Here is a 53,352-nt window from a genome sequence, read left to right on the forward strand (position 1 = left end):
GCTATGAAACCGAGCTGCAGATCATCCCCACCGACGTCTCCAGGTCGATTGCCGTTGTGGGCGCTGGCCCGGCCGGCCTGTCCGTTGCGATCACGGCCGCGGAACGGGGGCATTCGGTCACGCTGTTTGACCGCGCGGCGGAGATCGGAGGCCAGTTGAACATGGCCAAACAGGTGCCGGGCAAGGAGGAGTTCTGGGGGCTGGTGGAATGGTATCGGACGATGGTGGCCGATCTGAAAGTCACGCTTGCGCTGGGGCGCGATGTCGGCGCCACGGACCTGCAAGCCTTCGACGAGGTGATCATCGCTACGGGTGTGGTTCCGCGCGACCCCGAAATTCCCGGACAGGACGCGCCCCATGTCGTCAGCTACATCGACGTGCTGCGCGGCAAGGCCAGCGTCGGCAAGCGCGTGGCGATCGTGGGTGCGGGTGGCATCGGTTTCGACGTTGCCGAGTACCTTGTGCACGAAGGGGTGAGCCCGACCGAAAGCCTTCCCGACTGGATGCGCGAGTGGGGGGTCGCCGACCCTGAGGAGCATCGTTCGGGTCTTGCACCGGAAGGTCCGCAGCCCGACGCACCGGCACGCCATGTGACCCTTCTGCAGCGCAAGGCCGAAAAGCCCGGCAAGCGGCTTGGCAAAACCACGGGGTGGATACACCGGGCCGCGCTCGCCATGAAAGATGTCAAGATGATCGGCGGCGTCAACTACGAGCGCATCGAGGCCGAAGGTCTTTGGGTGTCTCACGGCGAAGCGCGTGACAATCCGACCCTGATAGAGGCCGACACGATCGTTTTATGCGCCGGCCAATTGTCAGACCGCAGCCTCGCGGATGCACTCCAAGCCCAAGGCACCGCCTGCCATGTGATCGGGGGCGCGGACGTCGCCGCCGAACTGGATGCCAAACGTGCAATCAATCAGGGAACGCGCCTGGCAGCCATGCTGTAATTTTTTTGCCGAACATCCCGGCAAGTTGCGCAGAATGTGCGCAGACTCCGGCTTGGGCTTGCCTACTCTGAGCAGAATTGAGCGCGTTCATGCTCAACCATAGAGGGTTGAGACAGCTGTCTCTGATCGCGCCTATGGTGTGTCCGCTGTGACATCACTATCATGGCGGGAAAGGCAGTTCAGCGTTTCCATGCCCAGAACGATCCATGCAAAAACCGCGATACTGTCTCACCCGCGCCGCGTTCCTGCCCGATTTGATCTGCATACACGTCCTTGGAACTGACAGAATAAAAGGGGAAGGCAATGGACCGCCTCACAGAAATGGAAGCATTCGCCACGGTTGTCGACCAAGGCGGCTTCACCGATGCGGCCAAGAAGATGGGGATTTCCAAATCCGCTGTTTCAAAACACGTGTCTTCGCTTGAAGCGCGCCTCGGCGCGCGCCTTCTCAACCGGACAACCCGCCGGGTAAGCCCCACCGAGATCGGTCTGGCCTATTACGACCGCGCCCGCCGCGTTCTGAATGACGCAGGCGAGGCCGATGCACTTGTCACATCAATGCAAAGCGCGCCCTCGGGCCTGCTGCGGATTTCCGTCGCAACGGATTTCGGTGTGAACCACCTGTCCCCCGTGCTCAGTGAATTCCTGTCCGATTTTCCCGACATCACGGTCAACATGGTACTGAACAATCGCTATGTGGAGCTGATTTCCGAAGGGTTCGACATGGCCGTTCGCATCGGCGAACTGGAAGACAGCACCCTGCGCGCCCGCAAGCTGACGGAGACGACAAAACGCATGATCGCCAGCCCTGAGTATTTCGAGAAATACGGCCGACCCGAGAAAATCGACGATCTGAACAATCACAAACTGCTGCATTATTCCAACCAGTCCTCCGGCAATGTCTGGAAGCTGACTGCGCCTTCCGGCGAGAAACGTCAGGTGCGTACGGCCGGATGGCTCAGCGTGAACGACGGACAATCCCTGCTGAACGCGGCCATTTCCGGCCTTGGTATCGCCTACCTGCCGAGCTTCCTGTACGCGGACGCAATGGACAAAGGTTTGATCGAAGACGCTATTCCGGACCTGCCCCTGGAAACCCAAGGCATTTACGCGGTCTACCCCCCCGGGCGCTTCACGCAGCCCAAAGTTCGCGCCTTCATCGACTTCCTTGTTCACGCCTTTGCTGAAAAGGGCCCTTCGGACTGGTAACTCACAGAACACCCCCTCGGTGACCTTGCCCTCGGTATGTGTACATGCCGGGGGTTTTTTCTGCCCGGGGCAACCGGTCTTACTCGCTGTTCAGCACAATGGCTTCGACGCGCCTGTTCTCGTTGCGCCCTTCCGCCGTCTGGTTCGACGCAACCGGGGACAGGTATCCCATGCCTTCCGCATCAAGGCGCGCCGGGTCGACCCCATAGTCGTCGATCAGGCGCGTCCGCACGGCCTGCGCCCTTTGGCGCGACAAGGCAATGTTCGGGTCCAGGGCCCCGACGGTATCCGTATGACCAACGAGGGCCACGCGCAGGTCGAGATTGCTGGCCAGAACCTCGGCCAGACGATCCAGCGATGGGTAGGGTCCAGCGCCCAGTTCCGATGTGCCGGATCTGAAGTCAAGATCGCGCAAAATCACGAAACCGTCTTCAAGCAAACGAAAGGTTCCTGGTACCGGCGTGCCCCCCGGCCTCTCGACCGGGTCAGGCACCGCAGCTTCCGGAGTATCCGGCACGGCGCTCAACAGGCCTGTGACAGCCTCGATGACTTGTACGTAAGCGGAATCCGAAGTGACGCTCGCCAACACGGTAATCGCCTCGGTCGGATTGTCCTCGGGTCCCCTGAAAGCCGTCAAATAGCGATAAGACCCAATGTTTACGTACATGTTCGGGCCTGGCAGGACCTCTATTCCAAACCTAAAATCAAAGCCGCCACAGGCAGTTGCGGCACATTCGAAAGCAATGGTGAATCCCTGTGCCTCGATTTGCTCACGTAGCGGCGCCATGACTTGCAATACCGTCAGTCCAGCCGTACCGATCCGCCACGCGCGCCGGTTCACGGCCCCTTCCAGAACGCGGAACGGCACGCCCTCGCCCGAAAAGGCACCAATCGGCGCATCAAAGCTGTCAACCGGGGTTGCCCGCTCTACTGTCAGACGCGCGCCTGCGGGCATGGCGAGATCCAGCGCGACAACATTGCCGGCGCTGAGCAACAGAGATGTGGTTAAAGCAATGCTCTGCCGTTTCATCTGGCCTGCGCGTGATAGTCATCATTTGGCATCATGGCCGTTGCGCTTGCGACGCGGTTCGTCATGTTAAAAAACCCGGCCACATTCGCGATATCCCAGATGTCGTGATCCGTGAACCCGACCTCGCGAAGGGCGGCCCGGTGCGTTTCCTCTATCGTGGCACTGGCGGTCGTCATATGTGCGGCAAAATCCAGCATCGCCCGTTGACGCGCGTCTATGTCGGCAACCCGGTAGTTCATGACCAGCGCCTCGCCCAGTTTCGGGTCACCGGACATCGCCCGCACCGCCGCGCCATGTGCAACGAGACAGTAAAAGCACTTGTTGATCGAGGAAACGACGACCGCGATCATTTCTCTTTCCAGCTTGCTCAACCCGGAGGGCGCCAGCATCAGGTTGTTGTATATCCCGGTGAAGGCATCCAGCTTTTCAATGTCGAACGCATAGGCGCGCAGCACATTGGGGATAATGCCCAGCTTGTCCTGGCACACGTCGAAATACTTCTGCGTTGCTTCCGGCAACGGATCGACCATGGGTAGGTTCAGGGCTGTGGGAAGGGCTTTGTCAGCCACGGGTCAGGGCTCCTTACATGACTTTCTGACGGTAATGGTAATCCGCCACCACCTCAAAGCCCAGAGAGGAATAAAGCTCATTTGCCGCGGTATTCGCCTTGGTGCACAAAACGGCAATATCGGTGGCCCCCTGCTCCCGGCCCCAGAAGGCGGCAGCCCGCATAACCCATTGCGCCACCCCCTGCCTGCGCTGTTCGGGCAGTACTTCCAGCGCATGTACCATACAGATGCCGCCATGCACCGCCGCAAAGGCCACGCCTGCTGGTTTTTCATTCCAGCGTGCCAGAATACCGGTCTTGATATCGGCCCGTGCCATGACCGCGATACGTTCCGGGCCGATCCCACCCTGCGCCCAGATCTCTTCCATGATCGCCAATGGTTCCCAGATGCAGAATGCAGTCACCCGCGGCATCGGCTTGTCCGTCAGGTGTTCAAGCGCAATGCTGTAGATATTGACAGGGTCAACCACCTCGTAGTCCCTGGCTGCCAAAACGCGATCAAGATCAGTATCTTCCGGCCGGATCATGAACAAGGGCGTTTGACCCGCGTTTGTCATCGCGTCTTCTGCAACTTCTATGTCGGCGTCTGTCACGTCTTGCACCGCCGTTGCGGCAGACACGCGTTTTCCACCCCCCTGCCCGTCGCGCAGTATCCATGCCCCCAGATGAACACGCTTCGCCGCAGGCCAGGTGACATCCACTGCGTCAAAGAGCGGGCCGGTATTCATTTCTGGAAGCTTGCCGCGAGTTCCTGAACGACCTTGTGCACAAGGGCCGCATCGGAACCGCGTATGACGACGTTGGACCCGTATTTGCCGCTTTTCTTCTGAAACGGATAGGATCCCATGCTCAACATCGGATACTCGGCAGCCAATGCGCCCAACGGACCGGCGATGTCACCTTCGCCACGATCAATGCGCAGCGTTTCAGAGACAAGCGGCGCGCCGCCGGTCAGCGTGGGCAACAAGCTCTCCACCATCGCTTTGAAGACCGACGGAACCCCGGCCATCACGTGCACATTCTCCAGCGTGAACCCAGGTGCCGATGATACAGGATTGTCGATCAGAACCGCGTCATCGGGAATGCGCGCCATCCGCAACCGGGCGGCGTTGAGCGCCGTTCCGGTCGCGGCATAATGTCGTTCAAGGATTTGCCGGGCATCATCGCGCACGTCGATCTCTTTGCTGAATGCGGCTGCGATACAATCGGCCGTGATGTCGTCATGGGTTGGCCCGATACCACCGCTTGTGAAGACGTGATCATACGCGGCGGAAACCGCCTGCACCGCGGCAATGATCGCACCACGGTCATCGCTGACCACCCGGACCTCCCGCAGATCGATGCCGGCTTGTGTCAACTCGCCCGCCAGGTAGTACATGTTGGCGTCGCGTGTCCGGCCGGACAGAATTTCATCGCCTATCACGATCATTGCGGCTGTTGGGTTCGGCATGTCCGGGCTCTCCTTGCGTCTGACCTCAGGCGAGGTATAGACCTGCGCCCATGCGCTTTCAAACCGATCTTGTCCCCGCACGGCTGACCCGCCGCTACAAACGATTTCTGGCCGATTGCGTGTTGGAAGACACCGGCACTGAAATCACCGCGCATTGCGCTAATCCCGGATCGATGATGGGTTTGGCAGACCCGGGGACGCGGGTCTGGCTGGAACCCAACGATGACCCGAAAAAGAAGCTGAAATACGGCTGGCGGCTGGTTGATCATCAGAACGGGCATTTTACGGGCGTAGACACATCCCTGCCAAACAGAGCTTTGAAGGCGGCGCTGCAGTCTCGCGCAGTGGCGCCCTTTGCCGCCTATGATACGGTGCGGCCCGAAGTAAAATATGGTCAGAACAGCCGGATTGATTTCCTGCTGTCAGCCGCCGGGCAACCCGACCTCTACCTCGAAGTCAAAAGTGTCACGCTGTCCCGTCAGACCGCCCTTGCCGAGTTTCCCGACAGTGTCACGGCGCGGGGCGCGAAACATCTGGCGGAACTGGCGCAAATGGTGGGCGACGGGCATCGCGCGGCGATGCTGTATCTCGTCCAGCGCTCGGATTGCACCCGGTTCACGCTCGCCGAGGACATCGACCCTACCTATGCGGACGCGTATCGTGCAGCACGTACTGCAGGTGTTGAAACTTTCTGTTATGGTACCAATATCTCGCCCGTTGGCGTCACGCTTGCGGACGCGTTGGAGATTTCGATCTGAGGGCCCTCTGGCACTTGGCCAAGTTGCGCGCTACAAGCGCGCCAGACAACCACGATGGAGCACTGCGTGAACGAAGACCTTCGGGGCCGTCACACCAAAGACGGCATACGCATCTATGAACAGGCCGATTTCGCGGGCATGCGTGCCGCAGGCGATCTGGCTGCGCGTATCCTGGACGATATTGCGACGCATGTGTTTGTCGGGCAGTCCACCGGGGCCATCGACAAGGCGATCACCGACATGGTCGAAGAGGCCGGGGCGACCTCGGCCACGATCGGGTACAAGGGCTACAAGCACGCCAGTTGCATCTCTGTGAACCACGTGGTCTGCCACGGTATCCCGGGGGAAAAGACGCTGAAGAACGGCGACATCCTCAATATTGATGTAACAGTCATCGTTGATGGTTGGTTCGGCGACACCAGCCGCATGTATGTGGCAGGCAAGCTGTCGCGCAAGGCGGAGCGTCTGATCCAGGTTACCCATGATGCATTGATGCTGGGGATCGAGGCCGTCAAGCCGGGTCATACGTTCGGCGACATCGGTCACGCCATTCAGGCTTATGTGGAAAGCCACCGGATGTCGGTTGTGCGCGATTTCTGCGGCCATGGGCTTGGCCGTGTGTTCCACGCACCCCCGAATGTCCTGCACTATGGACGTCCGGGAACCGGTGCTGTTCTGGAAGAAGGCATGTTTTTCACCATCGAACCCATGGTCAATCTGGGGCGTCCCGAAACAAAAACGCTGTCAGATGACTGGACCGCAGTGACCCGCGATAAATCCCTGTCTGCGCAATTTGAGCATTCGGTTGGAGTGACGGCAGACGGTGCCGAGATCTTTACCCTGTCACCCGGTGGATTGTTTCATCCAACATATGCAAGGGCCTAATCGTCCGTTTTCCGGTCACGACGCAGAAGGCTCAACAACATCGTGTCACGACCCCAGGGCTGAACGGCGTCCGCGATGAAGATCGGAGATGGGCGCGGCTGAGGCGGTTTTTCGACGGTGCTTTCGCGCGCATCCACCAGCCGAAAGAAAGATAAGCTCGATGCCAACATGATCGGAGCCTAGCATATCAGGCGCCGGATTTCGACAACAAGGTCACGTGCGTCTCGCCGTATCTGCGCTGGTCCACCAGCTCGAACCCGTCGGGCGCGGGCATCGGCCGGGCTTCTTCCCAGACGATGATGGCATCTTCCCTCAACCAGCCTTTTGTCAATGCGGCCTCCAGCGCCTTTTCGCCCAGATGCTTGCCATAGGGCGGGTCCAGAAAAACGAGATCAAACGGATCGGTCGTGCAGGGCGGCAGCCGCGCAGCGTCGCGTTGTATCAACTGTGTCTGCGCTGCCACACGCAGTTTGGTGATGTTCTGGCGGATCAGCTTTTGCGCAACGCGCCCATCATCGACAAAGCTGACATGTGCCGCGCCGCGCGAGAGCGCCTCGAACCCCAGGGCACCGGTACCCGCAAACAGGTCCAGAACCCGCGCATTCGCGATCACGTCGTGATGGGTCAGGACGCTGAAAAGGCTTTCGCGCACCCGGTCAGTCGTCGGACGCAGATGCGCCGCCTTGTCACCTTTCCCGACGCTCGCCAGCGCCGTACCGCGGAACTGGCCTGCGATGATCCTCACGCCTGCAAGAGCGGCTTCAGATCCGCAGAAGGATCCCCGACAAGTGCAGGGTCGGCTGATTTTCCGGCCTCGATCAGGCGTTTGCCGATCATATAGGCGCGCGGATCGTTCATCGCGTCAACGGCCAGAAGTGCTTCCCCCCGATAATACCAGAACGAAGCGGTTTGACCCTCTCCGACACGGCTGACCACATCCGTGTACCCGGCATTCAGACCGGCGATCTGAAGCTTTACATCGTACTGATCAGACCAGAACCACGGCTTGGCGATATAGTCCTTCGTCGCCCCCATGATGTTTTCCGCAACGACCTCGGCCTGGTCGATTGCATTTGGCACGCTTTCCAGCCGGATACGTCCGCCACGATACGGGAATGACGTGCAATCTCCGGCTGCCCAGATATGGGGGGCGGACGTGCGCCCGAGCGCGTCGACCCTGAACCCGTTGTCGATGGCCAGCCCGGCGGCTTTGGCAAGGGCCGTCGCCGGTGCAATACCAACGCCGGCAATCACGAAGTCGACCTCTATCCCGGTACCGTCGCTCAGAACCGCGCCGTCGACGGAGGTCTGGCCGGTCAGCCTGTCAAGGCCCGTGCCTTCGATGATCGTCACGCCATGCGCCCGATGAAGATCACGGAAGTAATCGCTCGTCTGCGGCGCAGCGACCCGCTGCAATATGCGCTCCGCCATTTCAACCAGCGTGACCTGCAGACCCAGCTTGGCGGCCACGGACGCAGCTTCCAGCCCGATGTATCCGCCGCCAACGATCAGGACTTTTTTACCCTTCTGGAACTGCGGTGTCATTGCATCTACGTCTGCAAGATCACGCACCACGTATACCCCGGTGAGAGTGCCCCCGATGCTTGCGGGCAGACGGCGTGGTACGGAGCCCGTGGTCAAGACCAGATCATCATAGTGCAGGTTTTCATCGCCAAGCGTGATGGTTTTTTTTGCAGGATCTATCGCCGTGACCTCGGTATCCGTGCGCAACGCGATCCGGTTCTCGGAATAAAATGTTTCCGGGCGCAGGTAGAGGCGTTCCAGGGCCATGTCACCCATCAGGTAGGCCTTGGACAAAGGCGGGCGTTGATAGGGCGGCACCGGTTCTGCGCCGACAAGGGTTATGTCGCCGTCGAAACCACCATTGCGCAGCTTGGCCACGCAGGACGAGCCGGCCTGTCCCGCTCCAATCACGATCACATGACGCATGCTAGCTACCTCTTGTTACGGGTTTCATTATGTTTCAACTGGTCCTACCCGAGACCGGAACCTATATCGTCCGTCAGGACGAATGCAATTATCTGAAAGGCCTAACACATGACGATTTCGCAAGGCGATCAAATTCCCGACGCAAGTTTGGTTGAAATGGGCGCAGACGGGCCAGCGCCCGTGTCGATCGCTGAAAAAACCAAGGGCCGCAAAGTCGTTATTTTCGCGGTCCCCGGTGCGTATACTCCCACGTGCCACTCTGCCCATGTGCCCAGTTTCGTGCGCACCAAGGATCAGTTCGATGCAAAAGGCGTGGACGAAATCATTTGCGTGTCGGTCAACGACCCTTTCGTGATGAAGGCCTGGGGCGAGGCCACCGGTGCCACCGCCGCCGGGATCACCATGCTGGCGGACGCCGATAGTTCCTTCACCAAGTCAATCGGCATGGAGTTCGATGCACCACCCGCCGGGCTGCTGGCCCGCTCCAAGCGGTATGCGATGCTTGTTGAGGACGGCAAGGTGACGCTGTTCCAACCGGAAGAAAGCCCGGGCGTCTGCGAAGTCTCCGCCGGCGAAGCACTGCTGGACAATATGTAGAACGCACATGGCCCGGCGCACAAACGCCGGGCCTTTTTCTCATCCTATCCCGTGATCATGACGCCTGAACGATTGTCGTCGTCGGGAAAGGAATGTCGATGTCGCCGGCATCCAGCGCCTCTTTTACAGCACGCTTCATATCCGCCTGATAGGTGAAGTAGTCGGATGCATCGACCCACACGCGCACCAGAAAATCGACCGAGCTTGCACCCAGGTTATTCACCTGAATAAACGGTTCGGGATCGGATTTGGAGCGCGCATCCGCCATGATGGTTTCACGAATGATACGCTCTGCATCCGCCAGATTGACGCCGTAACCGACGCCAAATGTCCACTCGGCACGGCGCGTCGGGTTGCTGGAGTAATTGGTGATCACGTTGCCCCAGACCTGCGAGTTCGGAATAATGACCTGCACGTTGCTGATATCAGCCAGTTCGGTAAAGTTCAGGGTGATCGCCTTGACCGTGCCCATGGTGCCGCCAACGTCGACGAAATCACCAAGCCGGATCGGTCGGAACAGGATCAGCATCACGCCAGCCGCGATGTTTGACAATGTCCCCTGCAACGCCAGACCGATGGCAAGACCCGCCGCACCGATGATGGCCACGACCGAGGTGGTCTGTACGCCAAAGGTGTTGAGCACGAAAAGGAATGTGAAGCCAAGCACCACATAGCGCACGATCGACGACAGGAAGTCAAAGAGCATGTCATCGAGATGCGCATGCTTCAGCCCCAAGGCCTTCACGCGACGCTGTAGCCATGCGGAGAGTATCCAGCCGACGATCAGAATGGCGACGGCGGCCAGTACGGAGCCTGCCGTGCTCAACAGGAAATCCAGGGTCAGAAGGTCCGCCACGGTTTTTCCCTGCCAGACCTCAGTTTGCAGCAAGTTTTCCATCAATTACTCCGAAAGACTGTCCATTTTACGCGCAAGTTTTGCGTCAAGCGCGCTGATGCCGTCAACGTCGTGGGTCGTCAACACCACGTCGACGGTTTTGTACACGTTGTGCCATTCGGGATGGTGATCCCACTTCTCCGCCCAGATGGCAACGCGGGTCATCCAGCCGAAAGCTTCGATGAAATTCGTGAACACAAAGGTTTTCTGGATAGCATCACGTCCATCCACCATGTGCCACCCGGCCGCGAAAAGCGGCTTCAGAAGCGTCCCGCGTGTCTCCTCGCTCAGTTTCTCAGTCATTCCTGTTCCTCCACCTGCGCCCTCTTGAAGGGTCCATATTCCGTCAGCACCTCGATCTCCTCGTCCACCGCGTTCCGCTCCGCTTCCAGGTAGCTGCCAATGGCATCGGCAAACCCCGGATCATTGATCCAGTGCAGCGACCAGGTTGGCGTGGGCAGGTATCCGCGCGCCAGTTTGTGCTCCCCCTGCGCACCCGCCTCGACCCGCGCCAGACCTTTTGAAATCGCGATATCGATAGCCTGATAGTAGCAAAGCTCGAAATGCAAGCAGGGGTGATGCTCGGAACACCCCCAGTATCTGCCGTACAACGTCCGGGCCCCGACAAAGTTCAACGCGCCCGCAACCCAGCGTCCGTTGCGTTCGGCAAGAACCAGAATGACATCATCGCGCAGCGTTTCATGGGCAATTTCAAAAAACCGCCGCGTCAGGTAGGGCGTGCCCCATTTCCGGGCGCCGGTGTCCTGATAAAAGCGCCAGAATGCCTCCCAGTGCTCGGGCTCCAGCGCGTCGCCGGTGAAGGTTCTGATGGTACCTCCGAAGTTCTGTGCCACAGCCCGCTCCTTGCGCATGTTCTTGCGCTTGCGCGAGCTGAGAGACCCGAGGAATGCATCAAAATCCGCGTAATCCGCATTGCGCCAGTGGAACTGCTGGGTCTTGCGCACCATCAGGCCCATGTCTTTCCCGCGCAAGGCTTCTTCTTCGGTGCAGAATGTCAGATGCAGGGAAGACAACTGATTGTTCTCAGCCAGTTGTACAGCACCTGTGAGCAAGGCCGCAGTGCCGGTTTCCTCAAACCCCGGGCGAACCAGAAGGCGTCGGCCCGTTGCGGGCGTATGCGGCACCGCGATCTGAAGCTTGGGATAGTAGCGCCCGCCTGCCCGCTCGTAGGCATGCGCCCAGTTGTGGTCAAAGATGTATTCACCCTGGCTGTGCGATTTCGCGTACATGGGTGCGACACCGATAAGGAGGCCCTCGGCAAAGGCCGTCAGGTATTGCGGTTGCCAGCCAGTGCCCCGCCCGACGGAACCGCTCTCCTCCAGCGCGCTGAGGAACCGATGGGTGGTAAAAGGATCGTTTGGCGGCGCGCCGCCGGTGGCTTCGGGACAAGCGCAGGCATCCCAGTCACTGGCGTCGATGTCGCGCAGTGACGGTAGTATCCTGATCTCAATCTCTTGCTGCTGCATCAAATCTTCTCGTCCCGCCCTGCGTTACTTGTGGCCGCACTGTCCGGGTTCAAGCGCCCAGCGGGGGGAGATACTGCTCAAAGGTAATATTGTGCGCGATCCTGCGCGCCTGCGCCTCTTCTTCGGGCGATTTAATCGTCCAGCACAAAATCGCCGCGCCACGGGATTTGAGCTCCGCCACGCGGGGGCGCGCAAGATCGCGGTGATTGTGACTGATAAAACTGCAGTGAGCCGGATCATAATCGGGGATGTCACGCAGGCGGTCGCGGGTGTCTGCGGGCAAGGACCAGTCATTTGCCTGATAGGGATCGGTCACCAATCCTCTGGCGATCTTCGGACAAAGCTCGGCCATCAACCGGGTTGAGTTCGGATTGAAGGACATCACGGCCACGGGGCCGGCGTAGGCATTGAGCGCCACCGCGACAACCTTTTCCAGATCCCCCACATTCGCGCCCATGTCGCCGTCCTGATCCTTGATCTCGACCAGCAGCGGTACCTGCCCGGCCACGATGTCCAGAACTTCCGGCAACGTCGGAATGCCTTCGTCGCCGCCGCGCAGCGGAATTTGCGACAGCCTATCGGCAGTCAGCGCCCGCACCGGGCCCGACTGCTCCGCCAACCTGTCCAGTGTGTAGTCGTGAAAAACCATCGCCTGCGCATCTGCCGTCAGTTGCACGTCGATCTCGATTCCATAGCCCGCTGAAATGGCGGCCCGGATCGCCGCCCGGCTGTTTTCCGGTCGTCCGTCGGTCACATCATGCAAAGCACGGTGCGCCAGGGGGGCGGTCAGGAAGGCGTCCGGCAGGGGTATCCTCATTTGATCTCGAAAATGCCTTCGATCTCGACAGCGACACCCAGGGGAAGCGCTGCGGCAGAAACGGCGGAACGGGCATGCCGCCCCGCGTCCCCCAACGCGTCGACAAGAAAATCGGATGCCCCGTTTATGACCTTTGGCTGGTCCGTGAAGTCAGCGGTGGAATTCACAAAGCCGGTCAGCTTGACCACGCGCACAAGACGCTCAATGTCGCCATCACAGGCCGCCTGCACCTGCGCCAGAAGGCTGATGGCGCACAAGCGCGCCGCAGCCGCCCCCTCGGCGACCTCCATGTCGGCGCCGAGTTTGCCGGTGACCAGCCCGTCCGGCCCATTTGAAATCTGACCGGAGACATAGAGTGTCGATCCGACCTGAACGAAGGGGACGTAGTTCGCGGCGGGCGCGGGCGCATCCGGCAAGGTGACACCCAGTTCTGCAAGACGGGAGACAATACTCATTTCAGGATCCTCTGCTTGGTACATGGCACGGGCCAGTTTCAGCGCCAGCATTTGCGGAACCGAAGCGTAATGTAAACAGCAACTCTGCCCTTCAGCACCCGGCAACCGAAATACGCGCAATCTGCATGTGATGACCCCTTGGTGTGCAATTTTCCGCAAATAATCCCTAGATCAACGCTTTTCCGCCCAGACATTTTATGCAACGGGTGTGGCAGGTGGACGTTGCTGTGGATTTCCCGCTATTGTTGCGCTGTCGCTCAACTGCCACATCACGATAATTCCACATGTTTGCCCTCTGGGCTTCGCGACAAAAAGACTTACTTACGGCACAACCATTTTACAGGATGCTTCCATTGCCCGGTTTTTCACAAAATAAGGTTCTTACGCTGCCTTCGCTGGCGCTGATTTCGGCGCTGTTTCTGAGCGCCTGCGCGACCACGCAGGATGTCGCGACGCGCACCGATGGCATCAATGATCCTTACGAGACGCAAAACCGCAAGGTCCATGCCTTCAACAAGGGGTTGGACAAGAACCTGATTCGCCCCGTGGCGCAGGGATACGGCGTTGTGCCGGTGGAAATCCGAAACACGGTCAATAACTTCTCGGACAACCTGTCGATGCCGGGTGTGGCGGTAAACAGCCTGCTACAGGGGGATCTGAAGGGCACAGGCCTTGCGACGCTGCGGTTCGTGGTGAACACCACGGTTGGACTGGGCGGCCTCTTCGATGCGGCTTCGGAGTTCAGAATTCCCGACCATGAAACAGACTTCGGAGAGACGCTGGCCGTATGGGGTGTGGGAGAAGGCGCTTACATCGAGCTGCCGCTGTTCGGGCCGTCAACGCAGCGCGCAACCGCCGGTCTTGTTGTCGACTTCTTCACCAATCCGCTGACCTACAGCACGATCGACGGTGACGACAGAATTATCCCGCCCACCGCGGCCGGTGTTGCGGCGCTCAACGATCGCGAGCGCTTTGGCGACAGCATTGATGCGGTGCTTTACGACAGCGCCGACAGCTATGCTCAGTCGCGCCAGACCTATCTTCAGAATCGTCGTTTTGAGCTCGGTGGCAACGCGGGCGAAGGCGTCGACCCCTATTCCGCTGACCCCTACGAGGATCCATATGCTCAATAACCTCAATCGCCGTGAGTTTTTTGTGGGCACCATCGCTGCATCGCTGATGCTGTCCCGCCCCGCTGCCGCCTTGACCGAAGCGGGTGCAAAGCAGCTTGTCGATTCCGTTGTGTCCGAAGTTGAACGTGTGGTCACCTCGGGCAAATCCGACTCCGCCGTTCTGCGGGAACTGGAAAAACTCTTCGTGCGATACGCGGACGTGAACATCATGGCGCAATATGCGCTTGGCGTGGATGGCCGCTCGGCGTCGGCGGCGCAGAAACGCGCGTTTTCCGATGCCTTTACCGGCTATATTGCACGCAAGTATGGCAAACAGTTCCGCGATTTCATCGGGGGCCGCGTCGAAGTGCAATCCACGCGCCAGATCAAAGCGGGTTACGAGGTGAAAACCCTCGCGTACCTGCAAGGTGACGGGCCTTTCGATGTTACATTCCATGTCTCGGACAAATCGGGGCGCGATAAGTTCTTCAATATATACATCGAGGGCGTGAACCTGCTGCTGACCGAACGCACCGAGATTGGCGCGATGCTGGACAAGCGCGGCGGCGATATCAACGCGATGATCGCCGACCTGAAAAGCGCGGGGTGAGGCAACCGCCGGTTACCGGTCACTGCCACTGACGTTCGGGCGCGGCTGATTTGCACCCGTGTTGCCGCCACCGCCCAGAATGTCCCGCAACAGGCTATCTAGAAAGCCACCAACGCCGCCGCCACCGGAGACCCCGCCCGTGGTCTGTTCGCGCGTCTCTCCCGCTTGCGACGGCGACATCATCGGCAGAGGTTTCGCTGGCACACCCTCATGCACGCGCGCCATTGTTTCGCGCCAGATTTCAGCGGGCAGACCGCTGCCTGTCACCCCCGTCAGGGGAGTGTTGTCATCATAGCCCATCCAGACACCGGCCACGTAATCCGCCGAAAACCCGACGAACCATGCGTCTCTTGCGGCTTGTGTGGTGCCGGTCTTTCCTGCCAGTTGCCTGCCGCCGAACTGCGCCCGCTGTCCCGTCCCCTCAGAAACGACCTTTTCCATCATGTAGATCAACTGGCGCGCCGCATCTTCCTGCACCACGCGCTCTCCGATACCGCCGCCGGTGCCCATGAGCGGTTCCTGATCGCCCAGCAGGCGCAGCTCGACCAGCCCGTATGGGATCACGGAAGAGCCGCCGTTGAGAATACCGGCGTACGCCCCCGTCATCTCGATCAGCGTGCTTTCCGACGCCCCCAGCGCCAGCGCCGGACCTGCGGCCAGATCGCTTTGCAAGCCAAAGTCACTGGCCACCTGCCGCACGAGATCGCGGCCCACGAACTCCGACACCTTGACAGCAGGAATGTTCAGACTGTCCCTGAGCGCACGCGTGAGGGAGACCTTGCCATAGTGTTTCTTGGTGTAGTTTTCCGGGCACCACTGGCCGGAGCCGGGAATGGTCTGGCAATAGGGCTCGTCCACGACCGTGTCATTGGGCGAATAGCCCAGATCCAGCGCCGCCGCGTAGACGAAGGGTTTAAAGGCCGATCCGGTTTGACGCTTGGCCTGTACCGCGCGGTTGAAGGCACCGGCCACCTTAGTCTTGCGGCCACCCACCATCGCACGCACCGCGCCGTCGGCGGACATGACAACGATCGCAGCCTGTGCCTTGCTGCCTTCGCGGATCTTGTTTTCAAAAACCCAGGCCATCGCGTTATCTGCCGCGCGCTGGATTCGTTGATCCATGGTGGTTTTGATGATCACGTCTTCGGTTGTTTTCCGGGTAAAAAATTCCGGACCTGACGACATGACCCAATCCGCAAAATATCCGCCTGCCCGTGCCTCCGCAGCCGGTGACAGCTGTGCCGGATTGTCCTGTGCGGCACGCGCCTCGGTATCGGTAAGGTAGCCCTGTTCATTCATCAGCCGCACAATCGTTGCCGCACGCCCCTGCGAACGGGTCAGATCATTTGTCGGGGCGAAGCGTGTCGGCGCCACCAGAAGACCGGCGAGCATTGCGGCCTCGGCCGGGTTCACATTCGCGGCCGACTTGCCGAAATACCGCTGGCTTGCAGCCTCGAAACCCCGTGCGCCCGCACCCAGAAAGGCCCTGTTCATGTAGATTGTGAGGATTTCGTTCTTTGAATACTTTGCCTCCATCGCCAACGCATAAAGCGCTTCGGATGCTTTGCGCTTGATCGTACCGCGCCGGCATTCCGTCTCGTATTCCGCCTCCGTCTGCGTTTCGGGGTCATAAGGTACACCAAGGCAAAGAAGCTTGGCCACCTGCTGGGTGATCGTGGAGCCACCGTGCCCGGACAGGGGACCGCGCCCCTCGCTAAGGTTGATGCGCACCGCGCTGGCAATACCGCGCGGGCTGAGGCCGAAATGGCGATAGAAGCGTTTGTCTTCGGTCGCGACAATCGCATTGCGCAGATGCGGCGAGACGGTTTTAGCGGTGACAACACCCCCGAACTGGTCGCCTCGCCAGGCAAAGACCTGTCCTTCGCTGTCAAGCATCGTCACCGACCCGCGCGCGCGGCCATCCAGCAGTTCGGTCACGTTGGGTAATGTCGTGTAATAGTATCCGACGGCCAGTGCCAGCAACAGCACGGCCACAGCACACACACGCCAGACCACGCGCCAGATCAGTCGCAAGATCCACGAAATCAGCCGCTGGAGCAGCCCGATGATGCCCCCGCGACGCCTGACCGGGGCTGCCTTGCGGCGACTGACCTTGCGCGGTTTCGCCTTTGGTTTGGCCGTAGCCTTGCGCCCCTTGGGGGGCGATGCGCCATAGCGCTTATCGGCGACCAAAGGTCGTTTGCCTTTGCGTGAATCACTCATGAAGAACCTGCCCGGCCCATTGTTGTTTTCGGCAGTCTACCCCGCCGAAGGAGGAATGTTGAGATCGTCTGTACAAATAATAGGAATGAAATATTTGCACAAAAAATCGGCATTAACCTTCAGGTGCACAATAATTGAGCGCATCCCTGTGAATCCGCGACCCAAATCCGGCCAAAACCTTCCCTCTCCGCAAGCGCATGGCGTTTTCTGCCCTCGCAAACAATGCAGAGCGTTCTGCCAAGCAAAGGGGACACGAGGTGAAACTCATCATTGCAACAATCAAGCCTTTCAAGCTGGAGGAGGTCCGTGAAGCGCTGACCGAAGCCGGAGTGCGCGGCATGATGGTTACCGAGATCAAAGGCTTCGGCTCTCAGTCTGGCCACACGGAAATCTATCGCGGCGCGGAATACGCCGTGAATTTCGTACCCAAAGTCAAAATCGAGATCGTCGTTGCAGAAAACGCCGTGGATGACGTGGTCGAGACAATCACAAAAACGGCGCACACCGGAAAAATCGGCGACGGAAAGATCTTTGTTCTGACCGTCGATCAGGCCGTCCGCGTGCGCACAGGCGAAACCAACGAAGACGCGCTCTAAAGCAGCGATTCAATCAGGGATATGATTACCATGAAGCTTCTCAAAACTCTCGCTCCTGCCGCCGCGCTCGCCGCGTTGCCCAGTCTGGGACTGGCTCAGGACGGCCCGACACCCGGCATCAATGCCTCCACCGATTCTGTCTTTATCTTTAACTCCCTGCTATTCCTGATCGGCGGCTTTCTCGTCTTCTGGATGGCGGCCGGGTTTGCAATGCTTGAGGCGGGGTTGGTGCGGTCCAAGAACGTGACCATGCAGCTGACCAAGAATATGGCGCTCTTTTCGCTTGCCGCGATCTTTTACTACCTGATCGGGTACAACCTGATGTATCCGCTCGGTACATGGATGGTCGACGGCGTGCTGTCCGGCGTCTGGGGCCCCGGCGTTCTGGAAGCCGTCGGCGTGACCTCTGACGCGGCTGACGACTATGGCTATGCCTCTACCGGATCGGATTTCTTCTTTCAGCTGATGTTCTGTGCGGCGACCGCCTCGATCGTTTCGGGGGCTCTGGCCGAACGGATCAAACTCTGGCCCTTCCTGACTTTCGTTATCGTGCTGACCGCAGTGATCTACCCGATCCAGGCCAGCTGGAAGTGGGGCGGCGGGTTCCTCGACGCGATGGGCTTTCTTGACTTCGCCGGCTCGACTGTTGTGCACTCGGTTGGTGGCTGGGCAGCACTTGCCGGCGCCCTGATCCTTGGGCCGCGTATCGGCAAGTACAGAGAAGGTCGTACCGTGCCGATGCCAGGATCCAACCTTGCGCTGGCAACGCTCGGCACGTTTATCCTGTGGATGGGATGGTTCGGCTTCAATGGCGGGTCACAACTTGCGATGGGTACCGTGGGCGATGTTGCAGACATCAGCCGTATCTTTGCCAATACAAATGCCGCGGCTGCGGGCGGTGCTGTCACCGCCCTGATCCTGACGCAGGTTCTCTACAAGAAGCCCGACCTGACGATGATCCTCAACGGCGCGCTGGCCGGGCTCGTGTCCATCACCGCCGAACCCCTGACCCCGACCCTTGGCGCCGCAACGCTGATCGGTGCGGTGGGCGGCGTGATCGTGGTCTTCGCGGTGCCCTTCCTGGATAAGCTGAAGATTGATGACGTGGTTGGTGCGATCCCGGTGCACCTGTTTGCCGGTATCTGGGGTACGATCGCCGTTGTGTTCACCAATTCGGATGCGTCCTTTGGCGTGCAGCTTTATTCCATCCTCGTGGTGGGTGTGTTCACCTTCGTGGCCTCGGCCCTGTTGTGGTTCATTCTCAAATCCGTCATGGGCATCCGCGTCAGCGAAGAGGCGGAGATCAACGGTCTCGACACCTCGGAGCTGGGTATGGAAGCCTATCCTGACTTCTCGAAAGGCTGATCAGGCCAGACACGGAAAAAAGAAACCCGGGCGGAAGCGCCCGGGTTTTTTCTGCATCAAATGGCCGGGTGCGACTCAGATGCCCGAATCAATGATTGCCTTGGCCAGTATCGGCACCGTTTCCGCGTTCAGTCCCGCAATGTTCATACGGCTGTCGGAAACCATGTAAATACCGTGTTTGGACCGCATCTCCTCGACCTTCTCGGACGTCGCGCCCAGACGCGAGAACATGCCACGGTGCTGCGCGAGAAAACCAAAACGGTCCGATCCCGAAAGGCGCTGCAGCTCGGACGCCAGTTGGCTGCGCAGTTCCAGCATACTGCTGCGCACTTCCTCCAGTTCGGCCATCCAGTCGGCCCGCAGCGCATCATCGTTCAGGATCATCGTCACCAACCGCGCGCCGTGATCCGGCGGGAAGGAATAATTCTGACGGTTCAGGAAGGCCAGCGTATCCTGATTGAGCTTGCGCGCATCTGCATCCTGACTGACCGCCATCAGCAGACCGGTGCGTTCGCGGTAGATGCCAAAGTTCTTTGAGCAGCTTGCCGCGATCAGGCACTCAGGCACCGATGACGCAACCAACCGCGTCGCCCGCGCGTCTTCTTCCAGCCCGTCTCCAAAGCCCTGGTAGGCGATGTCAATCATCGGAACGGCGCCGGTTTCAAGCAATACGTCCACGACCGACTGCCAGTCGGTCAAATTGAGGTTCGCGCCGGTAGGGTTGTGGCAGCAGCCGTGCAACAGAACGACATCCCCCGCCTTGGCCTGCCCGATGTCTTCGATCATACCGTCGAAATCGACGCCACGGGTCTCGTTGTCAAAGTAACGATAAGGGACCACCTCGATACCGAGGTAGTTCAGAATCGACACGTGGTTGGGCCAGGTGGGATTGGACACGAAGACACGGGCTTCCGGTCGCGCCATCTGAATAAGCTCGAACGCCTGACGCACCGCGCCGGTGCCACCCGGCGTGGCTACGGCTGCAACAGTTTCACGGGCAACCGCCTCGCCGAGAACCAGTTTGATCATGGCATCGGCAAAGGCCGGGTCTCCGGCAAGGCCGGTGTAGACCTTGGTGTCCTGCTCTTCCCACAGTTGGTGTTCAGCGGATTTGATCGCCCGCATGATCGGCGTCAGACCAGTTGCATCCTTATAGACACCAACACCGAGGTCGATCTTGGTCTGGCGCGGGTCCTCCTTGTACATTTGCACCAAGGCCAGAATGCTGTCGGCGGGGCGGGATTTCAGGGTTTCGAACATCAGGCGTCTCCAGTTGCGACGGGAACCGTCGGGAACATCCCCCACTCGGCCCAGGAGCCATCATAGAGGGACCAGTGCGAATGCCCCAAGCGTTCCAATGCCAGCGCCAGAATGGCGGCCGTGACACCTGATCCGCAGGAGGTGATGACCGGTTTGGACAAATCGACTCCGGCCGCTTCAAAAATAATACGACAGGCATCGGGGTCCTTCATCGTCTTGTCTTCGTTCAGCAGATCCGAGTAGGGAACATTCCGCGACCCCGGAATGTGACCCGAGCGCAAGCCTTCGCGGGGTTCCGGCGCATCGCCCCGGAAACGAGACGCTGCGCGCGCATCGACAATCACGTGATCCTTCAGTTTTGACGCGGCCGAAACCTGCGTGACATCCCGGACAAGGTGGTTTTGCAGGCGCACGGTCATGTGCCGGTCACGGATGACAGGCGGCATATCCTCGACCGGGTGGCCCTCTGCCTGCCACTTGGGAAACCCGCCATCGAGCACGGCGACGTTCTCCTGCCCCATCAAGCGGAACAGCCACCAGACGCGCGCAGCGGAAAACAGACCGGCGCCATCGTAGACCACCACCTGATGTCCATCACCCACCCCCATCGCGCGCAGGCGTGACATAAATTTTTCCACCGGTGGTACCATGTGAGGAAGATCGGAGCGATGATCCGATATATCATCGATGTCGAAGAACCGGGCGCCGGGGATATGGGCAGCGTCATATTCTTCCCGGGCGTTTCGGCCCGCTTCGGGCAGGTACCAAGAGGCGTCCAGAATGCGCAGGTCAGGATCCTTGAGATGTTGGGCCAACCACGTGGTGGAAACCAGCGTTTTCGGATCATCGGACATGAGATTCCCCCTGCGATAAGAAACGCCTCTGGGTAACGCTCGCAGAACATGGTGGCAAGCCCGCTCAGCCGCCCGGTGGCGCATGGCCCATGTTTCCGGCCAGCCCGGCTTACCCGTGGTCCTTCATCAGCCGGGACTTTTGGCGCGACCAGTCGCGTTTTGCCGCGGTCTCACGCTTGTCGTGCAGCTTTTTGCCCTTCGCCACACCGATCTTGATCTTTGCCATGCCGCGATGGTTGAAATACAGAACCAGCGGCACCAACGTCATGCCCTTGCGCTGCGTTGCATTCCACAAATCCGCCAGCTGTTTGCGCGACACCAGAAGTTTCCGGCGCCGGCGCTCTTCGTGCTGAAACGTCTTGGCTTGTTTGTAGGGCGCGACATAGCTGTTCACCAGCCACAACTCCCCATCCTCGACCGCCGCGTAGCTCTCGGCGATATTCGCGCCCCCCATCCGCAGGGATTTCACTTCGGAGCCTTCCAGAATGATACCACACTCCAGGTCTTCCTCGATCGCGTAATCGAAACGCGCGCGCCGGTTTTCAGCGACGACCTTGTAATTGGGATCGGATTTGGATGCGGATTTCACTTGGGCCATGTGCGCAGATGTAGGGCCAGACGATGAGCGACGCAAGACACGCTCGCGGCGCGCACCGCTTCCAATTCACCCCTGAATAGTCTGAGACACAAAATTGGTGTATAAAGGAGGTCGCGGCTTACGAATTGGAGTTTCTATGTTCAACCCGACCGCCACGTTGGCGTCGTCCTTCGGCGACCATCTGTCGGATACGTTTTTGCAGTATTTCTCCGGCCGTGACCCTGAATATGCCGCCTATATCAACGGCTGCGCGAAGATGGTTCTTGAACGACTGGCCAATTCGGATGCGCTCTACCACAATGCCGAACATACGATCATGGTCACGCTGGTCGGGCAACAAATCATGCGGGGGCGGCTCGTGACCGAGGCCATTCAACCGCGGGACTGGCTGCATTACATCGTGTCGCTGCTGGTGCACGATATCGGGTACCTGCGCGACATCTGCGAAGGAGACCACGATTCAGAAGTGGTGATCGATCCATCCGGCAAAACCATCACACCACCCCGCGGCGCGTCGGACGCTTACCTCGCACCTTACCACGTGGAACGGGGGATGATGTATGCACGGCGCCGATTTGCGGCCTCCGCCCTGATAGACGAGGAACGCATTGCCCGGGCCATTGATTACACACGCTTTCCGGTACCGGATGAGGAGTACTACCATTCCACCGCCAGCGAGCCGGCCCTTGTCCGGGCGGCTGACCTGATCGGGCAAATGGCCGACCCGTTCTACCATCGCAAAATCGGCGCGCTCTATCTGGAGTTCGAAGAAACCGGCATGGCAAAACAGCTCGGCTACAAAAGCGCCGTCGACCTGATGGAAAAATTCCCTGACTTCTTCTGGTCGCAGGTGCAGCCCCTTATCGGACCGGCCCTGAGCCATCTGGAACAGACAATGGAAGGTAAGCAGTGGGTGGCACAGCTCTACAACCACATTTTCCAGGTGGATCACCGCACCAGCATGCTGGGCCCGTTTGACGGAACCTAGTCACCCAGTTTCGCGTGAACTTCGTCGAGGTCGATCTCATCCACAGGCATCTTGTTGCCGGGATTGGCGAAGTCATACTTGAACAGCTGAAAATCGCGTTTGTATATTTCGTACACCAGATGCATTGACAGATCGTCGAAGTAATCCTCCACCGGATGCGCGCGTTTTGGACCGTGGCCCTCGCTTTCGTTGAACCGTGGAACATCTTTCAACTGGATGGCATGGGGCGTGTCGATTGCCGCCAGAACATCCTGCATGCCGTCGTCAAAGCTCTCCGTCCAGACGATCTTGTCATAAATCCCGCCGTTGACGATGAACGTGCTGACATGGCCTGACATCGCTGACCAGTGGATATCAGGGTCCATGGGCTTGCGAAATTTTATCGTGTCCCGGGCAAAGAGCAGGAACCGCCGGAAAGCGGCGATCTGGTCAAATTCGCCCTGACCGTCCTCCCCTCCGACATTGATCCCGTATTTCTGTGTCAGCAAGGGCACCAGATTTCCACGATATCTTTTCCCGTTGCGCTGAATGCCGCAGATCTTGTCGAAAAACGAGCTCAGGATCCGCGTGTAGGGGTTGCGGACGCAGGTAAAGGCATAGGATTTGTGTTGCTGCACGTTCCGGGTGATGGGTTCCTGGCTGCCCTCGAGCGCCCATTTGTGCAGGCCTTCTTTCGCATCGTGAATATCGCCGTCGAAATACGACCCATGGTCCGAAAAATACATGATCTGCCCGATGGTCGAGCAGGCACATTTGGGCACCACGCGGTACACCATACTTTCACTCGTGGTCATCCAGGTTCCCGGGAAACCCATACCAGTTAACTCCTGCCCGCTGCGCCGTTATGCAGCCATAAATCCTGCTGGTTTTGAAAAAAGCAAATAAATGCGGTTTATTCAATGAGCCTTCACGCTTATCAACGTATAGAGTGGCAGAAATAAGAGCAGATCAGATCAACCGTGGCCAAGATCGCCTTCATCCTGTTGTGCCATAAGGATCCCGATGCCATCATCCGGCAGGCGGAACGTCTGACTGCGGCCGGCGACTACATGGCGATCCATTTCGACGCACGCGCCAACCCTGAGCACTACGACAAAATCCGCAAAGCGCTGAACTGCAACGCTAATGTCACCTTTGCCAAGCGGCGGGTCAAATGCGGCTGGGGAGAATGGTCGCTGGTGCAGGCGACCCTGAACGCCGTCCAGGCCGCCGTGGATGCGTACCCGCGCGCCACCCATTTCTATATGCTGTCGGGCGACTGCATGGCGATCAAATCAGCAGAATACACCCATCAGTTCCTGGACGACAACGACGCCGATTTCATCGAAAGTTTCGACTATTTCGAAAGTGACTGGATCAAGACCGGCATGAAGGAAGAGCGGCTGATCTATCGCCACTTCTTCAATGAACGCAAATACAAACGGATCTTCTACGCCTCAATGGACATACAGCGTCGCCTCAATTTGGCGCGCGCATTGCCCGAAGACATCCAGATCAGGATCGGCAGCCAGTGGTGGTGCCTGCGGCGCGAGACGATCGAAAAAGTCCTGGCCTTCGTGCAGCAGCGGCGCGACGTGATGCGGTTTTTCGCCACAACCTGGATTCCGGACGAGACGTTCTTTCAAACCATCGTGCCGCATGTCGTACCGGAGCCGGAAATTCGCAGTCGGACGCTGACCTTCCTGATGTTCACCGACTATGGCATGCCGGTGACCTTCTACAATGATCACTACGATATGCTTATCAGTCAGGATTACCTTTTCGCGCGCAAAATCAGCCCCGACGCGCGTGATCTGAAACGCAGGCTTGGGCTGCTCTATGCGGCAACCGGGGTCAATTTCCAGATTTCCGGCGAAGGGCCAAGCCTGTTCAAGTTCCTTACCGGGCGCGGGCGGATCGGGCGGCGTTTCGCCACGCGTTTCTGGGAAACGGAATCCACCCTCGGGCGTGAACGCGAATTGCTCATCGTGGTGTGCAAGAAATGGCATGTGGCCAAACGCGTTCTGGAACGCATCAGGCAGACCACGAATGTGCCGGCGGTCGAATATCTGTTCAACGAAGACGACACGCCTTTGCCCGACCTTGGTGGCATTCAGACCTCGTTGGAAAAACGCACCCGCCACCGCAGGGCGTTAATGCGCATGTTGTTTGACTATTATGAAACCGACAAGATGATCGTCTGCATGGACCCTACAAATATCGAACTGCTTCAGGATTTCGCCGCCGACCGGTCGGTCACGCGCCTGCTGGAAATCGAATGCAGCTTTACCGAGGACTACCTGATCGGGCACGCCATGCGAGTGGGTCTGGCGGGCGAACAGACCTCCGAAGAAACCCTTGAACGCTTGCTGCCCACCATTCGCAATGACATGATTTTCGAAAGCGACCGTATCCGCGATGCGGAATTCAAGAACTACGGCAGAATACGCGAAGCGGGCGATCTGGAAGATAACACCCAGGCCCTTGCCGAATTTCTGTCGATCCCGACGGATGCCGCCCGCGACATCGCCAGCAGCCCTCATCTCTTCGCCGACTAAGGAACCCGCGCATGAGCTATGCCTATGACGACCAGAATGTATTTGCCAAGATCCTGCGCGGCGAAATCCCGAACGATACCGTGCTCGAAACAGACCATGCTCTGGCATTCAGGGATCTGCACCCGCAGGCTCCGACCCATGTTCTGGTGATCCCCAAGGGCGCGTATGTCAGCTTTGATCACTTCGCATCAGAGGCGTCGGAGGCGGAAGTCGTCGATTACACCCGCGCGATCGCCCAAGTTTGCCGCATGGAAGGCGTTTCGCTGACCGCGGGCGAGGGGTTTCGTATGATCTCCAACGCCGGTCATCACGGCGTGCAGGAAGTGCCGCATTTGCATGTGCACATCCTTGGCGGCCGCCCCATGGGGCGCATGTTGGCAAGGGTGGCTGACCCTCAGTAGCCGCGCCTCTTGGCCGCCCACCACTTGCGCAGGCGGCTGCGTTTTTCGGCCATGTTATCTTCGGCGGCTTCCCAGCTGTCCTGAATCTCTTCCAGCTTGGGGTCAATCCGTTTCTGTCGGAAACGTCTCCAGCGCACCCAGATCGCGTAGACGATTGCTGCAAAAAACGCGAGGATCAGAGTGTTCAGCCACGGCAGAGGTTTGCTGGCATCCGGCCCGGCAACCGGCCACACCGAAATTGCATTCGGAAAGATCGAGAAAAACTCGTTGCGCCAGCCATAGTGGCGGATCGCGACATATTGCGGATCAGCCGCAGTGGATTTGACGTCTGCTGCCTCGGCCTGCAGGTTTGACGTGTCGAATTTGAAGTAGGGTGGCCATCCCCAGCCGGTATCTTCGTTGCGATACACCATGACGCTGTTGTCCACGCGGCGTGTCTGGATGAAAAATACATCCCGGCTGCTGATCGTTGGATCGGAGCCCGCATCGGCCTGGGCCCAGAACAGGCGGTTTTCGCCCGGATCTATGCGTTTCTCATAGGTGTCCGTCACCCGCACGATGTCGACCTGCGGCAGCGTGTAGTGAAAGACAGAGGCAATCAGGGTCCAGAAGGCAATGATGAAACCCCATTTGATGTAAAACATAACCGGCCCCTTCTCAGGCGAAATTCGTAAAGTAGATGATCAGGCCCATGGCGATGGTCGGGATGATATACACCCCCAGAATCAGCTTGCGGCGCAATGAGCCATCGTATTCGGACAATCCGGTCTGCACGAAGGTATCGCGATCTCCCGGACCATGCGCTTCATCCCATTCCGCCTCCAGTTTAGCGCGCCGGACAGCCCGCGAATAGAGCGACAGAGACACGTAGATCACGGTCAGGACGACAAACCCGATCAGTAGTAGCCGCGCCAGTGCAAACATTCCCGTATTCCTTTTGGCGGATCTTCGGTTTCTATATAGGCAATGTAAAGAACTGTTACATCACCTCAGGGCACAAGTTTCGGTCATCCCATGGCAAATGCAATCGGTGTTTGAAAGCACAATATCACCCATCGGCTGTCAGCATGGCGGCGGTCAGGTCGCGCAAATTCCTTTGCAACGCGATAAGATCGTCTGAACTCATGCCCGTGGCTCGAAGTATGCAAAGCGGCACGTGATCCGCACGTGCCTTCAAGGTGCGACCCGTCTCGGTAAGCGCCACGACCACACGCCGCTCGTCCTTCGGATCGCGCGTGCGGGTCACCAAACCGGCCTCCTGCAACCGTTTGATCAGCGGTGTCAGCGTGTTGCTCTCAAGGCTGACCCGATGTCCGATCTCACCGACGCTGAGCGGGCTGTCAGCCCAGAGGTTCAGCATCACCAGGTATTGCGGATAGGTCAGCCCCAACGGCGCGAGCAAGGGTTTGTACACACGCGTGAAGGCCTGAGATGCGGCATAGAGGTCAAAACAGATCATCTGCTCCATCGGATCGATCTGCTGGGCTGGAGAGGTGTCAATGGTCATGATCGTTATTTATGTCGTGGACGATATTATCGCAAGCTTGACATAATCGACAGAGTAATTTAAATCGTACACGATATTAACGTACCCGATATAAAAGGAGAAAATCATGCCAACCAAAGTTCTGTACAGCACAACCGCCACCGCGACAGGTGGCGGTCGTGAAGGATCATCCAGCCTGGATGACGGCACGTTCACCGCGCAACTGGTCACACCGAAAGAGCTGGGCGGTGCCGGTGGCGACGGCGTGAACCCCGAACAGCTGTTTGCGACGGGTTATGCCGCCTGTTTTCTCGGCGCACTGCGCTTCTACGCCGGTCAGAAGAAGATAGACGTGCCCGATGACGCCACCGTCACAACAACTGTCGGCATTGGGCCGCGCGAAGATCTTGGTTTTGGTCTCGACGTCAAAATCAAGGTGTCCCTACCCGGTGTCGACAAGGCCGTCGCGGAGGACCTGATTGCAGGTGGCCACAAGGTATGCCCTTACAGCCACGCCACAAAAGGGACCCTGACAATCACGCCAGAGCTGGCCTGATCCGGCGACCGCGCCGCGGCACAGCAGGTGCGCCGCAGCGGGTTTCGTCACCCTACGACGTTGTGCTGGGGCCCATAGGGATAGCCGGTGATGTTCTCGTTACCGTCCTCGGTGATCACCAGGATATCGTGTTCGCGATAGCCACCGGCGCCGGGCTGACCTGCGGCAATGGTCAGCATCGGCTCCATCGATATCACCATGCCCGGCTCCAGCACCGTATCTATGTCCTCGCGCAGTTCGAGACCCGCTTCGCGCCCGTAGTAATGGCTCAACACCCCGAATGAGTGACCGTAACCGAAGGTGCGGTATTGAAGCAGGTCGCGTTCGGCCAGGAATTCGTTGATCTTTTGGGTGACGCTGGCGCAGGTCGCCCCGGGTTTCAGCAGCGTCATGCCGTATTCGTGCGCCGCCACGTTGGCTTCCCAGACTTTCAGGCTCGCCGGATCGACGTCCTGAACAAAAAGCGTGCGTTCAAGCGCAGTATAATACCCGGAGATCATCGGAAATGTGTTGAGTGACAGGATGTCGCCCCGCTCCAGCACACGGCCCGTCACCGGATTATGCGCCCCATCGGTGTTCAGCCCCGATTGGAACCACACCCATGTGTCACGGTATTCCGCATCCGGGAACCTTTCGGCGATCTCAAGCTCCATCGCGTCCCGTCCGGCCATCGCCACGTCGATCTCCCGGACCCCGGGTCTGATTGCGTCGCGAATGGCGTATCCGCCGACATCCGCCACCTGTGCGCCATGACGGATCAGCGCGATTTCAGCTTCGGATTTGTGCATCCGCTGGCGCATCGTGGTCTCAAACAGGTCGACCATGGTGAGCGGGTTCAGGAAATCCTCCATCTTGTCGCGCTGCATCAGGGTCAGGTGGTCGCCTTCGTACCCAATGATGGCGTTCCTGCCTGCGACCGAAGCGACGGCCCGCCAGAAGTTGTCCCGCTGCCAGTCGGTATAGGTGATGTTATCGGCAAAACTGCGTCGCCATGGCTGCCCCGCATCAATCCCGGCGCTGATCGTCACGGCGTCTTTATCGGTCACCACCAGCCCGTAGGGACGCCCGAAAGCGCAGTAGAGAAAACCGGAATAATAGGCGATGTTATGCATCGACGTGAATACCGCCGCTGAGACGCCGGCTGCTTCCATACGCTCGCGCAGTTCGGCAAGCCGCGCCTCGTATTCTGCAGCCTCAAAGGGCAGCGGCGACTTTTCACCGTTGTGATAGCGGTACATTTCCGGGCGGTCAGAGAATTCTTGGGCGGTCATGTCAGACCCTCCTTATTCAGAAAGGTCCCGGCGTTCAGGACAGATCGGGGCAATATCCCGGGCGACGCCATCGCCCGAAGCCTGCGCCAAGCCATGGCCGATTCCACACTGTCGATCAAGCGTTATTGCCCGGTGAGAAAACTCACCAGATCACTGGCCGGATCCTTCAGGGCATCAATGACGTCGAAATGGTGCTTGCCGGGCACAATGACCTGCCGGGCGCCCCATGCCCTCGCCTGCGCCTCAGCCTGTTCCAGGAACACCGGGCGCTCGTCCGCCCCAACCCAGATCTTCACTTCCGCCTCCTGAGGCGGTGCCATTCGTGTAAGGCTTTCCGCAGCGGCCTCTTCAGGATCCAGCTGCAATATCTCGTTCATGGACGTCTCCAACAGGGGCGTGAGGTCCGCAACCGGTGATATCGGCGCAATCCTTTCGATGCGCCGCCGGATCGTTTCCGGCAATATCAACGGATCCATCATGCGCGACACAAGATGACCGCCCGCAGAGTGCCCCGCCAGAGCAATCGGTTCAAAGGTTCGGTCCGCGATCCTCGTCACGGCAGTGGCGATCTGCCGGGTGATCTGCGAAATTCGGACATCCGGGCACAGGTCGTAGCCGGGCATTGCAACGGACCACCCAGCCGCCAGCGCACCGGTGGCGAAATGCGACCATGTGCTGTGGTCGAACGCTTTCCAATAGCCGCCGTGAACAAAGACCAAAGTGCCGCGTGAAAGCCCCTCGGTGTTAAAGAAATCAAACACCTGTCGTGCACTCTCGCCATAAGGAAGTCCGATCTCTGCGCGCGGGCCCATGGCGTCGCGGAACGCGGCTGCTTCGCGGTTCCACCGCGGCGGAAACTCCTCAGCTCCCGGTATGTAGGCGGCATTTGCATACGCATCGTCCAACGGCATCATTTGTTACACCCTTCTTTTCGGAACTGGACAATCATAGCCAGAGTTGATTTGAGAACTACAGCCATTTTCGTGGAGGACCCGAAATGAAAGATATTCTAAACACCGATCTGAAATCCCTGCTCAAAGATCCGAGCCTTCTGGAAACCCGCGCCTATGTGGGTGGTCAATGGGTCGACGGGGATGACGGCACCTTCGACGTGACCAACCCGGCGCGCGGCGATGTCATCGCCTCGGTTGCGAACCTCAGCCGTGCCCAGGTTGCCGAGGCCATCGCCCAGGCGGAAGACGCTCAGAAAGAGTGGGCGGCATGGACCGGCAAGGAACGCGCGGCGGTCATGCGAAAGTGGTTTGACCTGATGATGGAGAACGCCGACGATCTCGCGACGATCCTGACCGCCGAACAGGGCAAACCGCACGCGGAAGCCAAGGGCGAGATCGCCTACGGTGCGAGCTTCATCGAGTTCATGGGCGAGCAGGCCAAACGCGTCTACGGCGAAACCATTCCCGGCCACCAGCGCGACAAGCGCATCACGGTCCTGAAACAACCCATCGGGGTTGCTGCCTCGATCACGCCATGGAACTTCCCCAATGCGATGATCACCCGCAAGGCGGCACCGGCGCTGGCGGTCGGGTGTTCTTTCGTGGCGCGCCCTGCTGCGGAAACGCCGCTCAGCGCCATCGTCATGGGCGTACTGGCGGAGCGCGCGGGCATTCCGGCGGGTGTGTTCAACGTGGTGCCGTCGTCATCGTCTTCGGCGGTGGGTCAGGAGTTCTGCGAAAACCCCGCCGTGCGCAAACTGACCTTCACCGGCTCCACCGAGGTGGGTCGTATCCTGCTGAAGCAGGCGGCGGATCAGGTGATGAAATGCTCGATGGAACTGGGCGGCAACGCGCCCTTCATCGTCTTTGACGACGCCGACCTTGATGCCGCTGTCGAAGGCGCGATGCTGTGCAAGTTCCGCAACAACGGTCAGACCTGCGTCTGTGCCAACCGCATCTATGTACAGGCGGGCGTCTATGACGCATTCGCGGCCAAGCTGAAGACCGCCGTTGAAAACCTCAAAGTCGGCGATGGCCTCGAAGAGGGCGTCACGACAGGCCCGCTGATCAATCAGGACGCCGTTGAGAAGGTGAAGGAACATATGGAGGATGTCGTCAGCAACGGCGGCGCGATCCTGACCGGCGGCAAGACACATGAAAAGGGTGGTACGTTTTTCGAACCAACCATCGTGACCGGCGTCACGCAGGATATGAAAGTCGCCACCGAAGAAACCTTCGGTCCTCTGGCCCCCCTCTTCAAATTCGAAGACGAGGATGAAGTGATCGCGATGGCCAATGACACAATCTTCGGCCTTGCGTCCTACTTTTATGCCAAGGACCTCAGCCGGGTCTACAAAGTGGCAGAAGCGCTGGAATACGGGATTGTCGGCGTGAACACCGGGATCATTTCAACCGAACTGGGGCCTTTTGGCGGGGTGAAACAGTCCGGTCTCGGGCGCGAAGGCTCGCACCACGGAATCGAAGACTACCTGGAGATGAAGTACATCTGCATGTCGGTCTGATGTTCACTAGGCCGGAACTGGAAGCGGCGGTGCAGCTTGTGCACCGCCACATGCCCGCGACACCGCAACATGTCTGGCCATTGCTGAATGGCACCACCGGCGCCGAAGTCTGGGTCAAACACGAAAATCACACTCCCACCGGTGCGTTCAAAATTCGCGGGGCGTTCACGTTCATGGATTGGCTGGTGCGGACCAAGCCGAACGTGCGCGGCATCTGTACAGCCACGCGGGGCAACCACGGTCAGGGACAGGCGCGCGCCGCCACCAGCGCAGGTCTGATTGCCAAGGTCTATGTTCCGCACGGCAACTCGGTGGAAAAGAACGCAGCCATGCAGGCCTTCGGGGCCGAGCTTGTCGAGCACGGTGATGATTTCGACACCGCGAGGCTCGAAGCCTTCCGCGTGGCTGAGGTGGAGGGTTTGCACATCGTGCCACCCTTCCACAAGGAACTGGTACGGGGCGTTGCGACTTATGCCTACGAGCTGTTCACTGCGGCACCTGACCTCGACACCGTTTACGTGCCGATCGGCTGCGGGTCGGGCATCTGCGGTACGATCATCGCACGCGATGCCCTGGGACTGAGTACAAAGGTTGTCGGCGTTGTGTCGGATCGTGCCGCAACTGCGAAACTGTCGGTGGAGGCAGGGAGGCTGGTCGAAACGGAAACCGCCAATACCTTTGCGGACGGCATGGCCGTCAGGGTGCCGGTGCAGGCGGCGTTCGACATTTATTCCAAGGGCGCAGAGCGAATCATCACTGTGACCGATGATGAAGTTGCCGAGGCCATTCGGCTGTATTTCAGCCATACGCATAACGTTGCCGAAGGCGCAGGAGCCGCGCCGCTTGCGGCATTGATGCAGGAACGCCGCCAGATGGCAGGCAAAAAGGTGGGTGTCATCCTGTGCGGCAGTAACATCGACACCGCGTGGTTCGCACAGGTTTTGGCGGGGCAGACACCACAAGTCTGACATCTGATCTCACTGCGGCCAGCACCGGTTTGATACTGGCCACGGTGCCGGCTCAGGCAGCATTCGCCGTGTCGGCAGACCACGTGTTTGACACAAATGCGGCGTCCAATTCCGTTTGCGCGATATGGTTCGTGTAATTGGACAGGACCTTGAGGGCCGTACCCAACACGACCTCCAGAACGGTCTGCTTGCTGTAACCTGCATCAATAAGGGCGTGCACATCTGCCTCCGAGGGCCACCCCCGGCTTTCATTCACGACGATCGAGAACTGGCGCAAGGCTTCCAGCCTGGTGTCGGCAATCGGAGTGTTGTTGCGCAACGCCTCAATGACGTCTTGCGCAACACCTGCGCCTTGCATGATCGTCGTGTGAGCGGCCATACAGTAGTTACATCCGTTCAGGCGGTTATTTGTCATCAGAATAACCTGACGCTCGGTTTCGGTCAGATCGGTTTTACCGAAGATTCCCGAAATCGACATGTAGCCCTCCACCAGGGTCGGGGCTTCTGCCATGGTCGCCAGCAGATTGGGCACAAAGCCCAGCTTGTTTTTCGCGGCTTCAAGAACGGGCCTTGCGTTGGCGGGAGCTGTTTCGATCGTATGGGTTGCAAAATCGGGCATTGGGGTCTCCGTTTCGAAATGAGGTGACTATTTATACCGTTCGGTACAAACCGCAGCTATGCAGTCTGTACCGATCAGTCAATACCCGGCTGCCATTTTCTTGAACGCTCGGTATAAATTCCTATATTTAAGGCAGGAAACCAAAGACAGGACAGGCTCCAATGCCTTGGGAAAAGACATTCGATCTCGATGAAGCGACCGACAAGGCCATTCAGGTCTTTTGGAAAAAGGGCTATGAAGGCACGTCAATGGCCGATCTGATTGATGGTATGCAAATCAATAAAGGCAGCCTTTACAACGCCTTCGGATCAAAACAAGAACTCTTTGACCGCGCATTGCTGCGCTATGATCAGAAAACCCGTGCGACGTTTGTTGCCGATCTCAGCCAATGGGAGGATCCCGTTGCGGCAATCAACGCATTTTTCGAACGGTTGCTCGATGAGGCGCAGTCCGGTCCCGAGAGCCTGGGATGTTTTATCATCAATACGGCCCAGGATCTGCCGAACCAGACACCCGAAGTGGTCAATATCGTCCGCGCCTCCTTATCGGAGCTCGAAGAGTTTTTCGAAACAATGATCGCGCGTGGCCACGACAGCGGCCGGATCTCCGCCGATGTGCAGGCCCGGCCGACGGCTCAGGCATTGTTGTCAATGGTGGTCGGGCTGCGCTTGTTGTCACGCGGCGCGGTCGATCCATCCACCCTGACAAGTATCAAAGACAGCGCCATGCGCCTCGTCACATCCTCCTGATACGAAAAAGGGCGCAGCCCGCTGGCTGCGCCCTCAGGATGATGGGAGATGTCGGTTAATTGACGGCTTTGCTGTCAACAACGTCCTTTTCGATCTGCTTGGTCGAGGCGATCGAAATCTGACGCGGTTTCAGCGCTTCCGGTACTTCCCGCACAAGATCGATGTTCAGCATTCCGTCCGCGTGGGTCGCGCCGGTAACCTGCACGTGATCCGCCAGATGGAACCGGCGCTCGAACGCGCGTGTCGCGATACCGCGATGCAGGAAGCTGCGGCCCTCGTCTTCGTCCACTTTCTTGGCGGAAACGATCAGCGCGTTCTCGCGCACTTCGACCGAGAGATCGGCTTCGGAGAACCCGGCAACCGCGATAGAGATGCGGTAGGCGTCGCCGTCCAGCTTTTCGATGTTGTAGGGGGGGTATGAAGGTTGTGCGCCTTCGTTTGTCAGCACCCGGTCCATCAGATCCGCGATCTGATCAAACCCGACGGTGGCACGGTAGAGCGGTGCAAAATCATATGTACGCATTGTGTTATCCTCTTTTGAGCGATGACGCGCTGGCTGCTCCCGGGGGACGCACACCAGCAGGTGTATCCGCCGGAGCCCTCATCAGGCACTCCGGACGTCATCAATGTGGGGATGGGTTTCAGGCTTTCAAGACCCTCCGGGGCGCACGAATTTCGCGCCACCATCGGTTGATGTTCGACGTGCACTGCCGTTAACGGTGATCCGCTTGGCATCCGCCAACGGGCGCGACGCATTGGCCCGCATCTGCCGTTTCAGGTCAGCTACAAGATTGGGCAGCACCATCCCAAACGACGTTTTCCGGCCATCGTAATACCCCACGCTGGAGATAACTGAAATGATCTGGCCGCGTCCATTCCTGTGACTAAAAACCGGGGCGCCCGAAGATCCGAATGTGACGTCACAATCCATCAGGACAACTCCTTTGTACTGATCGAACATTCGGCACACGGCCTGTCGTGACGGTAGCTCCGCCCGCCCGCGCCCATAGGATACGACGCTCACCGGGCCCTTGGCGAAACGCCCCTGATAAAGCACGAAAGGGTCCAGCACGTGCGTCGGAATCGGGGACGCCAGTTTTAACAAAGCGACATCATGGCGGATGTTCTGCGCCTCGACCCCGCGGGCCGGATCATAGCCCGGATGGGCCTCGATCTGGGATACCTTGCGCTCGGCCGCAGAGGTCCCGTGGCGCAGACCCGCACGGAAGGTCAGATCATCGGCCTCCAGAAGGTTGCCGGTTCGGGACGAATACACGCAGTGTGCCGCTGTCAGCACCAGTTCCGGCGCGATCAGGGTGGCGGTGCAGAAACCGACGTCATCGGCGTCCAGGCGCCCCACAGCCTGCCAGACCAACGCCTCGTTCGCCCCGTCCAGCCCGTCCAGCGCGGTATTGCGCGCCTGCGCGGAGGCGATACACGGAGCCAGAAGCAGAAGGACAAAGACAAGCTGGCGCATGGATCAGTTCAACGGTTTTATGAATTTTGCGCCGGAAGAGTGGCGCCCGCCGCCAACACCGACGCGGGCAGCAATTGGCGCGCTTTCCTGATAGACCCCTTTGCCGGCCAGAATCTCGGACCGCAGGAACTCCAGAGGTGCGCCAAGCGCGGTCCCCAAGGAGACGTCCTCGCCGTTCATCTCTGCCTTGGCTGACACCACAGAGACGATTTGCGCCTTGCCGTCCGCAAAGGTGAAAATCGGCGCGCCCGAAGATCCGAAGTCCACCGAGCATGAGGTCACCAGAACGCCCTGCTGACGGGCGAGAACGGTGCACACTTCTTGAAGCGACGGTGCTTCGGAGCGGTCTCGTGCATAGCTCACCACACCCACCCGGTCGCCCTTGCGTGGCCGCGGCGCGGTCTCGAACGGCTCAATTGTCGTGTTACGGATAGGCCGCGCCAATTCCAGCAGGGCGATGTCATTTCGAACACGTTCCGAAGACACGTCTTCGTCGTACGTATAGTCGGGGTGCACAACAGCACGGCGCACCTGACGGTATGCAGAGGCACGCCCATTGCGCCACCCCGCAAGGAATTGCACGGTTTCATGGTTGATGCGCTTTCCGGAGGTCTTGTCGTAAAGGCAATGCGCCGCCGTCAGCACCAGATCGGGGCTGACCAAAGCACCCGTGCAAAAACCGTTTCCGCCAATGTCCAAACGCCCCACGGCTTCCCATGGGCTGGCATCGTTACCATCTTCGAGCGACTTCAGGCGCGCATCTTCGGCGATGGCACCTGTCGTTGTAAGCACCGCCAATCCAATTAAAAACAACCACTTTTGCACTTAAATTTCCTTCGATCCGATGCAGATCAAGCTACGCATCAGATACGGCAGAAATAGGGCATTATGCGCCTGATTGGCGGCCTTTTGGTTAACGGACCGTCGCCAAATAGTTAACGAAGTATGGGGATACGGGCCGCACCTGTGTGTTCGTCGCTCAAGGCGGGCGGTTTTGGCCCCCCGGTCGCCCAATCCAGCAATTCGACGGTGTGAACAATTGGCAGTGCCGTGCCGGAGCCGATCTGCATCATGCAGCCAATGTTGCCAGCCGCGATCACGTCGGGTTTTTTCGCCTCCAGCGTCCGTACTTTGCGGTCTTTCAGTTTGCGGGATATTTCCGGCTGCATGAGGTTGTATGTTCCCGCCGACCCGCAACACAAATGCGGATCAGAAGGTTCTACAACGCTAAATCCGGCGCGTTTCAGCAGGTCTTTCGGAAAGGTCTTGATCTGCTGACCATGTTGCAGCGAACAGGCCGCGTGATAGGCGACGACCATTTCCCTGTCCCCGCCCTCCGGCACGTCCAGCTTCATCAGCACCTCGGACACATCCATTGCAATGGCCGAAACGCGCGCCGCATCCTCTGCCAGCGCTTCATTGCGGAACATGTGCCCGTAGTCCTTGACGGTCGTGCCGCATCCGCTAGTGTTGATAACGATTGCGTCCAGCCCGCCGCCATCCATTTCCCCCGCCCAGGCGCGGATATTGCGGGCCGCTGTCTCACGACTTTCGGTTGTCTTGCCCATGTGGTGGGTCAGCGCGCCGCAGCAGCCTGCCCCTTCGGCCACCACGACTTCGCATCCCAGGCGGGTCAGCAGCCGAATGGTGGCGTCGTTGATGTCGGTGTTCAGCGCCCGCTGCGCACACCCCGTCATCAGGGCCACCCGCATTTTGTGCGACGTCTGAGGCGCAAACGTCTGAGGATCATCGTTTCGGCTGACAGGCGGGATCTTCCTTGGCGCCATTTCCAACATCGCGCGCAACCGCGCATCCGGCATCAATCGCGCAAACGGGCGTCCCATTTTCGCACCGACCAGCGCCAGCCGAAACCGCATTGGGTAGGGTAGGATGCGCGCCAGGATCCACCGCAGTGCGCGGTCACTGAAAGGGCGCTTGTAACGTTGTTCGATGTAGTCGCGGGCATGATCGACAAGATGCATGTAATGCACGCCGGAGGGACAGGTGCTCATGCAAGCCAGACAGCTCAGGCAACGATCTATGTGCTTGACCGTCTTTTCATCCGGGTCGCGATCGTTCTCCAGCATGTCCTTGATCAGGTAGATGCGGCCGCGCGGGCTGTCCAGTTCGTCACCCAGCACCTGATAGGTCGGGCATGTTGCCGTGCAAAACCCGCAGTGCACGCAAGATCGCAGAATCTCGTTGCTGCGTTTGATGGCCGGATCGGCGAGCTGTTGGTCGGTGAATGTCGTCTGCATCAGGCGACCTCTCTGGTCATCGGGCTCATCAAACCGGGGTTGAGAATGCCGCGCGGATCAAACCGTGCCCGCAGCCCTTCAGAAATACGCGCCACACCCGGCGCTTCTGGCTCGAACTGCGGCACGGTATCGGACCCGCCCCGCACTCGGGTAGCATGGCCGTCGTACCGGCCCAGCCGCGCCCGCAGATCCGTGCCGTGTGGCATCAGGAACCAGATCAGCCCGCCGCCCCAATCATAGTAACATTCCTCTGCGCCGCTGGCGGCTACAAGGTCCGGGCCCGCCGTCGGTTTGCAGGAGACGCGCCAGACGTCACCTTCCGCCGTCGAGAACTTGCCAGCATCGCGCACGCCCTCCCAGAACCACAACGACATTTCGTCACTTGCGATCAGCATATCGGCGCCTTCATCCGCGAACAGCGCCTTGAGCTGCTCCAGCCGGTAGGCGACCGACGCCTCGAAACCTTCCACCCGCAGCGCGGTCACCGGGTCGTCGTCAAGTATCTTGGCGCAATGGGCAGCCCCCGTGATTTCGTAAGGCGAGCCCATTGCCTTTGCCATAGCCGCGACCGCCGCACGATCCTCAAGACCCCGCAACATCAGCGTGCCTTGTGTCTCCGGCACCGGCAGCACCTTGAGCGCCACCTCCGTCATCACACCAAGCGTGCCAAAAGATCCGCACATCAGTTTCACCAGATCATACCCGGTGACGTTCTTCATGACGCGCCCGCCATTTTTCACAATGTTTCCGGCACCATCGACGTATCGCACGCCCAATGCGTAGTCCCGCGCCGCGCCGCCTTGTATCCGGCGCGGGCCGCTCACATTTGCCGCAATGACACCCCCCAGCGTCGGCTCGCCCTCGGTCCCGAGCAATACCCGATGGTCCATCGGCTCAAACGCAAGCCGCTGGTTTTCTGCCGCCAGCGCGCTCTCGATCTCCGACACCGGGGTGCCGGCCTGTGCGACAATCGTCAGGGCACCCGGTTCATAGAGCGAGATGCCCGACAGACCGGAGGTTGACAGGACATCGCCCATCGGTCGAAGCCCGCGCGTGCCGCCGCCCTGAATTGCCAGGGGACCCCGGGCCGATTTGATCGCATCGGCAAGCGCCTGTTCTGTGTCAGGTATCATACATGTCTCGTGTGGGTGAATGTGGTGTTTTGCCCGTCAGCGGCACGGGGGCTCATTCGGCGGCCATGGCAACCGACCGGCGCTGTTCCGAAACCGCAAGCGGGAAAACTTTCGCGGGATTAAGCAGCCATTGCGGGTCAAAGACATCCTTGACGGCCATCTGCGCCTCAAGATCCTCCGGCGCGTATTGGAAGGTCATCAGGTCGCGCTTCTCGATCCCTACGCCGTGCTCGCCGGTCAGGCATCCACCTGCCTCCACGCAAAGCTTCAGCACCTCCGCCCCGAATTCCTCACAGAGTTCGAGATCGCCAGGCTTGTTGGCGTCAAAAAGGATCAGCGGATGCATGTTGCCATCTCCCGCATGGAAAACGTTACCGACCCGCAGACCGTACTCCTTGGACATCTCGCCAATGCGGCGCAGCACGAAAGGCAGGGAGCTGACAGGGATCGTGCCGTCCAGACACATGTAATCATTGATCTGCCCGATGGCGCCGAATGCAGACTTGCGGCCCAGCCAGATCAGCGCACTTTCCTCGGCGGATTTGCTTTCCCGCAATTCAACCGGGTTGTGACGCCGTGCGATCTCCATGATCAAGGAGAGCTGATGATCGATTTCGGCCTCCGACCCCTCCACCTCGACGATCAGCAACGCCTCGCACATCGGATAGCCGGCGTGGGCGAAATTCTCGCAAGTCTCGATGCAAAGTCGGTCCATAAACTCGATCGCCACCGGCAGAACGCCAGCCTTGATGATGTCACTGACGCAGGCACCGGCGACCTCGTTGTCGTCAAAACCCATCAGAACCGGGCGCGCACCTTCGGGTTTTGGCAAGATGCGCAGCGTGGCCTCGGTCACCACGCCCAACTGCCCTTCGGACCCGCAGATCAGACCCAGCAGGTCCAGTCCGCCGCTGTCCATATGGCCCCCGCCGACCTCGACGACCTCCCCGTCCATCATGACCATTGTCACGCCCATCAGGTTATTGGTCGTCACACCGTATTTCAGGCAATGCGCGCCACCCGAGTTCATCGCGATGTTCCCCGCAATGGCACAGGCCAGCTGGCTGGAAGGGTCGGGAGCGTAAAAAAAGCCGTTTTCCTCAACGGCGCCGGTAACGCTCAGGTTCGTGCGTCCGGTCTGCACTTTGATGGTCCGGTTTTCGTAATCCGTCTCCAGCACATCGTTCATGCGGGCGACGCCCAGAATGACGCAATCCGCGGTCGGTAGTGCGCCCCCGGCGAGCGACGTTCCGGAACCGCGCGGGACAACCGGCACGCCTTCTTCATGACAAATGCGCAGAACGTCGGAAACCTCTTGCGTGGTTGTCGGCAGAACCGCCACCATCGGGGGACACTTGTAGGCCGTCAACGCATCGCATTCATAGGCACGCGTCTCCGCCTGATCGTGAATGACGGCATCTGCAGGCAGAGCGCCTTGCAGGCGCGCAACCACCCGGTCCTTGCGCGCCAGGACGCCTGCGTCGGGAATCGGCATTTCCATAGGGAACCCTCCATTTGGTAAAATAATATTACCAATTTCACCCATTGGCAAGTTTTATCGGACCTGCCATGCGTTTGGCATGACATTCATGGACCGCATAGCGCTGTTTCAGCCCGTCGATTTTGCCGCCGTCGGGCTGCTGTTTTTCCTTTGGATCGCTATCGGGTACCGGGTTGAACACCCGTCCGCCAAGCACCTGTCGACCTCCATGATCATGGCGGGCTACCGCAAGGAGTGGATGCGCCAGATGGTGACGCGGGAGCCCCGGATATTCGATGCCCAGATATTGGGCACGCTGCGACAGGGCACCGCCTTTTTTGCCTCAACCTGTGTCATCGGCATCGGCGGCTGCCTGGCATTGATCGGCAATGCAGAACGGCTTGCAGGTGTGGCCGCGGATATTACCCTGATGAACCATCCGGAAATCGTGTGGGAACTCAAGATCATCGTCATGACGATTTTCCTGACCAATGCCTTCCTGAAGTTCGTCTGGGCCAACAGGCTGTTCGGATATTGCTCGGTGCTCATGGCCGCGGTGCCGAATGACCCCGACCACGCCGAGGCCTACAAACGGGCTGAACAGGCCGCGCATATCAACATCACGGCGGCCAAGGGGTTCAACCGCGGATTGCGGTCGATCTACTTTGCGCTCGCCTCTGCCGCGTGGCTTGCAGGGCCGATTCCCCTCATGCTCGCATCTGTGATCACGGTCACTGTTATTTGGCGCAGAGAATTCGCATCATACTCTCGCAAAATTCTGTTGAACCCTTAGATTACGCGGAAAGTTGCCGAAACGGGTCGATTGGTAGTGTCACATGAAGTATCTCAGTCTTGTTTTTATAATCCTCGCCTTGCCCGCCTGGGCAGAACCACCGCAAATTGAGAACGTAAAGGCCACCCGCACGGGTAGCGGCTGGCGGTTTGATGTCACGATCTCTCATCCCGACACCGGATGGGATCACTACGCCGACGCGTGGCGCGTTCTGGACATGCAGGGAAACCAGCTGGCGATCCGTGAACTGGCGCATCCCCACGTGGAGGAACAGCCCTTCACCCGCTCGCTTTCCGGCATTCAAATCCCGGAAGGCACAACGCAGGTTCTGGTTCAGGCGCGTGACCTGCCGGGCGGCTGGAACCCCAAGGCGACCATTGTCACCCTGCCGTAACGCGGCAAAATGACCAGTCGGCAAGCACCGCGATCATTCGCGGTGATAGGGCGCGCCGGACAAGATGGACGCCGCCCGGTAAAGCTGTTCAGCGAGCATGACCCGCACCAGCATATGCGGCCAGACCATTTTGCCGAAAGACAGCAGGATATCCGCCTCGGCGCGCAGTTCTGGTGCTATGCCATCCGCGCCGCCGATCAGAAAAGCCACGTCAGAACGACCGGTATCCCGCCAGTCTGCCAGCCGCTTTGCGAAATCTGGTGATGTCATGGCACGCCCGCGTTCATCCAGCGCCACCACCACGCACCCCTTGGGCAGGGCACGCCTGAGCAATCCGGCCTCGCCAGCCATTCCGGACGCTTTTCGGTCATCGACTTCGACGACGCGCGCGGGGCCGAAACCGAGGGTACGACCGGTGCGGCCGAACCGCATCAGGTAATCGTCAATGAGATCTTTTTGCGGCCCGGCACGCAGTCGGCCCACCGCAATGATATGCACACGCATCAGCTCACAACCAACTGCGCCTGATCAGTTGGCCGCAGACTCCGGCCCGTCCATGGGCTGCCACATCTTTTCAAGCTGATAGAACTCGCGCACTTCCGGACGGAAGACATGCACGATCACATCACCGGTGTCGATGAGCACCCAATCTCCGGTTTCCTTGCCTTCCATCTTGGCCGTGAAGCCGAATTCATCTTTGACCGTCTGCGCAAGCTTTTCGGAAATCGACGCCACCTGACGCGTCGAACGCCCGGAGCAGATTACCATATAGTCGCCGATCTCTGTCTTGCCGCGCAGGTCAATCTGCACGATCTCTTCGGCCTTAACGTCTTGAAGGGATGAAAGGATTGTCGCCAGGAGCTTTTCGCTTGTGGCTGTGTTGGTTGCGGCGGTCATTACCGCAGACCCGGTTTGAGCAGCATTTGCTGCGTCAGCGTGGATAGACAGGACATCGTCCTCCTTTGAACGCGCCGCCAGACCCCCGGCGCTGGGGTGCTTCAAGGGTAACAATACGGCTGCGACATTTCAATGACAGGCTTGTGGATAAGTTAACCTTACGTCCCGTGACGGGCGAAAATCTACGTATCTTCCAGCATGCGGACTTCCCGCTGCGGGAAGGGAATCGAGATGTCGTTTTCCTTGAAAACATCCCAAAGCGCCAGATACACGTTGCCGCGGATATTCGTCAGCCCCCCCGTCGGGTCGCGAATCCAGAAGCGCAGGATGTAGTCGACCGAACTGTCCCCGAAGCCCACGATGTGACAGACGGGCAGCTTGGGATGTGACAGCACCCGGTCCACATCGGCCGCCGCCTCGATCGCCAGTTTGCGCACAAGGTGCGGGTCGCAGCCATAAGAAGTGCCAAAGAAGATATCCAGCCGCACGTATTCGTTCGAATGGGACCAGTTGACCACCTGCCCGGTGATCAGGTCCTCGTTCGGGATCAGGTATTCCTTGCCGTCCCGCGTGACCACCGAGACATAGCGCGCACCCAGCGCATTGATCCAGCCAAAGGTCTCTCCCAGAGAGATCACGTCCCCCGGTTTGATCGACTTGTCCAGCAGGATGATCACACCGGAGACAAGGTTCGACACAACCTTTTGCAACCCGAAACCAAGGCCGACGCCGATGGCACCTGAGAGCACCGCGAGACCTGTCAGGTCGATCCCGACCGCCTTGACCCCCATGAAGAACGCAAAGCCATAAAGCGTGATCTGTACCGCCTTTACGGCCAGCACCTGCATCGAGGGGCTGATATCTTCATTCTTGCGGATACTGGACGCGGTGGTGGAACTGATCAGCCGGGCAACGGTAAAAAACACGCCGATAACAACTGCCGCGCTGATCAATGTCAGCAACGACAGATGAAAATCGCCCACGTCCAGCGCAATGTCGTCGAGAAATTCGGAAACCTCGTCCGACACGCCCACGAAATATAGCGTGGCGTATATCCACAGGCCCCAAGTCACCAGCCGTCGCAGGAACCGGTTGCGCACGAAACGCGCAGCGTAGGCGATACAGGTCCAGACCACCGCCAGCGTGGCCGCCAGCCCGATGAAATAAGACCGCGACGGCCATGTGACCTGCTGCATGACGAGGTAAAGACCGCCCGACAGAACGGCAAACCAGATCAACCCCATGCGCCGCTTGATCTGCACGATCATGCGCAGTTGCCATTTCGACCAGCCTTCGCGCGCGCGCACCTGGTTTTCGATCACGCGGCCAGACAGGATGTGCAGGAAGTAACAAGCCACCGCGAGGCCCAGAACGATCAATATCTGATTCTGGCGCCATCCCGGGGTCAGGACGCTCTGGATAAAGCTGGTGAAAAGGAACCAGATTTCGTCGACGGACATCAATGCCGCGGCAAAGGGTTCTTCTTCAGCCTCCATTTCTGCTCCTTTTCTTCGAAATTGGCACAGTCGGGCGCATCCCACAACCCGCCAACCCTTGCGGCACTGCCTTGCGCACTGTATCTGAAGCGCATGACACGCATCGTTGATATGGATGACCGCGCGCGCCTGCGTGAACGCTTCTTCGGAGCGACCCATACCGTGCTGGCGCGACTATAAGCGCGCGCTTCACCCATCTGACCTGTTTCACATCACGGGAGAGGACCAATGTCCCCCAAAACGCTCTATGATAAAATCTGGGATGCCCATGTCGCGCATGAAGCCGACGATGGCACCTGCCTGCTCTATATCGACCGCCACCTCGTGCACGAGGTCACATCCCCGCAGGCCTTTGAAGGGCTGCGCCTGTCCGGCCGCAAGGTGCGCGCACCGGAAAAGACCATCGCGGTGCCGGACCATAACGTGCCCACGACAGCCGGGCGCGAAGATCCTTCGAACATGACAGAAGACAGTGCCGTTCAGGTGGCGGCGCTCGACACCAATGCCAAGGACTTCGGCATTCATTACTACCCGGTGTCTGACGTCCGCCAGGGCATTGTGCACATTGTGGGCCCGGAGCAGGGCTGGACCCTGCCCGGCATGACCGTGGTCTGCGGCGACAGCCACACCGCAACCCATGGGGCCTTTGGTGCACTGGCGCATGGCATCGGCACCTCCGAGGTGGAACATGTACTGGCCACCCAGACGCTGATCCAGAAGAAATCGAAGAATATGAAGGTGGAGATCACCGGCAAATTGCGCCCCGGCGTGACCGCCAAGGACATCACCCTTTCCGTGATCGGCGCGACCGGTACCGCGGGTGGCACCGGCTACGTGATCGAATATTGCGGCGAAGCGATCCGCGATCTGTCGATGGAAGGGCGGATGACCGTCTGCAACATGGCCATCGAGGGCGGCGCCCGTGCCGGTCTGATCGCGCCGGATGAAAAGACCTTCGCATACTGCAAGGGCCGTCCGCATGCGCCGAAGGGCGCACAGTGGGAAGCGGCAATGGACTGGTGGAAGACGCTCTATTCCGATGATGACGCGGCATGGGACAAAGTGGTCACGCTGAAAGGCGAAGATATCGCGCCGGTGGTGACATGGGGTACGTCCCCTGAAGATGTGCTGCCGATCACGGCTGTCGTACCTGCACCGGACGAATTCGAGGGGGGCAAGGTGGACGCCGCACGGCGGTCGCTCGATTACATGGGTCTCACGCCCGGCACGCGCCTGAGCGATATCGAAATCGATACCGTCTTTATCGGTTCCTGCACAAACGGCCGGATTGAGGACCTGCGCGCTGCCGCGGAAATTCTCAAAGGCAAGAAGATCAAGGAAGGTCTGCGCGCCATGGTCGTGCCGGGATCGGGCCTTGTAAGGGCCCAGGCCGAGGAAGAAGGTCTTGCGGAAATCTTCAAGGACGCCGGGTTCGAATGGCGGCTTGCTGGGTGCTCGATGTGTCTGGCGATGAATCCTGACCAATTGAGCGAAGGCGAGCGCTGTGCCTCGACTTCCAATCGCAACTTCGAGGGGCGTCAGGGTTACAAGGGCCGCACGCACCTGGTGTCGCCGGGCATGGCCGCAGCGGCAGCGATCACAGGCAAACTCACAGACGTGCGGGAGATGATGTAATGGACAAGTTCAACACCCTCACCGGGATCGCGGCCCCGATGCCGCTGGTGAACATCGACACCGACATGATCATCCCCAAGCAGTTCCTCAAGACCATCAAGCGGTCGGGTCTTGGTGCGAACCTTTTCGACGAGATGCGGTTTGACCGCAAGGGCAACGAGATCCCCGATTTCGTGCTGAACAAGCCACAGTACCGCGACACCGAGATCCTTGTGGCGGGAGAGAACTTCGGATGCGGGTCCTCACGCGAGCACGCGCCATGGGCGATCAAGGATTTCGGGATAAGATGCGTGATCGCACCCTCCTATGCCGATATTTTTTATAACAACTGTTTCAAGAACGGCATCCTGCCAATCGCGCTGCCACAAGAGCAGGTGGACGTTTTGATGAAAGACGCGGAAAAAGGCGCAAATGCGCGAATGACCGTTGATCTTGACGCTCAGACGATCACAACATCCGATGGCGAGATTTTCACCTTCGACGTCGATCCGTTCAAAAAGCACTGTTTGATGAACGGGTTAGACGACATTGGCCTGACGATGGAGAAAGCTGGCGCCATTGACACCTACGAGGCACACGCGTCGCAGGCCCGTCCCTGGGTTTGATCCGCAAAAAGCGGCAGGTTGCCGTTTCAGCGACAATGACAAACAATTAACACCTTTGTAGTAGGCGCCCCAGCGGCGCCCACTACATGTTGGGTCATGCCTGTTTTCTGCCACAGTATTGATGCAAGAAGGCACCACCCATTCCCTCAAAACGCCAAATGGATTGCGTCTTGTTAACCACGAGACTTGCGAAACTATGACGAATGATGTCACAAATGGGGCAAGAATGAGGCAGCAGACCACCGCCCCGGTGGCATCAAGTTGGGACAAGGACGCGGCAACGCATCGCGCCTGGCCAGTTTGAAGGGAAGAACGAATGATCGTACGTATGTCAGGCGCTTTGATGCGCGGGCTGTTGGTTGCACTTCTGATTGCAACGCCGGCATTGCTCTTGCCGGACGTGGCCTCAGATCAGTCGCAGATCGTGGTGCTCGCTGCCCTGCTGGCCGCCTTCCTTACCTTCGTGGAATACAATTCAAACGCCCCGAGCATCGTGGAGTTCCGGGACGCCGCCCCGTTTAACAGGATGCGGTTCGTCGCCCTGTTCCTGACGGTCTTCCTGTTGACCGCCATCGCTTCCGGCAAGGCGGAACCGACATCACTGAGCCACGCGATCACCTCGGTTGGAACGATCATCGGCAATGCAATCGATTTCCCCTACTCCCCGGTGCGGTTGATCGTCCTGATGCTGCCATATGATTCATCGGCTGACACCATCAGCCGCGTGCGGTCAGCGGCTGGCATTTCCTACCTGATTTCCCTGATGGCGATGATCGCCTTCGTCGCCTCGGTCAGGCTTTGGGGCTGGCCGGTACGCAAGGGCGCCTTTAACGTGTGGGTCAATCTACCGCGTTTCGACCCCACCACCGGCGGTGACGTGCTGGACCGTTTGCAACGCGATGCCCGTTTCAACATCGCCCTGGGATTTCTGTTGCCCTTTGTCATACCGGCGGTGGTCAAAGCAACGTCCGATCTGGTAGACCCGATCTCGTTGCAAGATCCGCAAACGCTTATCTGGACGATGACAGCATGGGCTTTCCTTCCCGCCAGCATGATCATGCGCGGCATTGCCTTGAGCCGGATCGCGAGCATGATCCACGAAAAGCGCCGCCGCGCCTACAAGAATGCGGCCAAAGACATCGAATTTCAAACCGCCTGATCGCGGCAGCGCTGGCGCTTGCCGGTTCCTCGGTTGCAGCGGGTGACCTGCGGGTCGCGACCTATAACACCGAGCTTCAGCGCAAGGGGCCGGGGTTGCTGTTGCGCGATATCCTGCGGGGTGAAGACGACCAGGTCGCCGCAACGCTGCGGGTCATCGCCGAGGTGGATGCCGACATTCTGGTCCTACAGGGTTTCGACTACGATCTGACAGGCGCGGCACTCTCCGCTTACGTGAAAGCGCTCGCAGAGGCCGGTGCCCACTACCCCCACCAATTCGCAGGGCGCCCCAACACCGGTATGGCCACCGGGCTGGATATGGACGGCAACGGCAAGCTGGGCGAACCCCGCGACGCGCAGGGCTATGGGCAATTCTCCGGGCAGGGAGGCATGGCGATACTGTCCCGCTATCCGATCATGACGGGCGAGGTGCAGGACTTCAGCTCCCTGCTGTGGCGGGACGTACCGGACGCACTGTTGCCAATCACCGACAACGGGCCATTTCCGTCCGAAGAGGTTCAGGCGATACAGCGGCTGTCGACCACCGCGCATTGGGTTGTCCCTGTCGATGTGCCGGATACCGGACGTGTATCGCTGATGACCTTTCACGCCAGCCCGCCGGTTTTTGACGGGCCGGAGGATCGCAACGGCAGGCGCAATCATGACGAGATCATGTTCTGGCAGCATTATCTGGCCGGTGCATTTGGGCCTGCCCCCGGCGAGGCCTTCATCCTTCTGGGGGATTTCAATCAGGATCGCCGTGGCGGCGAAGGATTGAAAGCGGCCATTGCCACGATTCTGGATGATCCGAGGCTGCAGGACCCGCGACCCGCCAGCCGGGGCAGCGAAATCGTCTCCGGCGACGCTCTGGATACCGTTGACTGGGATGATCCCGTGCCGGGAAACCTGCGCGTGGACTACGTCCTTCCGTCTGTCGACTGGCGTGTCACGGGCGCGGGGGTGGTATGGCCCGATCCGGCCACGCCGATGGGTCTGGTCGCGGCACAAGCCAGCCGTCATCGGCTCGTCTGGGTCGATCTGGCGCGATAGGTCTGCACGCGCGAACGCGCCATCCACACTTCCAGTACAATCAGATATGGGAGGTAGAACGCCACATTTTGCACGATATCGAAGGCGCCGTCGAAAGTGGCGGTGGATGCCACACCCCCCGTCACCGCGTACCACAGGCCATAGTGCACCCGGTAAAGCCATGATCCCAGGCTCAGCACGAAAAGGCGCAACGCCCATTGACGATGAGTGGCGAAACGACCGGCGCGCGCATGCCGCACCGCCTGGATGGCGCAGAGGGTCAGCAACGCACCGTAAACACCGAACCCGGCATCCATCCAGAGGCCGCCGATCGTGCCACGCAACACGATAAAGACGAGCCCGCCTAGGCCGGTCAGGCAGGCGGCACCCACCAGAACCCGGCCGCTCCAGCGATGCAGCACGGGCCATTTCTGCCGCATCCCTGTCAAGAGTTGCAGGGGCGCACATGCCGTCAGAACCCCGCCCAGCACCATATGTCCGAAGATAGCAGCATTGCTGAAACCCCGGCCCGCTTCATAAAATCGGCTGTCGATGTCGGGCGACGCGGACAGCCCTTCGACGCCCGCCCGCAGCGCATGCAGCACGAAAGGTAGCATCAGCAGAACCAGCCCGCACATGCCGACACTTACCAGGTAATGGCGCGTTCGGCTTTTTGGCATCGGTCTCTCCCGTTCGGGTGGTAACCCACGACATGACAAAGCAATTGCGCCCGGCCGCGTAGTTGGCTTGCAAATCACGCCAAACCATTAACAATTTGCGCCATTCTATTCGGCCCGCGTGGCAGACTGTACTAGGACATACCACATGGAGTTTTTCCAGCCATCTTCAGGATGCCTCTTATGAGCCGACACCCCGTTTTTCCTGCCGCACAGCAAACCCGGTTGATGTGCAAGCTGCTCGGCGTGTCCGAGGCGCGGGTTTTGCGGCGCGCCGGTGTCCGGTCGGACTATCTGGAGGGGGAAGACACCGGCATCGATGGCCGGGGATATTTCGCCTTGTGGGAGGCGACCATCCGGGAAAGCGGCCACGACGATATGCTGATACATCTTGCGAAAACCGCGGCCATCAGGCCCTGCAACTCGCCGATGATCGCATTCACCAGCAGCCCCATTGTGCGCGAGGGGTTGGAAAGACTGGCCTTGTTCAAGCCGCTCGTGGCGCCCATCAGGCTGACCATCCGTGACACCCCGCATGGCCTGTCAGTTGTTTTTGAGACGTCCAGCCCCACCCTGAAGATGACCGACAGCTTCCGGTTGTTCGAACTGATCTACTTCGTCGAAATCGTCCGGGTGTATACCGGGGAGAACGTTGTTCCGGCGTCGGTCACGGGACCCCCGGCAGGCAAGCTGCACGACCGGCTGAGCGAATACTTTGGCCGCGTGCCGAAAGTCTCTCCGCGCACCGAACTGGTTTTTGACAGGGACCATGCGGCACTGCCCCTGATCTCGGCCAGTGACGCGCTCTGGCAGGACTTTGAACCGACCTTGCAACGCCTGCTGGCCCGCACCGTCACACCAAAAACAACGGCAGAGCGTGTGGAGGTCGCCCTCAGAGACCTGCTGCCAGCCGGGAAAGCCACGGCCGATGACGTCTGTGCACAGCTGCATATGAGCCGCCGCAGCCTGCAACGACGGTTGCAACAGGAAGGCAAAAGCTACCGTGCCGTTCTCGATGCGACCCGCGTGGATATGGCCAAAGCCTATCTGGCGGAGGGTGACATCAGCGTCGAGGAAATCTCTTATCTTCTCGCATACCGGGATCCCAATTCATTTTATCGCGCGTTCCAGAACTGGACAGGCATGACGCCGATGCAGGCACGCGTAAAACAGTTGAGCTGACAGACTGCGCGTATTCTCCCGCGCCGCTTCTTGACCCTGACCGGGTCGCGCGGTAGGCCGCTGGCACCATCTTGATGCAGGAGACATGCCATGGCCAACCCAACCCTTCTTATCCTCGCTGGCGACGGAATCGGCCCGGAAGTCATGGGACAGGTCAAACGCGTCATTGACTGGTTTGGCACAAAGCGCAACCTTGCTTTCGATGTCAGCGAAGATCTGGTGGGCGGTGCCGCCTATGACGCGCACGGCACGCCCCTGCACGATGACACGATGGCCAAGGCGCTGGCGGCGGACGCGGTGCTTCTTGGTGCGGTGGGTGGCCCCAAGTACGACGCGTTGGATTTCAGCGTGAAGCCCGAACGCGGCCTGCTGCGCCTGCGCAAGGAGATGGATCTGTTCTCCAACCTGCGCCCGGCCCAGTGCTTTGATGCGCTGGCGGATTTCTCTTCGCTGAAAAAGGACGTGGTCGCAGGTCTCGACATCATGATCGTGCGTGAGTTGACATCCGGCGTCTACTTCGGGGAGCCTCGCGGCATTTTCGAGGAGGGCAATGAGCGCGTCGGCATCAATACCCAGCGCTATACCGAGGGTGAAATCGACCGGGTCGCCCGCTCTGCGTTCGAGCTGGCCCGCCGCCGTAACAAGAAAGTCTGCTCGATGGAAAAAGCCAACGTGATGGAAAGCGGTATCCTGTGGCGTGAAGTGGTGCAAAAGGTGCGGGACGCGGATTATCCCGACATCGAGCTGTCACACATGTACGCGGACAATGGCGCGATGCAGCTGGTCCGCGCCCCCAAGCAGTTCGATGTGATCCTGACAGACAACCTCTTTGGCGACATCCTGTCGGATTGTGCCGCGATGCTGACCGGGTCATTGGGCATGCTGCCGTCGGCCAGCCTTGGCGCCCCGACGGATACCGGCCGGCCCCGCGCGCTTTACGAGCCCGTGCACGGGTCGGCACCCGACATCGCCGGACAGGGCAAGGCAAACCCGATCGCCTGCATTCTCAGTTTTGCGATGGCGCTGCGCTATTCGTTCGACCGGGGCGACGAGGCGGCCCGTCTGGAAGCGGCCATCGAAACAGTACTGGCCGACGGTGCCCGCACCGCCGACCTGATGGGCGAAGAAGGCGGGACCCCGATCAGCACAACCGAAATGGGCGATGCAATTCTGAGTGCCCTAGACGCAAGTTTGTGACGGTAACGGTCCGGCTGTTTTGCGAAGCGGATGCCGATGCATTCCTTGCGGTGCACCGGGCCTGTTTGGTGCACTACGGTATTGAACCCGCGACCAACGCGCAGGAGGCGCGGCTCCTTTCGCTTCTGGTTGCCGAACGGCACATGGCGTGCCACCTTGCCTTCGACGACGCCCTGCCCGTCGGATTTGCCACGTGGGGGTTGAATTTTCCGGCAGGTGCCGGTGTTTCATTGGTGATGAAAGAACTCTTTGTCCGCTCCGGCGCCCGGAAAAAAGGCGTCGGTAGGGCCTTGCTTTCCGCGCTGATTGATGTTGCACGTGACGAGGGATGCACGCGGTTTGACTGGGCGACGGATGGCTCCAACGACGGGTCACAGCAGTTCTACGCTTCTCTGGCAGCCCCCAAGATGACAAAGCAGAACTACCGGGTCCCACGGACCGAATTTGATGCGTTTCAGGCGCGTATTGACCAAAAATAGACACCGATAAGAAGACCGAGAGAGATCGCAATGACACCGAACACCAAGGGCGCCCTCCTTGCACTCACTGCCTTCGGTATTTTCGCCAGCCACGATGTGATCATCAAGGTGCTCGGCGGGGCCTACTCCCCGGTGCTCATCGTTTTCTTCAGCGTTCTGTTCAGCTTTCCGCTGGCGATGCTGTATCTGCTTCGGGATGCAACGCCGGGCACGCTGATCCCCAAGCATCCATGGTGGATGGCGGCAAGGACCGTCGCGGCCGTCATCACGGGCTTTTGCGCGTTTTACGCCTTCTCGGTGCTGCCGCTTGCCCAGGTCTATGCCATTCTCTTTGCCTCCCCCCTGCTGATCACCATCCTCGCAATCCCGATCTTGGGAGAACCGGTGAAGCTGCGGCGCTGGATCGCCGTGGCTGTTGGCCTGACCGGCGTTCTTGTCGTGCTCAGACCCGGCAGTGCCGAGCTTGGACTGGGGCATCTGGCGGCGATGATATCGGCGATTTGCGGGTCGTTTGCGTCGATCATCGTGCGCAAGATCGGGCGCGAGGAACGCACGGTGGTGATCATGCTTTACCCGATGATGGCCAACTTCGTCGTGATGGCCGCGCTGCTGCCGTTTGTGTATGAACCGCTGCCGCTGGCAGACCTCGGCAAACTCGGTGTCATTGCGCTTCTGGCGTGGACAGCGGGTCGTTTCCTGATCGCCGCCTACAACGTCGGCGAGGCGGTTGTTGTCGCCCCGATGCAATACTCGCAAATCATCTGGGCATCGTTCTACGGGTTGCTGTTCTTTGACGAGACGCCCGACAATCCGACGATCATCGGGTCCGCGATCATTATCGCCAGTGGCCTGTTCATTGTTCTGCGCGAAAGCAAGGCGCCAGGTTCGGAACAACCCGTCCTGCGCACGCGCTCACGGCCGGAAACGGGGACAACGCCGCGTGTATCCCCCTTCCTGCGCATGGACAGGCGCGGCAAGTAGTCGATCCTGACCATCTTGCCAAATTCAGTTGGGAACGCTACTGCCAACATATCGGTCGGGCTGTAGCGCAGCCTGGTAGCGCACCTGCTTCGGGAGCAGGGGGTCGGAGGTTCGAATCCTCTCAGCCCGACCAATCTCCTTCTCTCTCATGCATGACGAGGCTACGGGACTGCCGCGCGGCGGCCTCTCCCAGGTCAGCGTTTTTCGTAGATCGACATGACGACACCGTTGCCCGAGGTCTCACATTTCTTCGGTTTCAGCGACCGTTGCGCGGTGCCCCCTTCGAACACCCGTTTGCCCGCGCCAACGACGACCGGAAAGATCCAGAGGCGAAATTTGTCAATAAGATCATCCGCAAGGAGTGTTTGAACAAGGGTCGCGCCGCCGTGCACCTGGAACGAAGGACCTACTTGCGCCTTTAATGCCGCGATCCCGGCCTGGACATCACCAGTGACAAGATGCGGGTTGCGCCACCTCAATTCCGGCGCGCCGTCCGAAACAACGTTTTTCCGCGCGGCGTTCATACGGGCCGTGACCAAGCTCTCATCCACCTTGAACCAGTGCGCCGCGAAACTCTCGTAAGCTCTTCTGCAGAAGAGAAAATCACAAGGTGTCGCCATCGCTTCACGCTGCACCGTTGCCATGACGTCCTGATAGTAGGGCGCTGCCCAGCCGCCCTTGTCAAACCCGTCCGACCGATCTCGCCGGCGCTTGTCTAACGTCAGCGCCAATGGGACAGATTAGGTCGATTTGATGAGGGAGGG

The 53,352-nt window shown here is 59.4% G+C and carries 60 protein-coding genes and 1 tRNA gene (1 of these 61 running past the window's edge); 27 read left to right on the plus strand and 34 right to left on the minus strand.

Annotated features, from left to right (window positions below; all coding sequences use genetic code 11):
- Positions 1-947: the 3' end of an NADPH-dependent 2,4-dienoyl-CoA reductase gene (locus tag KX928_RS16755; protein ID WP_219504931.1), read on the plus strand. It extends 1,081 nt beyond the left edge of the window; 947 of the gene's 2,028 nt are visible here — the last part of the coding sequence; its start codon lies off the left edge, out of view; the stop codon is at positions 945-947.
- A 303-nt stretch (positions 948-1,250) separates the two neighbouring features.
- The gene (locus tag KX928_RS16760; RefSeq protein ID WP_219504933.1) at positions 1,251-2,156 is read left to right on the plus strand and encodes a LysR family transcriptional regulator; all 906 of its coding nucleotides are present in this window, start codon (positions 1,251-1,253) and stop codon (positions 2,154-2,156) included.
- Positions 2,157-2,235: 79 nt separating this feature from the next.
- On the opposite strand, the gene KX928_RS16765 is transcribed toward KX928_RS16760, so the two are convergent.
- The 4 genes from KX928_RS16765 to KX928_RS16780 are packed head-to-tail and all read right to left on the minus strand — an operon-like array spanning position 2,236 to position 5,204.
- Positions 2,236-3,186 (minus strand): OmpA family protein, encoded by a 951-nt coding sequence (locus KX928_RS16765; protein ID WP_219504935.1) that lies wholly within the window; start codon positions 3,184-3,186, stop codon positions 2,236-2,238.
- Positions 3,183-3,755 carry a peroxidase-related enzyme gene (locus KX928_RS16770; RefSeq protein ID WP_219504937.1) on the minus strand — a complete coding sequence of 191 codons (573 nt, stop codon included), beginning with the start codon at positions 3,753-3,755 and terminating at the stop codon, positions 3,183-3,185. Before KX928_RS16770 ends, KX928_RS16765 begins: the two co-directional genes overlap by 4 nt.
- A 13-nt stretch (positions 3,756-3,768) precedes the next feature.
- Positions 3,769-4,482 (minus strand): GNAT family N-acetyltransferase, encoded by a 714-nt coding sequence (locus tag KX928_RS16775; protein ID WP_219504939.1) that lies wholly within the window; start codon positions 4,480-4,482, stop codon positions 3,769-3,771.
- Positions 4,479-5,204 (minus strand): competence/damage-inducible protein A, encoded by a 726-nt coding sequence (locus KX928_RS16780; protein WP_219504941.1) that lies wholly within the window; start codon positions 5,202-5,204, stop codon positions 4,479-4,481. Before KX928_RS16780 ends, KX928_RS16775 begins: the two co-directional genes overlap by 4 nt.
- 50 nt (positions 5,205-5,254) lie before the next feature.
- Between KX928_RS16780 and sfsA the strand changes: the two genes are divergently transcribed.
- The gene (gene sfsA / locus KX928_RS16785) at positions 5,255-5,962 is read left to right on the plus strand and encodes a DNA/RNA nuclease SfsA (protein ID WP_219504943.1); all 708 of its coding nucleotides are present in this window, start codon (positions 5,255-5,257) and stop codon (positions 5,960-5,962) included.
- A gap of 66 nt (positions 5,963-6,028) precedes the next feature.
- Positions 6,029-6,847: a type I methionyl aminopeptidase gene (gene map / locus KX928_RS16790; RefSeq protein ID WP_308342367.1), complete on the plus strand. Its 819-nt coding sequence runs from the start codon at positions 6,029-6,031 to the stop codon at positions 6,845-6,847.
- Here map and KX928_RS16795 read toward each other — a convergent pair.
- Genes KX928_RS16795 through KX928_RS16805 form a run of 3 tightly spaced genes read right to left on the minus strand, consistent with a single transcriptional unit; the run spans position 6,844 to position 8,797 of the window.
- A complete protein-coding gene (locus tag KX928_RS16795; RefSeq protein ID WP_219504957.1) occupies positions 6,844-7,017 on the minus strand; it encodes a hypothetical protein in 174 nt (57 codons plus the stop codon). The two genes, map and KX928_RS16795, sit on opposite strands and share 4 nt — an antisense overlap.
- 17 nt (positions 7,018-7,034) lie before the next feature.
- On the minus strand, positions 7,035-7,592 hold the full coding sequence (gene rsmD / locus KX928_RS16800) for a 16S rRNA (guanine(966)-N(2))-methyltransferase RsmD (protein WP_308342368.1): 558 nt from the start codon (positions 7,590-7,592) through the stop codon (positions 7,035-7,037).
- Positions 7,589-8,797 (minus strand): NAD(P)/FAD-dependent oxidoreductase, encoded by a 1,209-nt coding sequence (locus KX928_RS16805; RefSeq protein WP_219504959.1) that lies wholly within the window; start codon positions 8,795-8,797, stop codon positions 7,589-7,591. Before KX928_RS16805 ends, rsmD begins: the two co-directional genes overlap by 4 nt.
- 108 nt (positions 8,798-8,905) lie before the next feature.
- Here KX928_RS16805 and KX928_RS16810 point away from each other — a divergent pair, with 108 nt between their 5' ends.
- Positions 8,906-9,394, plus strand: a complete 489-nt coding sequence (locus KX928_RS16810; protein WP_219504961.1) for a peroxiredoxin — start codon at positions 8,906-8,908, stop codon at positions 9,392-9,394.
- A gap of 55 nt (positions 9,395-9,449) precedes the next feature.
- On the opposite strand, the gene KX928_RS16815 is transcribed toward KX928_RS16810, so the two are convergent.
- From KX928_RS16815 to KX928_RS16835, 5 genes are read right to left on the minus strand one after another with little or no spacing between them, the layout of a single operon-like run.
- Positions 9,450-10,292, minus strand: a complete 843-nt coding sequence (locus KX928_RS16815; protein WP_219504963.1) for a mechanosensitive ion channel family protein — start codon at positions 10,290-10,292, stop codon at positions 9,450-9,452.
- 3 nt (positions 10,293-10,295) lie between these two features.
- Positions 10,296-10,592 (minus strand): 4a-hydroxytetrahydrobiopterin dehydratase, encoded by a 297-nt coding sequence (locus KX928_RS16820; RefSeq protein WP_219504965.1) that lies wholly within the window; start codon positions 10,590-10,592, stop codon positions 10,296-10,298.
- Positions 10,589-11,776, minus strand: coding sequence for a GNAT family N-acetyltransferase (locus KX928_RS16825; RefSeq protein ID WP_219504967.1), 1,188 nt, complete (start codon positions 11,774-11,776; stop codon positions 10,589-10,591). Before KX928_RS16825 ends, KX928_RS16820 begins: the two co-directional genes overlap by 4 nt.
- A 49-nt stretch (positions 11,777-11,825) precedes the next feature.
- On the minus strand, positions 11,826-12,593 hold the full coding sequence (locus KX928_RS16830) for a glycerophosphodiester phosphodiesterase family protein (RefSeq protein ID WP_219504969.1): 768 nt from the start codon (positions 12,591-12,593) through the stop codon (positions 11,826-11,828).
- The gene (locus KX928_RS16835) at positions 12,590-13,048 is read right to left on the minus strand and encodes a RidA family protein (protein ID WP_219504972.1); all 459 of its coding nucleotides are present in this window, start codon (positions 13,046-13,048) and stop codon (positions 12,590-12,592) included. The genes KX928_RS16830 and KX928_RS16835 overlap by 4 nt, the downstream gene beginning before the upstream one ends.
- A 344-nt stretch (positions 13,049-13,392) precedes the next feature.
- On the opposite strand from KX928_RS16835, the gene KX928_RS16840 reads away from it, so the two are divergent.
- Both KX928_RS16840 and KX928_RS16845 read left to right on the plus strand, forming a co-directional pair.
- Positions 13,393-14,181 (plus strand): MlaA family lipoprotein, encoded by a 789-nt coding sequence (locus KX928_RS16840; protein ID WP_219504973.1) that lies wholly within the window; start codon positions 13,393-13,395, stop codon positions 14,179-14,181.
- Positions 14,171-14,770, plus strand: a complete 600-nt coding sequence (locus KX928_RS16845) for an MlaC/ttg2D family ABC transporter substrate-binding protein (RefSeq protein ID WP_219504976.1) — start codon at positions 14,171-14,173, stop codon at positions 14,768-14,770. Before KX928_RS16840 ends, KX928_RS16845 begins: the two co-directional genes overlap by 11 nt.
- 12 nt (positions 14,771-14,782) lie before the next feature.
- Here the strand turns inward: KX928_RS16845 and KX928_RS16850 are convergent, their stop codons facing one another.
- Positions 14,783-16,993, minus strand: coding sequence for a transglycosylase domain-containing protein (locus tag KX928_RS16850; protein ID WP_219504978.1), 2,211 nt, complete (start codon positions 16,991-16,993; stop codon positions 14,783-14,785).
- 257 nt (positions 16,994-17,250) lie between these two features.
- Between KX928_RS16850 and KX928_RS16855 the strand changes: the two genes are divergently transcribed.
- Positions 17,251-17,589, plus strand: a complete 339-nt coding sequence (locus tag KX928_RS16855; RefSeq protein ID WP_219504980.1) for a P-II family nitrogen regulator — start codon at positions 17,251-17,253, stop codon at positions 17,587-17,589.
- A gap of 30 nt (positions 17,590-17,619) precedes the next feature.
- Complete coding sequence (gene amtB, locus KX928_RS16860) at positions 17,620-18,954, plus strand: ammonium transporter AmtB (RefSeq protein ID WP_219504982.1); 1,335 nt, start codon at positions 17,620-17,622, stop codon at positions 18,952-18,954.
- A gap of 75 nt (positions 18,955-19,029) precedes the next feature.
- Here amtB and KX928_RS16865 read toward each other — a convergent pair whose 3' ends face one another.
- The 3 genes from KX928_RS16865 to smpB all read right to left on the minus strand — a co-directional run bounded on the left by KX928_RS16865 (position 19,030) and on the right by smpB (position 21,666).
- Positions 19,030-20,214: an amino acid aminotransferase gene (locus KX928_RS16865; protein WP_219504984.1), complete on the minus strand. Its 1,185-nt coding sequence runs from the start codon at positions 20,212-20,214 to the stop codon at positions 19,030-19,032.
- Positions 20,214-21,068 (minus strand): 3-mercaptopyruvate sulfurtransferase, encoded by an 855-nt coding sequence (gene sseA / locus KX928_RS16870; RefSeq protein WP_219504986.1) that lies wholly within the window; start codon positions 21,066-21,068, stop codon positions 20,214-20,216. The genes KX928_RS16865 and sseA overlap by 1 nt, the downstream gene beginning before the upstream one ends.
- A 109-nt stretch (positions 21,069-21,177) precedes the next feature.
- Positions 21,178-21,666 (minus strand): SsrA-binding protein SmpB, encoded by a 489-nt coding sequence (smpB, locus tag KX928_RS16875; protein ID WP_219504988.1) that lies wholly within the window; start codon positions 21,664-21,666, stop codon positions 21,178-21,180.
- Between the two features lie 136 nt (positions 21,667-21,802).
- Here smpB and KX928_RS16880 point away from each other — a divergent pair, with 136 nt between their 5' ends.
- Complete coding sequence (locus tag KX928_RS16880; RefSeq protein WP_219504990.1) at positions 21,803-22,654, plus strand: hypothetical protein; 852 nt, start codon at positions 21,803-21,805, stop codon at positions 22,652-22,654.
- Here KX928_RS16880 and KX928_RS16885 read toward each other — a convergent pair.
- Positions 22,651-23,469, minus strand: coding sequence for a sulfotransferase family protein (locus KX928_RS16885; RefSeq protein ID WP_219504992.1), 819 nt, complete (start codon positions 23,467-23,469; stop codon positions 22,651-22,653). The genes KX928_RS16880 and KX928_RS16885 overlap by 4 nt on opposite strands.
- A 144-nt stretch (positions 23,470-23,613) precedes the next feature.
- Here KX928_RS16885 and KX928_RS16890 point away from each other — a divergent pair, with 144 nt between their 5' ends.
- On the plus strand, positions 23,614-25,191 hold the full coding sequence (locus tag KX928_RS16890; RefSeq protein WP_219504994.1) for a DUF5928 domain-containing protein: 1,578 nt from the start codon (positions 23,614-23,616) through the stop codon (positions 25,189-25,191).
- An 11-nt stretch (positions 25,192-25,202) separates the two neighbouring features.
- The gene (locus KX928_RS16895; protein ID WP_219504996.1) at positions 25,203-25,592 is read left to right on the plus strand and encodes an HIT domain-containing protein; all 390 of its coding nucleotides are present in this window, start codon (positions 25,203-25,205) and stop codon (positions 25,590-25,592) included.
- Here the strand turns inward: KX928_RS16895 and KX928_RS16900 are convergent.
- The 3 genes from KX928_RS16900 to KX928_RS16910 all read right to left on the minus strand — a co-directional run bounded on the left by KX928_RS16900 (position 25,586) and on the right by KX928_RS16910 (position 27,099).
- Positions 25,586-26,236, minus strand: coding sequence for a DUF1523 family protein (locus KX928_RS16900; protein ID WP_219504998.1), 651 nt, complete (start codon positions 26,234-26,236; stop codon positions 25,586-25,588). The two genes, KX928_RS16895 and KX928_RS16900, sit on opposite strands and share 7 nt — an antisense overlap.
- Before the next feature lie 13 nt (positions 26,237-26,249).
- A complete protein-coding gene (locus KX928_RS16905; RefSeq protein WP_219505000.1) occupies positions 26,250-26,516 on the minus strand; it encodes a hypothetical protein in 267 nt (88 codons plus the stop codon).
- A gap of 124 nt (positions 26,517-26,640) precedes the next feature.
- On the minus strand, positions 26,641-27,099 hold the full coding sequence (locus KX928_RS16910; RefSeq protein ID WP_257883858.1) for a MarR family winged helix-turn-helix transcriptional regulator: 459 nt from the start codon (positions 27,097-27,099) through the stop codon (positions 26,641-26,643).
- A gap of 106 nt (positions 27,100-27,205) precedes the next feature.
- Between KX928_RS16910 and KX928_RS16915 the strand changes: the two genes are divergently transcribed.
- Positions 27,206-27,634: an organic hydroperoxide resistance protein gene (locus tag KX928_RS16915; RefSeq protein WP_257883859.1), complete on the plus strand. Its 429-nt coding sequence runs from the start codon at positions 27,206-27,208 to the stop codon at positions 27,632-27,634.
- 47 nt (positions 27,635-27,681) lie between these two features.
- Here KX928_RS16915 and KX928_RS16920 read toward each other — a convergent pair whose 3' ends face one another.
- Both KX928_RS16920 and KX928_RS16925 read right to left on the minus strand, forming a co-directional pair.
- The gene (locus tag KX928_RS16920) at positions 27,682-28,905 is read right to left on the minus strand and encodes an aminopeptidase P family protein (protein WP_219505002.1); all 1,224 of its coding nucleotides are present in this window, start codon (positions 28,903-28,905) and stop codon (positions 27,682-27,684) included.
- Positions 28,906-29,027: 122 nt separating this feature from the next.
- On the minus strand, positions 29,028-29,816 hold the full coding sequence (locus tag KX928_RS16925; protein WP_219505111.1) for a hormone-sensitive lipase: 789 nt from the start codon (positions 29,814-29,816) through the stop codon (positions 29,028-29,030).
- 86 nt (positions 29,817-29,902) lie between these two features.
- Between KX928_RS16925 and KX928_RS16930 the strand changes: the two genes are divergently transcribed.
- Together KX928_RS16930 and KX928_RS16935 are read left to right on the plus strand one after the other, a co-directional pair.
- Positions 29,903-31,381: an NAD-dependent succinate-semialdehyde dehydrogenase gene (locus KX928_RS16930; protein WP_219505005.1), complete on the plus strand. Its 1,479-nt coding sequence runs from the start codon at positions 29,903-29,905 to the stop codon at positions 31,379-31,381.
- Positions 31,381-32,349: a threonine dehydratase gene (locus tag KX928_RS16935; protein ID WP_219505007.1), complete on the plus strand. Its 969-nt coding sequence runs from the start codon at positions 31,381-31,383 to the stop codon at positions 32,347-32,349. The genes KX928_RS16930 and KX928_RS16935 overlap by 1 nt, the downstream gene beginning before the upstream one ends.
- Before the next feature lie 52 nt (positions 32,350-32,401).
- On the opposite strand, the gene KX928_RS16940 is transcribed toward KX928_RS16935, so the two are convergent.
- Positions 32,402-32,968, minus strand: a complete 567-nt coding sequence (locus KX928_RS16940) for a carboxymuconolactone decarboxylase family protein (RefSeq protein WP_219505009.1) — start codon at positions 32,966-32,968, stop codon at positions 32,402-32,404.
- A gap of 161 nt (positions 32,969-33,129) precedes the next feature.
- Between KX928_RS16940 and KX928_RS16945 the strand changes: the two genes are divergently transcribed.
- A complete protein-coding gene (locus KX928_RS16945; RefSeq protein WP_219505011.1) occupies positions 33,130-33,717 on the plus strand; it encodes a TetR/AcrR family transcriptional regulator in 588 nt (195 codons plus the stop codon).
- A gap of 55 nt (positions 33,718-33,772) precedes the next feature.
- Here the strand turns inward: KX928_RS16945 and KX928_RS16950 are convergent, their stop codons facing one another.
- The 6 genes from KX928_RS16950 to KX928_RS16975 form a co-directional block, all read right to left on the minus strand.
- Positions 33,773-34,240, minus strand: a complete 468-nt coding sequence (locus KX928_RS16950; RefSeq protein ID WP_219505013.1) for an Hsp20 family protein — start codon at positions 34,238-34,240, stop codon at positions 33,773-33,775.
- 126 nt (positions 34,241-34,366) lie between these two features.
- Complete coding sequence (locus KX928_RS16955; protein WP_219505022.1) at positions 34,367-35,194, minus strand: trypsin-like serine peptidase; 828 nt, start codon at positions 35,192-35,194, stop codon at positions 34,367-34,369.
- A gap of 3 nt (positions 35,195-35,197) precedes the next feature.
- Positions 35,198-36,019 (minus strand): trypsin-like serine peptidase, encoded by an 822-nt coding sequence (locus KX928_RS16960; protein WP_308342370.1) that lies wholly within the window; start codon positions 36,017-36,019, stop codon positions 35,198-35,200.
- A 110-nt stretch (positions 36,020-36,129) separates the two neighbouring features.
- Positions 36,130-37,452, minus strand: a complete 1,323-nt coding sequence (glcF, locus tag KX928_RS16965) for a glycolate oxidase subunit GlcF (RefSeq protein ID WP_219505024.1) — start codon at positions 37,450-37,452, stop codon at positions 36,130-36,132.
- Positions 37,452-38,585, minus strand: a complete 1,134-nt coding sequence (locus tag KX928_RS16970) for an FAD-binding protein (RefSeq protein ID WP_219505026.1) — start codon at positions 38,583-38,585, stop codon at positions 37,452-37,454. Before KX928_RS16970 ends, glcF begins: the two co-directional genes overlap by 1 nt.
- A 52-nt stretch (positions 38,586-38,637) precedes the next feature.
- Positions 38,638-40,086, minus strand: a complete 1,449-nt coding sequence (locus tag KX928_RS16975; protein ID WP_219505028.1) for an FAD-linked oxidase C-terminal domain-containing protein — start codon at positions 40,084-40,086, stop codon at positions 38,638-38,640.
- Positions 40,087-40,165: 79 nt separating this feature from the next.
- Between KX928_RS16975 and KX928_RS16980 the strand changes: the two genes are divergently transcribed.
- Positions 40,166-40,858, plus strand: coding sequence for a DUF599 domain-containing protein (locus KX928_RS16980; RefSeq protein WP_219505030.1), 693 nt, complete (start codon positions 40,166-40,168; stop codon positions 40,856-40,858).
- A gap of 43 nt (positions 40,859-40,901) precedes the next feature.
- Positions 40,902-41,252 carry a hypothetical protein gene (locus KX928_RS16985; RefSeq protein WP_219505032.1) on the plus strand — a complete coding sequence of 117 codons (351 nt, stop codon included), beginning with the start codon at positions 40,902-40,904 and terminating at the stop codon, positions 41,250-41,252.
- Between the two features lie 33 nt (positions 41,253-41,285).
- Here KX928_RS16985 and rlmH read toward each other — a convergent pair whose 3' ends face one another.
- From rlmH to KX928_RS17000, 3 genes are all read right to left on the minus strand, one after another.
- Positions 41,286-41,756, minus strand: a complete 471-nt coding sequence (gene rlmH, locus KX928_RS16990; RefSeq protein ID WP_219505034.1) for a 23S rRNA (pseudouridine(1915)-N(3))-methyltransferase RlmH — start codon at positions 41,754-41,756, stop codon at positions 41,286-41,288.
- A gap of 24 nt (positions 41,757-41,780) precedes the next feature.
- Positions 41,781-42,149 carry a ribosome silencing factor gene (gene rsfS, locus KX928_RS16995; RefSeq protein ID WP_219505037.1) on the minus strand — a complete coding sequence of 123 codons (369 nt, stop codon included), beginning with the start codon at positions 42,147-42,149 and terminating at the stop codon, positions 41,781-41,783.
- Positions 42,150-42,331: 182 nt separating this feature from the next.
- Entirely contained in the window at positions 42,332-43,645 is a 1,314-nt protein-coding gene (locus KX928_RS17000) for a mechanosensitive ion channel family protein (protein ID WP_219505039.1), read from the minus strand.
- A 228-nt stretch (positions 43,646-43,873) separates the two neighbouring features.
- Between KX928_RS17000 and leuC the strand changes: the two genes are divergently transcribed.
- The 4 genes from leuC (at position 43,874) to KX928_RS17020 (ending at position 48,093) form a co-directional block, all read left to right on the plus strand.
- Positions 43,874-45,280: a 3-isopropylmalate dehydratase large subunit gene (gene leuC, locus KX928_RS17005; protein ID WP_219505041.1), complete on the plus strand. Its 1,407-nt coding sequence runs from the start codon at positions 43,874-43,876 to the stop codon at positions 45,278-45,280.
- On the plus strand, positions 45,280-45,885 hold the full coding sequence (gene leuD / locus KX928_RS17010; protein ID WP_219505043.1) for a 3-isopropylmalate dehydratase small subunit: 606 nt from the start codon (positions 45,280-45,282) through the stop codon (positions 45,883-45,885). Before leuC ends, leuD begins: the two co-directional genes overlap by 1 nt.
- Before the next feature lie 316 nt (positions 45,886-46,201).
- A complete protein-coding gene (locus KX928_RS17015; RefSeq protein WP_257883860.1) occupies positions 46,202-47,044 on the plus strand; it encodes a hypothetical protein in 843 nt (280 codons plus the stop codon).
- A 47-nt stretch (positions 47,045-47,091) separates the two neighbouring features.
- The gene (locus KX928_RS17020; protein WP_257883898.1) at positions 47,092-48,093 is read left to right on the plus strand and encodes an endonuclease/exonuclease/phosphatase family protein; all 1,002 of its coding nucleotides are present in this window, start codon (positions 47,092-47,094) and stop codon (positions 48,091-48,093) included.
- On the opposite strand, the gene KX928_RS17025 is transcribed toward KX928_RS17020, so the two are convergent.
- Complete coding sequence (locus KX928_RS17025; protein WP_219505051.1) at positions 48,060-48,752, minus strand: DUF2306 domain-containing protein; 693 nt, start codon at positions 48,750-48,752, stop codon at positions 48,060-48,062. The genes KX928_RS17020 and KX928_RS17025 overlap by 34 nt on opposite strands.
- Before the next feature lie 180 nt (positions 48,753-48,932).
- On the opposite strand from KX928_RS17025, the gene KX928_RS17030 reads away from it, so the two are divergent.
- From KX928_RS17030 to KX928_RS17050, 5 genes are all read left to right on the plus strand, one after another.
- Positions 48,933-49,931 carry a helix-turn-helix transcriptional regulator gene (locus KX928_RS17030; protein WP_219505054.1) on the plus strand — a complete coding sequence of 333 codons (999 nt, stop codon included), beginning with the start codon at positions 48,933-48,935 and terminating at the stop codon, positions 49,929-49,931.
- Positions 49,932-50,021: 90 nt separating this feature from the next.
- Positions 50,022-51,128, plus strand: coding sequence for a 3-isopropylmalate dehydrogenase (gene leuB / locus KX928_RS17035; protein ID WP_219505056.1), 1,107 nt, complete (start codon positions 50,022-50,024; stop codon positions 51,126-51,128).
- Positions 51,125-51,607: a GNAT family N-acetyltransferase gene (locus KX928_RS17040; protein ID WP_219505059.1), complete on the plus strand. Its 483-nt coding sequence runs from the start codon at positions 51,125-51,127 to the stop codon at positions 51,605-51,607. Before leuB ends, KX928_RS17040 begins: the two co-directional genes overlap by 4 nt.
- A 30-nt stretch (positions 51,608-51,637) precedes the next feature.
- On the plus strand, positions 51,638-52,588 hold the full coding sequence (locus KX928_RS17045; RefSeq protein ID WP_219505060.1) for a DMT family transporter: 951 nt from the start codon (positions 51,638-51,640) through the stop codon (positions 52,586-52,588).
- A 56-nt stretch (positions 52,589-52,644) separates the two neighbouring features.
- Positions 52,645-52,721: transfer RNA gene (locus KX928_RS17050), tRNA-Pro, on the plus strand.
- Between the two features lie 61 nt (positions 52,722-52,782).
- On the opposite strand, the gene KX928_RS17055 is transcribed toward KX928_RS17050, so the two are convergent.
- Positions 52,783-53,319, minus strand: coding sequence for a dihydrofolate reductase family protein (locus KX928_RS17055; protein WP_219505062.1), 537 nt, complete (start codon positions 53,317-53,319; stop codon positions 52,783-52,785).
- Positions 53,320-53,352: the final 33 nt, after the last annotated feature.

Source organism: Roseobacter insulae (genome assembly GCF_019375555.1).
Taxonomy (GTDB): Bacteria; Pseudomonadota; Alphaproteobacteria; order Rhodobacterales; family Rhodobacteraceae; genus Roseobacter; species Roseobacter insulae.

Bases quoted from the DNA above. Each gene is read 5' to 3' on its own strand.
- KX928_RS16760 (WP_219504933.1), top strand. From the start codon at position 1,251: ATGGACCGCCTCACAGAAATGGAAGCATTCGCCACGGTTGTCGACCAA.
- KX928_RS16765 (WP_219504935.1), bottom strand. From the start codon at position 3,186: ATGAAACGGCAGAGCATTGCTTTAACCACATCTCTGTTGCTCAGCGCC.
- KX928_RS16775 (WP_219504939.1), bottom strand. From the start codon at position 4,482: ATGAATACCGGCCCGCTCTTTGACGCAGTGGATGTCACCTGGCCTGCG.
- KX928_RS16780 (WP_219504941.1), bottom strand. From the start codon at position 5,204: ATGCCGAACCCAACAGCCGCAATGATCGTGATAGGCGATGAAATTCTG.
- sfsA (WP_219504943.1), top strand. From the start codon at position 5,255: ATGCGCTTTCAAACCGATCTTGTCCCCGCACGGCTGACCCGCCGCTAC.
- KX928_RS16795 (WP_219504957.1), bottom strand. From the start codon at position 7,017: ATGTTGGCATCGAGCTTATCTTTCTTTCGGCTGGTGGATGCGCGCGAA.
- KX928_RS16805 (WP_219504959.1), bottom strand. From the start codon at position 8,797: ATGCGTCATGTGATCGTGATTGGAGCGGGACAGGCCGGCTCGTCCTGC.
- KX928_RS16810 (WP_219504961.1), top strand. From the start codon at position 8,906: ATGACGATTTCGCAAGGCGATCAAATTCCCGACGCAAGTTTGGTTGAA.
- KX928_RS16815 (WP_219504963.1), bottom strand. From the start codon at position 10,292: ATGGAAAACTTGCTGCAAACTGAGGTCTGGCAGGGAAAAACCGTGGCG.
- KX928_RS16820 (WP_219504965.1), bottom strand. From the start codon at position 10,592: ATGACTGAGAAACTGAGCGAGGAGACACGCGGGACGCTTCTGAAGCCG.
- KX928_RS16825 (WP_219504967.1), bottom strand. From the start codon at position 11,776: ATGCAGCAGCAAGAGATTGAGATCAGGATACTACCGTCACTGCGCGAC.
- KX928_RS16830 (WP_219504969.1), bottom strand. From the start codon at position 12,593: ATGAGGATACCCCTGCCGGACGCCTTCCTGACCGCCCCCCTGGCGCAC.
- KX928_RS16835 (WP_219504972.1), bottom strand. From the start codon at position 13,048: ATGAGTATTGTCTCCCGTCTTGCAGAACTGGGTGTCACCTTGCCGGAT.
- KX928_RS16840 (WP_219504973.1), top strand. From the start codon at position 13,393: ATGCTTCCATTGCCCGGTTTTTCACAAAATAAGGTTCTTACGCTGCCT.
- KX928_RS16845 (WP_219504976.1), top strand. From the start codon at position 14,171: ATGCTCAATAACCTCAATCGCCGTGAGTTTTTTGTGGGCACCATCGCT.
- KX928_RS16850 (WP_219504978.1), bottom strand. From the start codon at position 16,993: ATGAGTGATTCACGCAAAGGCAAACGACCTTTGGTCGCCGATAAGCGC.
- amtB (WP_219504982.1), top strand. From the start codon at position 17,620: ATGAAGCTTCTCAAAACTCTCGCTCCTGCCGCCGCGCTCGCCGCGTTG.
- KX928_RS16865 (WP_219504984.1), bottom strand. From the start codon at position 20,214: ATGTTCGAAACCCTGAAATCCCGCCCCGCCGACAGCATTCTGGCCTTG.
- sseA (WP_219504986.1), bottom strand. From the start codon at position 21,068: ATGTCCGATGATCCGAAAACGCTGGTTTCCACCACGTGGTTGGCCCAA.
- smpB (WP_219504988.1), bottom strand. From the start codon at position 21,666: ATGGCCCAAGTGAAATCCGCATCCAAATCCGATCCCAATTACAAGGTC.
- KX928_RS16880 (WP_219504990.1), top strand. From the start codon at position 21,803: ATGTTCAACCCGACCGCCACGTTGGCGTCGTCCTTCGGCGACCATCTG.
- KX928_RS16885 (WP_219504992.1), bottom strand. From the start codon at position 23,469: ATGGGTTTCCCGGGAACCTGGATGACCACGAGTGAAAGTATGGTGTAC.
- KX928_RS16895 (WP_219504996.1), top strand. From the start codon at position 25,203: ATGAGCTATGCCTATGACGACCAGAATGTATTTGCCAAGATCCTGCGC.
- KX928_RS16900 (WP_219504998.1), bottom strand. From the start codon at position 26,236: ATGTTTTACATCAAATGGGGTTTCATCATTGCCTTCTGGACCCTGATT.
- KX928_RS16905 (WP_219505000.1), bottom strand. From the start codon at position 26,516: ATGTTTGCACTGGCGCGGCTACTACTGATCGGGTTTGTCGTCCTGACC.
- KX928_RS16910 (WP_257883858.1), bottom strand. From the start codon at position 27,099: ATGACCATTGACACCTCTCCAGCCCAGCAGATCGATCCGATGGAGCAG.
- KX928_RS16915 (WP_257883859.1), top strand. From the start codon at position 27,206: ATGCCAACCAAAGTTCTGTACAGCACAACCGCCACCGCGACAGGTGGC.
- KX928_RS16920 (WP_219505002.1), bottom strand. From the start codon at position 28,905: ATGACCGCCCAAGAATTCTCTGACCGCCCGGAAATGTACCGCTATCAC.
- KX928_RS16925 (WP_219505111.1), bottom strand. From the start codon at position 29,816: ATGCCGTTGGACGATGCGTATGCAAATGCCGCCTACATACCGGGAGCT.
- KX928_RS16930 (WP_219505005.1), top strand. From the start codon at position 29,903: ATGAAAGATATTCTAAACACCGATCTGAAATCCCTGCTCAAAGATCCG.
- KX928_RS16935 (WP_219505007.1), top strand. From the start codon at position 31,381: ATGTTCACTAGGCCGGAACTGGAAGCGGCGGTGCAGCTTGTGCACCGC.
- KX928_RS16940 (WP_219505009.1), bottom strand. From the start codon at position 32,968: ATGCCCGATTTTGCAACCCATACGATCGAAACAGCTCCCGCCAACGCA.
- KX928_RS16945 (WP_219505011.1), top strand. From the start codon at position 33,130: ATGCCTTGGGAAAAGACATTCGATCTCGATGAAGCGACCGACAAGGCC.
- KX928_RS16950 (WP_219505013.1), bottom strand. From the start codon at position 34,240: ATGCGTACATATGATTTTGCACCGCTCTACCGTGCCACCGTCGGGTTT.
- KX928_RS16955 (WP_219505022.1), bottom strand. From the start codon at position 35,194: ATGCGCCAGCTTGTCTTTGTCCTTCTGCTTCTGGCTCCGTGTATCGCC.
- glcF (WP_219505024.1), bottom strand. From the start codon at position 37,452: ATGCAGACGACATTCACCGACCAACAGCTCGCCGATCCGGCCATCAAA.
- KX928_RS16970 (WP_219505026.1), bottom strand. From the start codon at position 38,585: ATGATACCTGACACAGAACAGGCGCTTGCCGATGCGATCAAATCGGCC.
- KX928_RS16975 (WP_219505028.1), bottom strand. From the start codon at position 40,086: ATGGAAATGCCGATTCCCGACGCAGGCGTCCTGGCGCGCAAGGACCGG.
- KX928_RS16980 (WP_219505030.1), top strand. From the start codon at position 40,166: ATGACATTCATGGACCGCATAGCGCTGTTTCAGCCCGTCGATTTTGCC.
- KX928_RS16985 (WP_219505032.1), top strand. From the start codon at position 40,902: ATGAAGTATCTCAGTCTTGTTTTTATAATCCTCGCCTTGCCCGCCTGG.
- rlmH (WP_219505034.1), bottom strand. From the start codon at position 41,756: ATGCGTGTGCATATCATTGCGGTGGGCCGACTGCGTGCCGGGCCGCAA.
- rsfS (WP_219505037.1), bottom strand. From the start codon at position 42,149: ATGACCGCCGCAACCAACACAGCCACAAGCGAAAAGCTCCTGGCGACA.
- KX928_RS17000 (WP_219505039.1), bottom strand. From the start codon at position 43,645: ATGGAGGCTGAAGAAGAACCCTTTGCCGCGGCATTGATGTCCGTCGAC.
- leuC (WP_219505041.1), top strand. From the start codon at position 43,874: ATGTCCCCCAAAACGCTCTATGATAAAATCTGGGATGCCCATGTCGCG.
- leuD (WP_219505043.1), top strand. From the start codon at position 45,280: ATGGACAAGTTCAACACCCTCACCGGGATCGCGGCCCCGATGCCGCTG.
- KX928_RS17015 (WP_257883860.1), top strand. From the start codon at position 46,202: ATGATCGTACGTATGTCAGGCGCTTTGATGCGCGGGCTGTTGGTTGCA.
- KX928_RS17025 (WP_219505051.1), bottom strand. From the start codon at position 48,752: ATGCCAAAAAGCCGAACGCGCCATTACCTGGTAAGTGTCGGCATGTGC.
- KX928_RS17030 (WP_219505054.1), top strand. From the start codon at position 48,933: ATGAGCCGACACCCCGTTTTTCCTGCCGCACAGCAAACCCGGTTGATG.
- leuB (WP_219505056.1), top strand. From the start codon at position 50,022: ATGGCCAACCCAACCCTTCTTATCCTCGCTGGCGACGGAATCGGCCCG.
- KX928_RS17045 (WP_219505060.1), top strand. From the start codon at position 51,638: ATGACACCGAACACCAAGGGCGCCCTCCTTGCACTCACTGCCTTCGGT.